Annotated in this window: 58 protein-coding genes (2 of these 58 only partly in view); 21 read left to right on the forward strand and 37 right to left on the reverse strand. The window is 44.2% G+C overall.

What is annotated here, in order from left to right; translation table 11 throughout:
- Positions 1-343, forward strand: partial view of a UTP--glucose-1-phosphate uridylyltransferase GalU gene (galU, locus tag PHE37_RS06605; RefSeq protein WP_299993331.1) — the 3' portion only. It extends 482 nt beyond the left edge of the window; the window shows 343 of its 825 coding nt (coding positions 483-825); its start codon lies beyond the left edge, outside the window; it ends in the stop codon at positions 341-343.
- 92 nt (positions 344-435) lie between these two features.
- On the opposite strand, the gene PHE37_RS06610 is transcribed toward galU, so the two are convergent.
- Genes PHE37_RS06610 through pyrH form a run of 6 tightly spaced genes read right to left on the reverse strand, consistent with a single transcriptional unit; the run spans position 436 to position 7418 of the window.
- A complete protein-coding gene (locus PHE37_RS06610; RefSeq protein ID WP_299993332.1) occupies positions 436-1989 on the reverse strand; it encodes an N-acetylmuramoyl-L-alanine amidase in 1554 nt (517 codons plus the stop codon).
- Positions 1990-1996: 7 nt separating this feature from the next.
- Positions 1997-3088, reverse strand: a complete 1092-nt coding sequence (locus PHE37_RS06615; protein WP_299993334.1) for a nitronate monooxygenase — start codon at positions 3086-3088, stop codon at positions 1997-1999.
- Positions 3085-4287, reverse strand: a complete 1203-nt coding sequence (tyrS, locus tag PHE37_RS06620; RefSeq protein WP_299993336.1) for a tyrosine--tRNA ligase — start codon at positions 4285-4287, stop codon at positions 3085-3087. Before tyrS ends, PHE37_RS06615 begins: the two co-directional genes overlap by 4 nt.
- 3 nt (positions 4288-4290) lie before the next feature.
- Entirely contained in the window at positions 4291-6450 is a 2160-nt protein-coding gene (locus PHE37_RS06625) for a RelA/SpoT family protein (RefSeq protein ID WP_299993338.1), read from the reverse strand.
- Positions 6451-6471: 21 nt separating this feature from the next.
- Positions 6472-6687: a DNA-directed RNA polymerase subunit omega gene (locus PHE37_RS06630; RefSeq protein ID WP_299987834.1), complete on the reverse strand. Its 216-nt coding sequence runs from the start codon at positions 6685-6687 to the stop codon at positions 6472-6474.
- Positions 6688-6707: 20 nt separating this feature from the next.
- Entirely contained in the window at positions 6708-7418 is a 711-nt protein-coding gene (pyrH, locus tag PHE37_RS06635; RefSeq protein ID WP_299993340.1) for a UMP kinase, read from the reverse strand.
- A gap of 95 nt (positions 7419-7513) precedes the next feature.
- On the opposite strand from pyrH, the gene PHE37_RS06640 reads away from it, so the two are divergent.
- Positions 7514-8842: a hypothetical protein gene (locus PHE37_RS06640; protein WP_299993341.1), complete on the forward strand. Its 1329-nt coding sequence runs from the start codon at positions 7514-7516 to the stop codon at positions 8840-8842.
- 2 nt (positions 8843-8844) lie between these two features.
- On the forward strand, positions 8845-9942 hold the full coding sequence (locus PHE37_RS06645; RefSeq protein WP_299993342.1) for a trypsin-like peptidase domain-containing protein: 1098 nt from the start codon (positions 8845-8847) through the stop codon (positions 9940-9942).
- A gap of 51 nt (positions 9943-9993) precedes the next feature.
- Here PHE37_RS06645 and PHE37_RS06650 read toward each other — a convergent pair whose 3' ends face one another.
- Positions 9994-10611 (reverse strand): DUF502 domain-containing protein, encoded by a 618-nt coding sequence (locus PHE37_RS06650; protein WP_299993344.1) that lies wholly within the window; start codon positions 10609-10611, stop codon positions 9994-9996.
- Between the two features lie 90 nt (positions 10612-10701).
- Between PHE37_RS06650 and PHE37_RS06655 the strand changes: the two genes are divergently transcribed.
- From PHE37_RS06655 to PHE37_RS06665, 3 genes are read left to right on the forward strand one after another with little or no spacing between them, the layout of a single operon-like run.
- Complete coding sequence (locus tag PHE37_RS06655; RefSeq protein WP_299993346.1) at positions 10702-12654, forward strand: M3 family metallopeptidase; 1953 nt, start codon at positions 10702-10704, stop codon at positions 12652-12654.
- Entirely contained in the window at positions 12655-13662 is a 1008-nt protein-coding gene (locus PHE37_RS06660; RefSeq protein WP_300008334.1) for an endonuclease/exonuclease/phosphatase family protein, read from the forward strand. It begins immediately after the preceding gene.
- A 23-nt stretch (positions 13663-13685) separates the two neighbouring features.
- Complete coding sequence (locus tag PHE37_RS06665; protein ID WP_299993349.1) at positions 13686-14441, forward strand: CHAD domain-containing protein; 756 nt, start codon at positions 13686-13688, stop codon at positions 14439-14441.
- Here the strand turns inward: PHE37_RS06665 and ung are convergent.
- The 4 genes from ung to purH all read right to left on the reverse strand — a co-directional run bounded on the left by ung (position 14416) and on the right by purH (position 18050).
- A complete protein-coding gene (gene ung, locus PHE37_RS06670) occupies positions 14416-15090 on the reverse strand; it encodes a uracil-DNA glycosylase (RefSeq protein WP_299993351.1) in 675 nt (224 codons plus the stop codon). The two genes, PHE37_RS06665 and ung, sit on opposite strands and share 26 nt — an antisense overlap.
- On the reverse strand, positions 15090-15476 hold the full coding sequence (locus PHE37_RS06675; protein WP_299993353.1) for a helix-turn-helix transcriptional regulator: 387 nt from the start codon (positions 15474-15476) through the stop codon (positions 15090-15092). Before PHE37_RS06675 ends, ung begins: the two co-directional genes overlap by 1 nt.
- 2 nt (positions 15477-15478) lie before the next feature.
- Positions 15479-16366 (reverse strand): DnaJ C-terminal domain-containing protein, encoded by an 888-nt coding sequence (locus PHE37_RS06680; protein WP_300008337.1) that lies wholly within the window; start codon positions 16364-16366, stop codon positions 15479-15481.
- A gap of 148 nt (positions 16367-16514) precedes the next feature.
- A complete protein-coding gene (gene purH, locus PHE37_RS06685; RefSeq protein WP_299993355.1) occupies positions 16515-18050 on the reverse strand; it encodes a bifunctional phosphoribosylaminoimidazolecarboxamide formyltransferase/IMP cyclohydrolase in 1536 nt (511 codons plus the stop codon).
- 83 nt (positions 18051-18133) lie between these two features.
- On the opposite strand from purH, the gene PHE37_RS06690 reads away from it, so the two are divergent.
- On the forward strand, positions 18134-18628 hold the full coding sequence (locus PHE37_RS06690; protein WP_299993357.1) for a DNA-deoxyinosine glycosylase: 495 nt from the start codon (positions 18134-18136) through the stop codon (positions 18626-18628).
- Here PHE37_RS06690 and PHE37_RS06695 read toward each other — a convergent pair.
- From PHE37_RS06695 to PHE37_RS06715, 5 genes are read right to left on the reverse strand one after another with little or no spacing between them, the layout of a single operon-like run.
- Complete coding sequence (locus PHE37_RS06695) at positions 18617-19417, reverse strand: serine hydrolase (protein ID WP_299993359.1); 801 nt, start codon at positions 19415-19417, stop codon at positions 18617-18619. The genes PHE37_RS06690 and PHE37_RS06695 overlap by 12 nt on opposite strands.
- A gap of 54 nt (positions 19418-19471) precedes the next feature.
- A complete protein-coding gene (locus PHE37_RS06700) occupies positions 19472-20221 on the reverse strand; it encodes a metal ABC transporter permease (RefSeq protein WP_299993360.1) in 750 nt (249 codons plus the stop codon).
- Complete coding sequence (locus PHE37_RS06705) at positions 20209-21078, reverse strand: zinc ABC transporter substrate-binding protein (protein ID WP_299993362.1); 870 nt, start codon at positions 21076-21078, stop codon at positions 20209-20211. The genes PHE37_RS06700 and PHE37_RS06705 overlap by 13 nt, the downstream gene beginning before the upstream one ends.
- A gap of 9 nt (positions 21079-21087) precedes the next feature.
- A complete protein-coding gene (locus PHE37_RS06710; RefSeq protein WP_300008339.1) occupies positions 21088-22380 on the reverse strand; it encodes a hypothetical protein in 1293 nt (430 codons plus the stop codon).
- A 44-nt stretch (positions 22381-22424) separates the two neighbouring features.
- The gene (locus PHE37_RS06715) at positions 22425-22652 is read right to left on the reverse strand and encodes a hypothetical protein (protein WP_299993365.1); all 228 of its coding nucleotides are present in this window, start codon (positions 22650-22652) and stop codon (positions 22425-22427) included.
- Positions 22653-22748: 96 nt separating this feature from the next.
- Between PHE37_RS06715 and PHE37_RS06720 the strand changes: the two genes are divergently transcribed.
- Genes PHE37_RS06720 through PHE37_RS06740 form a run of 5 tightly spaced genes read left to right on the forward strand, consistent with a single transcriptional unit; the run spans position 22749 to position 27159 of the window.
- Positions 22749-23867 carry an ABC transporter permease gene (locus tag PHE37_RS06720; RefSeq protein ID WP_299993366.1) on the forward strand — a complete coding sequence of 373 codons (1119 nt, stop codon included), beginning with the start codon at positions 22749-22751 and terminating at the stop codon, positions 23865-23867.
- On the forward strand, positions 23864-24619 hold the full coding sequence (locus tag PHE37_RS06725) for an ATP-binding cassette domain-containing protein (RefSeq protein WP_300008341.1): 756 nt from the start codon (positions 23864-23866) through the stop codon (positions 24617-24619). Before PHE37_RS06720 ends, PHE37_RS06725 begins: the two co-directional genes overlap by 4 nt.
- A complete protein-coding gene (locus PHE37_RS06730) occupies positions 24603-25571 on the forward strand; it encodes an MlaD family protein (RefSeq protein ID WP_299995239.1) in 969 nt (322 codons plus the stop codon). Before PHE37_RS06725 ends, PHE37_RS06730 begins: the two co-directional genes overlap by 17 nt.
- Positions 25572-25573: 2 nt before the next feature.
- Positions 25574-26179 carry an ABC-type transport auxiliary lipoprotein family protein gene (locus tag PHE37_RS06735; protein ID WP_299995241.1) on the forward strand — a complete coding sequence of 202 codons (606 nt, stop codon included), beginning with the start codon at positions 25574-25576 and terminating at the stop codon, positions 26177-26179.
- Positions 26176-27159 (forward strand): 6-phosphofructokinase, encoded by a 984-nt coding sequence (locus PHE37_RS06740; RefSeq protein ID WP_299995243.1) that lies wholly within the window; start codon positions 26176-26178, stop codon positions 27157-27159. The genes PHE37_RS06735 and PHE37_RS06740 overlap by 4 nt, the downstream gene beginning before the upstream one ends.
- Here the strand turns inward: PHE37_RS06740 and PHE37_RS06745 are convergent.
- Positions 27113-27973, reverse strand: coding sequence for a TIGR01777 family oxidoreductase (locus tag PHE37_RS06745; protein WP_299995245.1), 861 nt, complete (start codon positions 27971-27973; stop codon positions 27113-27115). The two genes, PHE37_RS06740 and PHE37_RS06745, sit on opposite strands and share 47 nt — an antisense overlap.
- A 110-nt stretch (positions 27974-28083) precedes the next feature.
- Here PHE37_RS06745 and PHE37_RS06750 point away from each other — a divergent pair, with 110 nt between their 5' ends.
- Positions 28084-28407, forward strand: a complete 324-nt coding sequence (locus PHE37_RS06750; RefSeq protein ID WP_299995247.1) for an NGG1p interacting factor NIF3 — start codon at positions 28084-28086, stop codon at positions 28405-28407.
- 27 nt (positions 28408-28434) lie between these two features.
- On the opposite strand, the gene PHE37_RS06755 is transcribed toward PHE37_RS06750, so the two are convergent.
- The 3 genes from PHE37_RS06755 to serB form a co-directional block, all read right to left on the reverse strand.
- Positions 28435-28767, reverse strand: coding sequence for a c-type cytochrome (locus tag PHE37_RS06755; RefSeq protein ID WP_299995249.1), 333 nt, complete (start codon positions 28765-28767; stop codon positions 28435-28437).
- Positions 28768-28935: 168 nt separating this feature from the next.
- The gene (locus tag PHE37_RS06760) at positions 28936-29277 is read right to left on the reverse strand and encodes a hypothetical protein (protein ID WP_299995251.1); all 342 of its coding nucleotides are present in this window, start codon (positions 29275-29277) and stop codon (positions 28936-28938) included.
- Positions 29277-29903 carry a phosphoserine phosphatase SerB gene (gene serB, locus PHE37_RS06765; RefSeq protein ID WP_299995253.1) on the reverse strand — a complete coding sequence of 209 codons (627 nt, stop codon included), beginning with the start codon at positions 29901-29903 and terminating at the stop codon, positions 29277-29279. Before serB ends, PHE37_RS06760 begins: the two co-directional genes overlap by 1 nt.
- 51 nt (positions 29904-29954) lie before the next feature.
- On the opposite strand from serB, the gene PHE37_RS06770 reads away from it, so the two are divergent.
- From PHE37_RS06770 to PHE37_RS06780, 3 genes are read left to right on the forward strand one after another with little or no spacing between them, the layout of a single operon-like run.
- A complete protein-coding gene (locus PHE37_RS06770; protein WP_299995255.1) occupies positions 29955-30857 on the forward strand; it encodes a methylenetetrahydrofolate reductase in 903 nt (300 codons plus the stop codon).
- Positions 30858-30912: 55 nt separating this feature from the next.
- Positions 30913-32157 (forward strand): serine--tRNA ligase, encoded by a 1245-nt coding sequence (gene serS, locus PHE37_RS06775; RefSeq protein ID WP_299995256.1) that lies wholly within the window; start codon positions 30913-30915, stop codon positions 32155-32157.
- A 17-nt stretch (positions 32158-32174) separates the two neighbouring features.
- A complete protein-coding gene (locus PHE37_RS06780; RefSeq protein WP_299995258.1) occupies positions 32175-34529 on the forward strand; it encodes a tetratricopeptide repeat protein in 2355 nt (784 codons plus the stop codon).
- On the opposite strand, the gene pssA is transcribed toward PHE37_RS06780, so the two are convergent.
- The 8 genes from pssA to PHE37_RS06820 all read right to left on the reverse strand — a co-directional run bounded on the left by pssA (position 34517) and on the right by PHE37_RS06820 (position 41423).
- A complete protein-coding gene (gene pssA, locus PHE37_RS06785; RefSeq protein ID WP_299995260.1) occupies positions 34517-35242 on the reverse strand; it encodes a CDP-diacylglycerol--serine O-phosphatidyltransferase in 726 nt (241 codons plus the stop codon). The two genes, PHE37_RS06780 and pssA, sit on opposite strands and share 13 nt — an antisense overlap.
- Positions 35243-35291: 49 nt before the next feature.
- Positions 35292-35939, reverse strand: coding sequence for a phosphatidylserine decarboxylase (locus tag PHE37_RS06790; RefSeq protein ID WP_299995262.1), 648 nt, complete (start codon positions 35937-35939; stop codon positions 35292-35294).
- 12 nt (positions 35940-35951) lie between these two features.
- On the reverse strand, positions 35952-37904 hold the full coding sequence (ftsH, locus tag PHE37_RS06795; protein WP_299995263.1) for an ATP-dependent zinc metalloprotease FtsH: 1953 nt from the start codon (positions 37902-37904) through the stop codon (positions 35952-35954).
- Position 37905: 1 nt separating this feature from the next.
- Positions 37906-38742, reverse strand: coding sequence for a 50S ribosomal protein L11 methyltransferase (locus PHE37_RS06800; protein WP_299995265.1), 837 nt, complete (start codon positions 38740-38742; stop codon positions 37906-37908).
- Positions 38742-39116 carry a chemotaxis response regulator CheY gene (locus tag PHE37_RS06805; protein ID WP_299995267.1) on the reverse strand — a complete coding sequence of 125 codons (375 nt, stop codon included), beginning with the start codon at positions 39114-39116 and terminating at the stop codon, positions 38742-38744. The genes PHE37_RS06800 and PHE37_RS06805 overlap by 1 nt, the downstream gene beginning before the upstream one ends.
- A gap of 77 nt (positions 39117-39193) precedes the next feature.
- Entirely contained in the window at positions 39194-39892 is a 699-nt protein-coding gene (hisA, locus tag PHE37_RS06810; RefSeq protein ID WP_299995269.1) for a 1-(5-phosphoribosyl)-5-[(5-phosphoribosylamino)methylideneamino]imidazole-4-carboxamide isomerase, read from the reverse strand.
- A 14-nt stretch (positions 39893-39906) separates the two neighbouring features.
- A complete protein-coding gene (hisH, locus tag PHE37_RS06815; RefSeq protein WP_299995271.1) occupies positions 39907-40518 on the reverse strand; it encodes an imidazole glycerol phosphate synthase subunit HisH in 612 nt (203 codons plus the stop codon).
- Positions 40515-41423, reverse strand: coding sequence for a PDC sensor domain-containing protein (locus tag PHE37_RS06820; RefSeq protein ID WP_299995273.1), 909 nt, complete (start codon positions 41421-41423; stop codon positions 40515-40517). The genes hisH and PHE37_RS06820 overlap by 4 nt, the downstream gene beginning before the upstream one ends.
- 146 nt (positions 41424-41569) lie before the next feature.
- Here PHE37_RS06820 and waaC point away from each other — a divergent pair, with 146 nt between their 5' ends.
- Positions 41570-42568: a lipopolysaccharide heptosyltransferase I gene (waaC, locus tag PHE37_RS06825; RefSeq protein ID WP_299995274.1), complete on the forward strand. Its 999-nt coding sequence runs from the start codon at positions 41570-41572 to the stop codon at positions 42566-42568.
- Positions 42565-43446: a lipid A biosynthesis lauroyl acyltransferase gene (locus PHE37_RS06830; protein ID WP_299995275.1), complete on the forward strand. Its 882-nt coding sequence runs from the start codon at positions 42565-42567 to the stop codon at positions 43444-43446. The genes waaC and PHE37_RS06830 overlap by 4 nt, the downstream gene beginning before the upstream one ends.
- Here the strand turns inward: PHE37_RS06830 and PHE37_RS06835 are convergent.
- The 4 genes from PHE37_RS06835 to ovoA form a co-directional block, all read right to left on the reverse strand.
- On the reverse strand, positions 43434-44120 hold the full coding sequence (locus PHE37_RS06835) for a dUTP diphosphatase (RefSeq protein WP_299995277.1): 687 nt from the start codon (positions 44118-44120) through the stop codon (positions 43434-43436). The two genes, PHE37_RS06830 and PHE37_RS06835, sit on opposite strands and share 13 nt — an antisense overlap.
- A gap of 283 nt (positions 44121-44403) precedes the next feature.
- Entirely contained in the window at positions 44404-44811 is a 408-nt protein-coding gene (locus PHE37_RS06840) for a pyridoxamine 5'-phosphate oxidase family protein (RefSeq protein WP_299995279.1), read from the reverse strand.
- Positions 44804-45967, reverse strand: coding sequence for a pyridoxal phosphate-dependent aminotransferase (locus tag PHE37_RS06845; RefSeq protein ID WP_299995280.1), 1164 nt, complete (start codon positions 45965-45967; stop codon positions 44804-44806). The genes PHE37_RS06840 and PHE37_RS06845 overlap by 8 nt, the downstream gene beginning before the upstream one ends.
- A complete protein-coding gene (gene ovoA, locus PHE37_RS06850; protein ID WP_299995282.1) occupies positions 45960-47378 on the reverse strand; it encodes a 5-histidylcysteine sulfoxide synthase in 1419 nt (472 codons plus the stop codon). The genes PHE37_RS06845 and ovoA overlap by 8 nt, the downstream gene beginning before the upstream one ends.
- A 207-nt stretch (positions 47379-47585) precedes the next feature.
- Between ovoA and PHE37_RS06855 the strand changes: the two genes are divergently transcribed.
- Positions 47586-49535, forward strand: a complete 1950-nt coding sequence (locus PHE37_RS06855; protein ID WP_300008344.1) for a diguanylate cyclase — start codon at positions 47586-47588, stop codon at positions 49533-49535.
- A gap of 43 nt (positions 49536-49578) precedes the next feature.
- On the opposite strand, the gene PHE37_RS06860 is transcribed toward PHE37_RS06855, so the two are convergent.
- The 4 genes from PHE37_RS06860 to PHE37_RS06875 form a co-directional block, all read right to left on the reverse strand.
- Positions 49579-50688: a methyl-accepting chemotaxis protein gene (locus tag PHE37_RS06860; RefSeq protein WP_299994228.1), complete on the reverse strand. Its 1110-nt coding sequence runs from the start codon at positions 50686-50688 to the stop codon at positions 49579-49581.
- Between the two features lie 18 nt (positions 50689-50706).
- The gene (locus PHE37_RS06865) at positions 50707-51087 is read right to left on the reverse strand and encodes a PAS domain-containing protein (RefSeq protein WP_299994230.1); all 381 of its coding nucleotides are present in this window, start codon (positions 51085-51087) and stop codon (positions 50707-50709) included.
- A 185-nt stretch (positions 51088-51272) separates the two neighbouring features.
- The gene (locus PHE37_RS06870) at positions 51273-52538 is read right to left on the reverse strand and encodes a diguanylate cyclase (RefSeq protein WP_299994232.1); all 1266 of its coding nucleotides are present in this window, start codon (positions 52536-52538) and stop codon (positions 51273-51275) included.
- Positions 52538-53098: a hypothetical protein gene (locus PHE37_RS06875; protein WP_299994234.1), complete on the reverse strand. Its 561-nt coding sequence runs from the start codon at positions 53096-53098 to the stop codon at positions 52538-52540. The genes PHE37_RS06870 and PHE37_RS06875 overlap by 1 nt, the downstream gene beginning before the upstream one ends.
- Positions 53099-53245: 147 nt before the next feature.
- Here PHE37_RS06875 and PHE37_RS06880 point away from each other — a divergent pair, with 147 nt between their 5' ends.
- Both PHE37_RS06880 and pgeF read left to right on the forward strand, forming a co-directional pair.
- Positions 53246-55384 carry a TonB-dependent receptor gene (locus PHE37_RS06880; protein ID WP_299994236.1) on the forward strand — a complete coding sequence of 713 codons (2139 nt, stop codon included), beginning with the start codon at positions 53246-53248 and terminating at the stop codon, positions 55382-55384.
- A gap of 50 nt (positions 55385-55434) precedes the next feature.
- A complete protein-coding gene (pgeF, locus tag PHE37_RS06885) occupies positions 55435-56184 on the forward strand; it encodes a peptidoglycan editing factor PgeF (protein WP_299994238.1) in 750 nt (249 codons plus the stop codon).
- Here the strand turns inward: pgeF and dxs are convergent.
- Positions 56171-57671, reverse strand: the 3' portion of a protein-coding gene (gene dxs / locus PHE37_RS06890; RefSeq protein WP_299994241.1) for a 1-deoxy-D-xylulose-5-phosphate synthase. It continues 317 nt past the right edge of the window; 1501 of the gene's 1818 nt are visible here — the last part of the coding sequence; its start codon lies beyond the right edge, outside the window; the stop codon is at positions 56171-56173. The two genes, pgeF and dxs, sit on opposite strands and share 14 nt — an antisense overlap.

Below are 57671 nucleotides of genomic sequence, written 5' to 3' on the forward strand. Positions count from 1 at the left end.
TGATCCAAGCCAAACTAACCGTTACGGAATTATCGAAGGTAAAGAGATAGAAGAGGGAGTCTATATGATCACTAATATGGTTGAAAAACCTGATCCGGAAGTCGCTCCAAGCAATCTCGCAATTATCGGACGCTATATCCTCACTCCAGATATTTTCCGTATCATTGAACGGACAAAACCCGGTAAAGGGGGAGAAATCCAGATTACTGACGCTCTAATGTCCCAAGCCATGAGCGGAATGGTTCTTGCCTATAAGTTTAAAGGGAAACGATTCGACTGCGGAAGTGTTGAAGGATTTGTAGAAGCAACCAACTACTTCTACGAGAAAAGTAACGAAAAATAAAAACTATAGAACCAAAGGTACTGAGCCTACTACTGAAGTAAACCTAGTGTTTGCGTAGCAAAACCGGATTTTGTTCTGTTTTGCGTATAAAATTAACTGTTATTTGCGAAATAGTGCATTACACCGTCGACCAATCCGTCCACCATCCAACGCTGATATTTATCATCCGCAATCCGAACGGCTTCATCCGGATTACTGATATATCCGACTTCAACCAATACAGCAGGCATCTGTGCTCCGACTAGAACCCAAAAAGGTGCTTCTCTTACACCGTTATCATGAACATTAGGGAATTGTTTGCGCAAACTTCCCAATATCCCTTTTTGCAAATCTATACCCAATTTATTGGAAGCAATAATTTTTTCTTTATTCAAGAAACTTAAAAAACTGAGTTTTCCGTAGGCACCCATTTCACCCATATCTTGAGAGTTTTCCGAAGCTGCAACACGCATAGCACGCTCGCTCCGCGTAGGTGAGAGGAAATACGTCTCAAGTCCTTGGGCTGCAGCGGGATCTGATGTTTTAGGGATAGAATTGGCGTGAATAGAGATGAATAAATCCGCCTCTTTATCATTCGCAAATTTAGTGCGATCTTTCAATTCAATAAACGTATCGTTACTACGGGTCATATGTACGGTGTAGCCTTGCGAGCGAAGTTTATCGGCCAGTTTGGTCCCGATTTGCAACACTATGTCTTTTTCCATGAAGCTATTGCCGGTCGCACCGCTGTCTTTTCCCCCGTGACCCGGATCGATCACGATTATTTTTTTACTTCGGTCACGCGGCGTGACCGTTACAAGCGGTGGGAGTGCAGCGATTAGAGGAGGTTCCTGTACTTCCGGCTTAGCTACCGGAAGAGTTGCAAGAGGAGAGGTGATTTTCGGAGGCTCAAGAGAAAGGTCAATGTAAAGTGTTGCCCCCTGTGGAGCTACTTTGATTGAGATAGCCTGATTATGTTCAATAACCAAACGGATCGTTTTGGAGTTAAATTGCGACATTTGTATTCGATTGATATTTTGATGTTCTAATGTCTGACTTCGTGAAAGCGTAGACGAATCGATATCGATGATATATCGGAATCGCTGTTTATCCGCCTCGATAATTTTTGACATTTTGATTTCAGAGGACTGTACAGGAGAATCAAAAAGCAATTCCAGCCCTTTGTCTTTCCATTTGGCATCAAGTAATCGGTGTCTCATCGTCATAGACACTTCAGGTTTATGAAGAATCGGTTCAATTTTGATCATTTTTTCCGGTTCAGGCGTAGCAAACTTATTGACGAACGATGTCGGTTTAATTACCGTCTCCGAAGGAGTTTTTTCACTCTCTTTTGTCGTTGCCGCTGCAGGAACTGAATCAATCGATTTTCCGTTTATCTTTGCAAGATCGGCTTGATATTTACTAACGTCAATTCCGAGTTTTCCTCCACTTTGAACAATCCCTTCTAGGGCTTCATGAGCTAATGTCGTGTTTTTGTCCAGCATAGCTCGGAGGTATAATGTTTTAAACTCATTATATCCTCGAAACTGCTCGATTTCATCATTGCTCTCTAAGGCCTTGGTCGCTGAATCCAAACGTTCGGATAGATTAACTCCCATCAGAGTTGTCATCATCAACAATAGAATCAAGAGGATACGGGACAGCACGCTGATGCTACTCCCCTTTTGTTAATTTTTCCATCAACTCTTTGACAGAAATAATTTTATCGATTCGGTAGCCGTTACTGCCTGAAAAGAAAAGGCCCAATTCGACATCTCCGTTATAGGCATCACTTAAACGGTCTGCAATACAAAAACCGACCTCTTTTGCTTCAACGCCGCGATTACAAGGGGCGACACAATTGGAGATACACTTAATCGACGGACCGGTACGGGTATCGATAAGATTTCGTAAGTTCGTTCGTACTCCGCGGGCAGGATATCCTACCGGAGATTTCATTAGCGTAATATCCTCTTCTTTTGCATCCATAAGAACTTGTTTAAAGTTTTCATGAGCATCACACTCATAAGTACCGATAAAACGGGTACCCATTTGTACTCCGCTCGCGCCCAATGCCATCATAGCATCGATATCGTTTTTGTCCCAAATTCCCCCTGCTGCTATAACAGGAATATTGCCCCACAAAGCAGCTTCTTCAACGACGGGACGAACGAGATTTTCGAGCTGATACTCTTCCATTGCACATTGCTCGTACGTAAATCCTTGATGTCCTCCGCTTAGCGGCCCTTCCAGAACAACCGCATCAGGAAGACGGTTATAACGTTTCTGCCAGCGTTTACAAATAATTGAAAGCGCTTTAGCCGAAGATACAATAGGTACAAGAGCGACATCGGGATAATCCGCCGTAAATTCAGGCATATTTGTCGGTAATCCGGCACCGGTAATAATAATATCTATTCCGGCTTCACATGCATCATGCACAACTCTGCCGTAATCATTGATGGCATACAATACGTTACAGGCTAACGGAGCATCACCACAGACTTTTCGCGCATTTTCAACGATTGCCATAAGTCCTTTTTTGGAGTAAAAATTCTCCGCATCCAAAGGTCGGTTTGCGATCAGTTTATCCGCGAACGCTTTATTCTCATAGTATCCGGTTCCGACAGAACTGATAACACCAAGACCGCCTTCTGATGAAACAGCCCCCGCTAATTTATCCCAGCTGATACCGACACCCATTCCGCCTTGAACGATAGGAATCCGAATGGTATGTTTGCCGATTTGAATTGGTTTGAAGCTCATTGGGTCACCTTTAATCGCGCAAATTTTCGTTTTCCAACCTGCAGAATGTATTCACCCGCTTCCAGTTGGTACTGTTCGTCGCTCAGTTTATTTTGATCGATTTTAACAGAGCCTTGCTTAATCTCCCGACGGGCTTGGGAAGTAGAAGGGCTGAGGGCACAATCCACTAAAGCTTTGGCAATCCACACAGCCCCTTCAATGGTAAATTCATCCATTTCAGTCGGAATTTCACTTTGAGCATGAACACGCTCGAATTCTGCCTGAGCATTCACTGCCGCATCGTGAGAATAAAATCGTTCCGTAATTTCCAATGCCAATGCTTCTTTTACCTTTTTAGGGTGCAGAGAACCGTTTTCGACTCCGATTTTAAGAGCTTCGATCTCATCCAGACTTAGAGCGCTTAAAAGTTCATAATAACGCCACATCAGCGTATCACTGATACTGAGGATTTTCCCGAACATCTCGTTCGGAGCATCTGCTACGGCGATATAATTCCCTAATGATTTGGACATTTTCTGTACGCCGTCCAACCCTTCCAAAATCGGCATCATAAGCACTGCCTGCTCTTTGCCGATTTCATACACACGCTGTAGATGGCGTCCCATCAAAAGGTTGAATTTTTGGTCGGTTCCGCCGATTTCGATATCGCTTTTGAGATGGACACTGTCATATCCTTGAAGGAGAGGATACAAAAATTCGCTGATGGAAATTGAAATCCCCGCTTTATGCCGTTTATCAAAATCGTCGCGTTCCAACATACGTGCTACGTTATACGTGGTAGTGAGTTCCAGCATACCTGCCGCACCCAAAGGGTTGATCCACTCCGAGTTAAAGACGACCGTTGTTTTTTCAGGGTCGAGAATTTTAAATACTTGGCTTTTATAGCTTTGCGCATTTTCTTCGATCTGTGCCGGAAGCAATTTTTTACGGGTCTCGCTTTTACCGGTCGGATCTCCGATCTGTGCCGTAAAATCGCCGATCAAAAATTGGATATGAGCTCCGAATTTTTGAAAAGCAGCCAACTTTTGAAGCAAGACCGTATGTCCCAGATGCAAATCGGGAGCGGTAGGGTCAAAACCGGCCTTAACCGTATACGTTTCACCTTTTTCAAAATAATTTTTAAGAAGTGTTTCAATACGTGCTTCATCGATAATTTCGGCAGTACCTCGTCTAATCTCTCGTAAGGCTGTTTGTATCATGATTTATCCTTGGCTTCGGTACGCATCATCCGTCCGAAAAAATTGTATGATTTTCCCTTTTCTCTCCAATTTGGAGCGCAAGCGGTTAATATCCGCTTCGAGGGTTTGAAATTCCATTTCGCAGTATTGCGTATGCTCCGATTTCTCTTTTCCGAGTTCAATACTGTTGATATCGGCACCCATTTTTGCCATATAGGTAAGCAAATCGGCCAAAGCTCCCTGAGCGCTTTGCATACTGATGATAAGATGGTAGCGGTAATAGTGCTGGGATTTCCAACGCACAAAGACCATCGGTTCTCTACGATCGATCATCACTGCGGCATTTTTACACATTTTATGGTGGATATGGGCTTTGCCATCTTGTAAAAAAGCAACGATTTCATCCCCCGTTTTCGGATGGCAGCAATAATCAAAAACCGCATCACTGACGCTGCTGTTTGAATACACTTCCAGCGAAGCGAATACATACGGTTTGACCTTAAACCGGTTTCGGGATAAGAAAGCACTAAAACGTTTATTCTCCCCTATCTCTTGACTAAACCGGTTCACGGTTTCTTTGAGTAAATCCAATTCTCTCGGAATACGGGGGCGTTGCTCTTCGAGGTGGGTTTGCGTGAATAATTCATCCGTTTTGACAGAGTCGATACTAAAAATCGTCGTCATAATATTGACACCCGTATCGGTATCGATGGCACGGATACGCTGGTTGCAGTTAGCGCGCATACTCGCTTTGGCTCGAGACGTTTTAACCGCATCAATCCAACTACATCGATTGATTTTTTTCGATGCCGTGGTGATTTTGACAATGTCTCCGTTGTGCAATTCACTCAATAAAGATGCTTTTTCTTTATTGATCAAACACCCCTCAGCACTGTCTCCGATCTCCGTATGAACCGCATAGGCAAAATCAAGAGCGACTGCACCGCGCGGAAGGGTAAACGGTTTTCCTTTCGGGGAGAAAACACTGATGTCTTCGCTGAAAAGATCATTTTTGATCAGTTCATAAAATGCTTCGACCGATTCGTTTTGATACTGAAGATTATGAAGCCAATCAAGACTGATCGGATTGTTTCCGCCGCTTTTGTATTTCCAGTGTGCCGCGACACCGAGTTCTGCCGTTTTATGCATTTCATAGGTACGGATCTGCACCTCGAAAATCGCCGTCGAATCAAATACCGACGTATGAAGCGTCTGATACCCGTTCTCTTTAGGAATTGCTATGTAATCTTTAAAACGTGAACTGAGCGGTTGAAAGTTGAGATGTACCATTCCGAAAACCCGATAACAGTCAATCGGTTTTTTAACCAAAATACGAACCGCCAACAGGTCCAGAATCTCATCGATACTGATCCCTTTGCGCTGCATTTTAAGATAAATGGAATAGTGATGTTTAACACGGCTGAGGATTTCAAAATCTTCCTGGCAAAATCCGTTTTCCAGCATCATTTTGGTCAGTTTTTCGCAGAAATTGCTTAAGCGGGCATTGATTGAGCGGTAATTCTCTTCCAAATACATATCAATAGCCCGTTTCTCTTCGGTAAACAGATATTGGAAACTCAGATCTTCCAATAAGTTTTTGAGAAAAGAGATCCCAAGGCGACTTGCAATTGGAGCGTAAACAACCAGTGTTTCTTCCGCAATACGGTGCTGTTTCGCAGGTGCCAATGCACCCAACGTCAGCATATTATGGAGACGGTCACACAGTTTCACCACCAAAACACGGACATCTTCAATCGAGGCAATAAGCATTTTTCGGAAAGAAAGAGCCGATACAACCAGCTTTTCATCCGAATGCGAAGGGATCAGTTCGGCATCTCGGATGGTATCAATTTTGGTCAATCCCTCAACCAGATGGGCAACATCCACACCGTAGTCACGGGAAACTTCTTCAATCGTGATATGGGTATCTTCGATGACATCATGGAGCAATGCGGCAATTACCATTGCTTCATCCCCCGTTATATTTGCAACAATCGATGCAACTAAAACAGGATGAACAATATACGGTTCACCGCTTTTTCGGAACTGGTTTTGATGTGCCTGCTGAGAAAATGCCAAAGCATTTTGAATAGCTGAGGAAGGATTTATATGCTTGTAGAGATATGCGATCGCACTCTCAACATCATTGATCCCAGTTACTTTTTCAATATCTATCGTATTCAATGATGTGACTTTAGTAAAAAATTAGTCTCGGTCTACAAAGCCTTTGATAGTGATGTGCCCTTCAGCAATCTCCATCAAAGCAATGTCCGCCGTTTTAGCTTTTTTTACATCAACATTTAGTTTTGTTGTTGCTCCGTTTAGAAGCTCTTCTGAGCGTTTTGCGACGGCGATAGCCAATTGGTAACGGTCGATGTTTGCAGTTTCAAGTGCTTTTGCAGTCAATTGTTCGAGTCTCATGTTCTTTCCTTATGTGAGATTTATTGTACGATAGAGCAACGAGTTAGGTTACCCTGGATGATTTCGAGAAGGTTGCCCGGAGTGAACATGTCACACACGATAATCGGCAATTTGTTCTCTTTTGCCAACGCAATGGAGGTATCGTCCATTACTTTGATGTGGTCTTGCAATGCTTGCTCGTAACCGAGGCTAGGAAGCTTGATTGCATCATCGAATTTTTTAGGGTCTTTATCGTAAACTCCGTCTACTTTGGTCGCTTTGATAATAACCTCAGCTCCGATTTCAATGGCACGGAGTGTTGCTGCAGTGTCGGTCGTAAAGAACGGATTTCCGGTACCTGCGGCAAAAATTACCACTCGTCCGCGTTCTAAATGACGAGTTGCACGACGTACGATAAAGGCTTCAGCAATTTGTTCCATTTTGATAGCACTTTGCACACGGACCAACATCCCCTCGTGTTCACACGCTTCTTGCATTGCAATCGCATTAATCACGGTTGCCAACATCCCCATATAATCACCGGACGTTCGACGGATAATACCGTCTTGTGCTGCAGTAACTCCGCGAATGATGTTACCGCCGCCGATGACAATACCCACTTCAATCCCCGCATCAACGAGGGTTTTGATCTCTGTGGCAATAAATTTGAGGATTTTGGTATCGATGCCGTAACCGTTTTCACCAGCCAATGCCTCGCCGGAGAACTTTACTAAAACACGTTTATAGCCCATACAACCCCCTTTTAAATGTCGCGTATTATACTTTATCGTCGCTTTAAGGTTGCTTTGATTACACTAAGCCGATAAGAAGAGAAGGAAAATCTGGGGTGAAGCTGTTCGACACAATTAAGGCTTGGTTCAAACCGCCTCCAATGCACTCTGCTCCACGCTACGGAAGAGGAATTCACGCACTTCCGAACCCTAAAGAAAAAGAACTTTTCGAAAGCGCTGCAGAGGCCCTGATCCGGGGTGATATTCTTGATGGATATGAGTATTTTTTATCGTCGATTATCCACACCGAAACAGCCTTTGTCTATCCCCATCTGAGTATCGGACGAGAGGACGGAATACTCCAATTCAGCTTATTTCAGGGATACGCAGTAATCAAAGGGAAAGTCACCCCGACTTCACTCGAAGCGTACGCCGATATTGCCGTAAGTTCCAAACTCCACGTAGCAACCAAACGCCGCTTTTTAGAACGTAATTTTCAGCTCACCTATTGTCGCTTTAGCAATTCAGAGGGGATCATCAAACTCTCTATTTTGTTAGACAATGCGACCATCACTCCTCAAAAAATATTTTTTCCGCTGCGAGAAATTGCTCTCAACGCAGATTTTGAAAAAGAGTTCATCGCCAGCGAATTTGAAGAATCGGCACTCCTCGACTACGGCCATCTTAATCCGGTTGATCCGATCAAAATTCAACGAAATTATGAGATTATGCAAAAATGGATTCAAGAAACGAAACAAAGTCTTATAGGACTGTTATCCAACGATAATACAGGGATGGCATCGTTTAGCTATCTTGCGCTTTTGCTCCAAATCGACTATCTTTTCCTTCCTCATAAAAAAATGGCAAAAAATATCAGCGAAAAAATAAACGGCTATTTTATGGATGATGAAAAACTCACCGAAGATAAAAATGCGGATTTGGAAAAATATCTGAATGAACTCGAAACGATGGATATCAACACCTTTTCTACCCAATTTTACGATTCTGTGTATACCTTTTCCCCGTTCGAGCAGGCAATGCATGATGAAATTGCCTCCTTCATCGACGAATCGTTGATTAAAGTGCGCTGGTATAAAAACAACCGTTCCACCTATGTTATCAGTGTTATTTATCGCTACATCTCTCTGTATATTCTCTATAATTACGGCCTGCACCCCTCACTGCGGGCATTGCTTCATTTGCATGTCGAAGTCTATGCCTTCGACTTTTTTGAAGGAGAAGGGGAAATTCCGCTCTATGATCCTATTACGCGAACGTTCAAAGAAACCCTTATAACCCAGCGTATTGCTGAAGCGATCGAACCGTATACGAGTCGTTACAAAGGACTTCAGAATTTTGCTAATCTTTTGAACTTCAGTGATTTAGATCACTTTAGCCAAAGTTTTTATCTCCAACTCAAAACTCTCGATTATACGGAAGTATAAAAATGAATACATCAACCCAAAAAATGGTCGAGCAGACAATCGAAAGCATCGTCCAGATTACCAACCCCTACGGAAGTGGAAGCGGATTTTTGATCGATGGCCTTATAATCACCAATTCGCATGTAGTCAGCGGTCTTAAAGAGGTCCTGATCAGTACGAAAACGCTTCCAAAAACCATCGGGACGGTAGTCTATGATGATCCGGCATTCGATCTCGCATTTATCCGTTCACCCATTCCTATCGAGCGCAATCACCCTTTAGTCCTCTCTTCAGAGCCCGTACAAGACGGAGACGGAGTCATCGCCATCGGCCATCCCTACGGTCTGAACTACTCTACGACAGAAGGGATTGTCTCGAAAGCATCCCGATTGCAGGGAGAAGTGGAATACATTCAATTTGATGCCGCGATCAATCCCGGAAACAGCGGAGGGCCGCTGCTCAATGAGTCAGCGGAAGTGATCGGCGTTAATACCTTTATTATTCAAAATTCAAATAATCTCGGATTCGCGCTCCCCTCGTATACCCTCAGTGAAGCACTCAGCCAATTCAATCTCCTCAATAAAGATGATATTATCCGCTGTGTTTCCTGCAAAAATTTAATTCATGAACCTAGTATTCAAAATGACTATTGTCCAAAATGCGGTACAAAACTCGAAGTGGCCAAACGGCGGCGGGAAGGCTACACCCCCTCCGGCGTTGTAGCATTGGTCGAAAAGATTTTGGAAAAGTTGGAAATCAATGTTACCCTTTCTCGTCGCAGTCAGAGAAGCTGGCGTTTTGAGAGAGAAAAGTCACGCATCGATATCAACTACTACGATAACGGAATCGTAATCGCCGATTCGGCACTCTGCCGTATTCCGCAGGAAAATATCGATCTCTTGTACGATTATCTACTCAGTGAAAATGCGAAACTGGAGCGATTGCAGTTCGCGATCAATGAAAATACCGTATACCTCTCCTACATTGTTGTGGATTCTTCACTGAGTGAAGAGTACGGAACCGCATCCCTCAAAAAACTTTTTGACAATGCTCCGCTCTATCAAAAACTCCTGATCGAGCGGTTTAAAGCGCTGGAACCGAAGTTTGATGAGTTTGAATAAGTTTTTCTGCCTCGAATGAGGCAAGCTTTAGTGCCATAGCGGCTAGCGCAGCTAATGGGATTTTATTTCATTAGCGTTCTGAATCAGCATGGATACCTTTTCTTTTTGCGGGAAATCGGCTCCCATACTGATGATAAATGAGGATGCTTCCTGAAGCGTGAGCGAGGTTTTCTTAATCAGGGTTTCATCTACCAGTACCGTATAGCCGCTCGTAGGATTCGGAGATGTCGGGATAAACAGTACGCAGATATTTTCATGACGATTCAGTAAATACGCCGGGACCCACACCCCCTCTTTGGGATATTCGACCAGAACAACCTCTTTCTTCGTCCCGTCTTCACCGCCTGAGAGCATCGCAGCAAGTTTTTTCGAAACCGAATAGACGGAGCGGATGGCAGGTATTTTTTCAAATGTACTGTCGATCATTGAGATAAAAATCGAACGCCCGTACTTTTCGATCGAAAATCCTAAAAGGGCGAAAATGCCTACAACACCAGCCATTAATGCTAACGTCACTTCAAACGAATCGGTGTACTCATGAAGCGACGAATACGCGCTTACACCCAAATTTTTCAAATAGTTGACCACTACGATCACCAAAATCAAAGGAAACAGGGATAATGCCCCGACAAAGATATAACGAAGTAGTAGTTTGAATTTTGCACTCATTTTAGAAAACCTTTATTCTATGACAAATTGTCGAATTATAGAATACTTTTTGATACACTTTACTACAATAACGCAACTATAGGAGACACAATGCAACCTTTTGCCGATTTTAAACTCGATTTAGAGACTTTTATTCCTGATTTGAATTCCCTGATCGAAATTAACCATAAAACTATTGCCGATTTACTGGCGATCCCGAACAAAACCTATGCCAATTTCGTTCGCCCGTTTGATCTGATGGAAGAAGATATGGAGCTTTTATTTACGCCGTTGTCCCATATCAATGCCGTTAAAAATTCCGAAGAATCTCAAAAAGTCTATGCGGATGCTCTCCCGATTCTCACAGACTATTCCACTTTTATCGGACAAAACCTCGCTATCTATGAAGCGTTTAAAGTGATTAAAGAGAACGAATACGACAGCCTCAACACGGAAGAACGCCGAATTTTAGATCTCAATATTCTCCATTTTGAGCTTGCAGGCGCACATCTGGATGATGCTTCCAAACAACGCCTATCCGAAATTAATCTCCGTAAAAGCACTCTGACAAATGACTTTTCGCAAAATGTTTTGGACGCGACAAACGCCTATGAAAAAATCATCACGGAGGCAGCCGATGTCGAGGGAATTCCCGAAAGTGACTTGGAAAATGCCCGTTTCGACGAAGACGGCGTTACCAAATACCGCTTTACTCTCCAAATGCCCTCGTATATCGCCTATATGACCTACGGACCCAACCGTTCTATCCGCGAAGAACTGTACCGTGCGTACACGACCCGCGCACCTCAAAACGGTGCGATTATCGATGAACTGATGGCGCTTCGCCAGGAAAGTGCACATCTGTTAGGATTCAAAAACTACGCCGAGTATTCTCTCGCCTCCAAAATGGCTCCGAGTACCCAAAGTGTTTTGAACTTTTTAAACTCCCTGGTGGATGCTTCCCGTAAACAGGGGATGCGTGAACTCGAAGAACTGCGTGCCATCGCTCCGGGTATCGATTTGCAAAGCTACGATACTGCCTTCTACGGTGAAATTCTCAAAAAAGCACAATACGACATCGATGAAGAAGAATATCGTCCCTATTTCGAACAACGCAGTGTGATGGAGGGGATGTTTACCTTCTTGAACGAACTGTTCGGTATCCGTTTTGAAAAGGTCGAGTTAAACCTGTGGGATGATAAAGCAACCGCTTATGACGTGTATGAAGAGAATGAACTTGTCGCTCGCGTCTATTTTGACCTCGAAGCCAGAAAAAATAAACGCGGCGGTGCGTGGATGAATAATTTTCAAACCCACCATTGCGATACATCCGGATGTACCCACCTCTCCAGTGCCTTTGTCGTGTGTAATTTCCCTCCCTCTTCCGAAACATCTCCGTCGCTTCTGCGCCATGACGATGTCGTCACCCTCTTTCACGAAATGGGACACACGCTCCACCATCTTTTGAGTAAGGTCAAAGAACACGGCGTTAGCGGCGTCAACGGTGTTGAATGGGATGCGGTCGAGTTTCCCTCACAATTCTTGGAAAATTTTGCGTATGAGCCAAAAGTCCTGAAACTGTTTGCCAAACACCATGAAACCGGTGAAATTCTCAGTGATGAGATGATTGCCAAACTGATTCGGGCCAAAAACTTCCAAAGCGGAATGTTTATGTTGCGGCAGGTCGAATTTTCCCTTTTTGATTTCGAACTTCATTCAAAGCTCTATCAGGGAGAAGAGATCCAAAATCTTTTAAACAGCGTCCGTGAAAAAACCGCTCTTATCCGCCCGCCGGAGTACAACAAATTCCAAAACGGGTTCAGCCACATCTTCAGCGGCGGATACAGCGCCGGATACTACAGTTACAAATGGGCAGAAGTTCTCAGTGCCGATGCCTATTACGCCATAGTCGACGAAGGTGTTTTCGGCTCTGAACTCGCACGCAAGTATAAAGATATCGTACTGGCCAAAGGGGGATCACAAAGTATGCAGGAACTGTTTGTCGAGATGATGGGGCGAGAATGCGAAAGCAAAAATCTCCTCCGTTTGAGCGGAATTGAATAAGTGCGATTTCTATGGCTATTGGCATTATTGATGTCACTGTTAGGAGGGGCCGAAGTGAAAGTAGCAACCTATAACGTCGAAAATCTGTTCGATATGAACAACGACGGTACGGAGTACGAAGAGTACATTCCGAACGGTTCATGGGGATGGGATGAGGCCATGTATCGGACTAAACTCCGTAATACGGCAACCGTCATCAAAGATATAGGAGCCGATATTATCGGTTTGCAGGAAATCGAATCCGAAACCGCACTCAAAGACCTCAAAGCCGAGCTTAACCGTCAAGGATTGTACTATCAATATTATGCATTCGCACGTACTCCGAACTCCGCTGTCAATACAGCCCTTCTCAGCCGTTACCCCATCCAAAGCGCACTCAAACTTCCTATTAGCCGTAATGGAAAATACCGTGATATTTTAGAAGCAAAAATCAACATCAACGGAACGTTTGTCCGTGTATTCGTCAACCACTGGAAATCCAAAAGCGGCCCTGAGAGTGAGCGGATAGCCTGCGCGAAACGCCTCCTTCTACGGCTCAAAGAGCTTCCTGAGAATGAGCCGTACATCCTCATCGGGGATTTTAACTCCCATTATGAAGAGTACAAAACGTTCCTCAGAAGTCGCAAGCACAATGACACCGATGGCATAACGGGAATCAATAACATTCTAAAAACGATTGATGAAAACGGAAATCCCATAACGTATACTTCACTCAAAACCACCAAAGGATCTCTCTATAATCTCTGGTATGAAATTGGCGAAGATCAACGATGGAGTCATCAGTATAAAGGAGAAGTAGAAGGGTTAGACAACATCATCATCTCTCCGGCATTGGCGGATGGTGAGGGGATAGAGTATATACGGGGAAGCTTTGGACGATTCGATGCGCCTTATCTCTTTAACAAAGGCAAAATTTATCGCTGGCAGCAAAGCCGCAATTACCCTAAACATCATTTAGGTGAGGGCTATTCCGATCATCTTCCGATTTATGCAATGTTTAAATTGTAATTTTTTGGGTGTATAATGGTGTCATGAAACCGACACCCTTAACCCAATATCTGTTGTATCAGTTATATCACGGTCGAATCAAGTTCCAGGAATTTCATGCAGACCGGCATCCGGCCAGTCTTCATGCATTTAGAATCGCGATGCGTAAAGTCAGGTCGATTGCTAAATTATTACTGGATGAAACAACGTTTGCTTTCCCTCAATTTTTAAAAGAAGGGATAAAAACGACTAACGATCTCCGGGAGCTTGACGTATTGATCGGATCGCTCGAAAAATACCCAAAAATCCGAAAAGAGCTTCTGCTGATTCGTCCGAAACAGTTTGAAGAGCGTTTAAGCGAACTCTTTTGCGAAGCGCTGTTGCAAAATCTGGACGCTACGTACACTCTTATCTATGAAAGTGATCCTGCAATCTTTCGTGAAATTGCCGTCCAAAAAGTCCTCACCCATTATCAGCATTGCCTTGATGAGCTCAATGCCCTTACGGGGGATGAAAAACCGAAAGATTTGCATAAACTGCGAATCATGTTCAAAGATGCCCGCTACGGATTCGAATTTCTAAACGTCTCGGATCTGCACCCTTCGGCAGAACTGATCGATTATTGCAGAACGATGCAGGAGAGATTGGGACACGTACAGGACTATGTCAATCAGCTCGAATGGCTCACTACATTTGCAGCCGAAAATCCGGCGCTCGATCTCAGCGAACTGATCGCAAAACGGAAGAAAAAACTTAAAAAGCTCAAAGAATCGGCTAAAGACACCACTCGATCGGTTTAATTCCCTGAGCTTTGAGATAATCGTTAGACTGGCTAAACGGTTTTGAACCGAAAAATCCCCTGTACGATGATAGAGGGGAAGGATGCGGAGCTTTGAGAATCAGATGTTTACGCCCATCGATCAAAGAAGCCTTTTTCTCCGCAGGAGCGCCCCAGAGGATAAAGACGATATGCTCTCGCTGTTCACTGAGTGTTCGGATCACCTGATCGGTAAATCGTTCCCAACCGTGATCTTTGTGCGAAAACGGCTCCCCCATGCGGACCGTGAGCAAAGTATTAAGAAGCAGTACCCCCTCATGCGCCCAATGACTCAAATCCCCGCTTTTGGGGTATGGGCATCCGATATCTGTAACCAATTCTTTAAAAATATTTTGCAGAGAGGGAGGAAGCGCAATACCGTGCTGCACCGAAAAGGAAAGCCCGTGTGCCTGTCCTGCTCCATGGTAAGGGTCTTGCCCTAATATAACGACTTTTACGGAATCAAAAGGGGTGGAGTTAAAAGCATTGAAAATATGGCTCCCCTGAGGGAAAATAGTATAGTTTTTTTTCTCTTCGACTAAAAAAGCTTTGAGCTCTTCCATATACGGATGGGCGAACTCAGCTTTTAACGCCTCGCTCCAGCTCTCATGGATAACAGGGCTGATCGCCATTATTTGATTATGTCATCGTCAAAGATGACCATTTCATAAATACTTCGTTTCGTGACCAAAGATTTTTCCGGTGGTACACCGCTGCTAGAGCGCATCCGAGCGATTTCTGCACGCAGTTCCATCATCTCTTGCTCCATCGCTTCCATTTTATCTTTGAGACGGATTACAACATCCACGCCTGCGAGATTTACTCCCACTTCACGGGTTAGTCGGAGAATCATTTTGATTTTTTCAATGTCGCGCTGAGAATACAGACGGATACGTCCGTCCGAGCGCGAAGGGGTAATCAAGTTTTCACGCTCATATTGACGAAGCGTCTGTGGATGAATATCCAAAATCTTTGCAACGATACTAATCATATAAACCGGTTCGTCAAAATGGTGCATGATTACGCTCCTTGTGGTAGGGATTGTTTCATTTGTTCGACCAATGCTGGATCGATTTTATCTAGAGGCGGGAGGACGATATTCGCTTTCAAAAACAGGTCTCCGCGCACATTGGTTTGACGGTTCATAACACCCATCTCTTTGAGACGGAAACGCTGACCGTTTTTCGTGTTTTCGGGAACTTTGAGGGTTACTTCTTTCTCAAGCGTTTGGACACTCACTTTTCCGCCGAAGAGTGCCGCATAGAGGGGGACATTAAACGTCTTGATAAGCGTATCCCCTTCTCTCTCATACTCATTGTTTGGAGAAATATCGATTCGGAGGTACAGATCACCGACCTGATTGCCGGCCCGTTTCCCTTTACCTCGGACACGGAGTTTTTCACCGCTTTTAATCCCTGCAGGAATTTTGATGTCAAAACTCTCCCCTGAGAGGCTGATAGAGTGTTTTCCGCCCAATACCGCAACGGCAAACGGGATAGTGACATTGGCATCGATGTCGAGATTCATCCCGCCGCCAAAACCGCCGCCGCCAAACCCGGCATTTCCGCCGAATCCTCCGAATCCACCACCGCCAAAACCGCCGCCGCCTTGACCGAATATATTGCGTAAAATATCATCCAAGTCAACATTCCCGCCCTGCCCTCGAGCAAAATCATGGAAATCCTGACCGCCGAACATCGAGTCTCCGAACTGATCGTACTTGGCCCGTTTTTCTTTGTCGCTCAAAACTTCATACGCAGCATTAATCTCTTTAAATTTCTCTTCGGCTGCTGGGTCTTTGTTCACGTCAGGATGATACTGACGAGCCAGTTTGCGGTATGCTTTTTTGATCTCGGCTTCACTTGCGCCGGGTGCAATTTCGAGAGTAGTATATAAACTTTTTGACATCTGATAATCCTGTATTTTGCATAGTAATTTATTTGTTGAATATTATAGCACCAAGTTTGAGTCAATGTCAATCAAGGTTAAAAAGAAGAGTTCGTTAAATAGGGAAAGGAGAGAGTTTTAAACTTGCGCCATAGAGGCGCAAAGGTTTTTAGTGTAAGAAGTGACGAATACCCGTAAAATAGAGCGCCATACCGTGTTCATCCGCTGCCGCGATGACTTCCTCATCACGTACCGAACCGCCCGGTTGGATAACGGTTTTAACACCCGCACCCGCCGCCGCGTCGATAGAATCACGGAATGGGAAAAACGCTTCAGACGCCAATGCCGAACCGCTGACATCCAGACCCATCTCTTCAGCTTTTTTGAGGGCACAGCGCGCCGCATCGACACGGGAAGTCATACCCATTCCGACTGCTACCATTGCCGCGTCTTTGACGTAGACGACACAGTTTGATTTGGTGAGTGACGCGACTTTGTACGCGATCTCCGCATCTTTTAGTGCCGCATCACTAGCGACGTGTTTGGTCACCAATTTAGCATTTTTCACTTCATCCGCAGTGACTTTATCCGCATCTTGGAATACAAATCCGCCGTCGATGTGTTTGAAATCGATCGCATCGTTGCTAAGCGTGATACGGTCGCTTCCGTATTCGAATAGTTTAAGACGTTTTTTCGGCTCAAATACCGCGCGTGCTTCGTCGTCGATACGTCCCGCAATAATCACTTCGAGGAACATTTCATTCATTTTCTCCGCCAACGCTTTGGTCACGACACCGTTTACCGCTACAACACCGCCGAATGCCGAAATCGGATCACATTTGAGCGCTTCGGTATACGCATCGAGAAGGTTTTCACGAATCGCAAAACCGCACGGGTTACCGTGTTTGACGATACAGATCGCATTTTCATCTCCGAACGCCGCCGCGATTTTCACCGCACCGCTGATATCGGTCAGGTTATTGAAGCTCGCTTCCCCTTTGAGGGTTTTGAAGTTTTTACTGAAAAAGGTGTCAAACTCATACAAACCGCCCTTTTGGTGCGGGTTTTCGCCGTAACGGGTATCCATCACTTTGTTTCCTACGATGAACTGTTTGTTCCCCATACCGTTGTTAAAACGTTTGTTCATGTAGTTCGCGATCATTGAATCGTACGCCGCCGTATGCTCGTACGCTTTGATCATCAAATCGCGGCGGAATTCCACGGTATTTTCGTTGTTTTGGATGGCATTCAATACCAATGAATAGTCTGACGGATCGGTAAGGATGATGACACTGTCGAAGTTTTTCGCCGCAGAACGGACCATCGCCGGACCGCCGATGTCGATGTTTTCAATGATCTCTTCGAAATCGTCGGTTTTTTCGATCGTCGCTTTGAACGGATAGAGGTTGACACATACCAAATCGATCGCTTCTACGCCGAGTTCTTTCGCTTGATCAAGATGAGACTGTTTGTCGCGTCGGTGCAAGATTCCGCCGTGGATATACGGGTTGAGGGTTTTAACACGCCCTTCGAAACACTCAGGGAATTTGGTCACCTCATCGATCTCGATCGCAGCCACACCTGCGTCTTTGAGCATTTTATAGGTTCCGCCCGTAGAGATGATCTGATAGTCCAAACCGATAAGAGATTTGGCAAACTCAACGATGTTGCTTTTATCGCTGACACTGAGCAATGCACGCTTCATGCAGTTCCTTTGATTGGGTTTCAACCCTGAATTAATGGCGGAATTTTAGCAAAAACTGCTTTAAGGTAAGGTAAAGTTTTAGAATGAACTATTTTGAGCACCCCTTTCCCCCCATCCTTGATGAACAAACCCGTGTTTTGTTTCTTGGAAGTTTCCCCAGTATCGCGTCGTTCGAACAAGCTTTTTATTACGCCCATCCGCGCAACGCATTTTGGCCGATCCTCGAAGAGATTTTTGATGTGCGTTTGGAAACCAATGAGGCTAAAAAAACATTCTGTTTGGAAAAAGGGATTGGGTTATGGGACGTCATCGGGAGTTGCGAGCGGAGTAATTCGAGCGATACGAATCTTAAAAACTGTATTCCAAATGATTTTGAAAAACTGTTACGTGACTATCCGAATATCCGTGCGCTCGGATTTACGGGAAAAAAAAGTCATGATCTGTTTGTAAAATATTTTAAAGATTTGGAGATTGAGAGGGTATTGCTTCCCTCTACTTCACCAGCCCATGCAGCGATGAGCAAAGGGAAAAAAGAAAAGATTTATAAAGAGTTTATAGACAAGTTTTTAACTGTTTAATACCTGCTCAAAAATACTTTTTGCCGTTTTCCAGCGGTCTTCTTTAGAATGCATCATAACGATCACGCAATCTTTCCCGTCTTTTTTTGCCCGTGCGATCAAACACGCTCCGGCTTTCGAAGTGTACCCCGTTTTAATCCCTACCGCATATTCGTACCGGTTTAGCAATCGGTTGTGGGTATAGGCCCAAAATTTCTTATGGTTGTTTTGCGAATAGTAGGTGTAGTTATTGAGTTTGCTGATCTCGTTGAATTTTCGATTTTTAATCGCATACTCGGTCAATTTTAAAAGATCATTTGGTGTCGAGTAGTGATCTTTTTCATCATATCCGCACGGATTTTCAAAATGGGTATGATTCATACCGATGCGCTTAGCCTGTGCATTCATCATATTAACAAAATGTTCTTCATCCCCGCCGACTGCAATCGCAATCGCTTTTGCCGCGTCATTGTCCGACTGGATCATCGCCGCTTTCACCAAATCGCTCAGTACGATCTGATCACCCCGCTTATACCCCGCTATTGTCGGTTCAACCTTGGTCATTTCCCGCGTGATTGTGACGACATGATTCATTTTTCCGCTGTTGATCGCAAGCAATGCGGTCATTACTTTGGTCAAACTGGCCGGTTTGAGATTTTTGTCACCCTCTTTCGAATACAAAATATGTTTGGTTTTTAAATCTTTTACCACCATTGCATCAATCTTCAAATTATCCAGTTGATGTTTATCGATGGCGCCAAAAAGACTAATGGATACTGCAGCACAAAGCCCCAAAATTTTTATAATCATTATTTTTCCTTCACATTCTATTTCCGCTTTAAGCAAAGGACGTGCCAATTTCGCCTATAAACGGCGCTTTTCAAGCCATAAAACACTTACCAATGTTATCAATGTCCCGACAAAAACGATGCTATAGCCTGTCGGCCAATCGTAATGATACGAGAGCACCAATGCCAAGGAGACAAAAAACCATCCATATCCCCATCCAAATAATATCGGCTTTATTCGCATTTGTAGTAATGCAACCAATGCAGGAGCGATGAGGAGCGTAAAAACGACCAGTACGCCTGCCAGCGGAACCGAAGTAGTGACCATCACCGAAAGGAGGGCAAAGAAAAAAAGCTCTTTCAAAAATCCGCTGAGTTTTGGGTAGATGACATAATAGAGCAATGCAATCACACTGTAGATTCCTGCCGCCTTTAATATTTCATCATTCATGACGAACAAAATATCATTCGCCATCAAACGTTTGAAAAGCTCATCGCCCTCACTGCCGGCACTTAGAACGATCATGACCGAAGAAGCTCCCAGTGCATACAATAAACCGATAAACGCCTCGATATGGCGACTGTTTTGGGTAGCATAAGCGATGAGCATAGCACCCGAGAGAGCAAAACCCAAACTCAGCGGGACTTGATATTTCCCTTCGAAAAAAGCACTGCTGAGCGCAATCCCTACCGCAGCGATTTGCCCGACGGCAAGGTCGGTGAAAATAACCCCTCTGCGAATGATCTCCAAACCGAAAATCGTATGGATTCCTACCAGAATAAAGGCCAGTATCAAAACCGGCCATAAGATCTCTAACGCAGACACGTTTGTGTCACCAAGGTATCAAACCATTTATCCAAAGAGCCATTCCCGACATCATGAGCCAAAATGACTGCCCTTGCACCCGATTTTTCGGCAATAAACTGCGCAGTTTTCGGCTCATGATAATCATCCTGAGTGATCAACGGGATCTTTTCACTGCGAATTTGAGTGATCACTTCCATGGTGTGTTTGGAACTCGGCGAAATGCCCGGTAACGGTTCGATGGTTGCTGCAGTACGGATACCGTAACGGTTAAAAAAATAGTTGAAAAGTTCGTGATACTGAACGACTTGCGTATTGCGGCACGGAGCCATGGCGGCATCCCATTGCGCCAGTTTGTCCGACCAATGTTTTACAAACGCGTCGTAATTGGCATGATAGACGTTTTTATTGGCCGGATCCATAGCAGAAAGCTTGAGCATAATCACTTTTGCCAATGTCGGCATGATATGCGGATCGAGTGCGTAATGAGGATTTCCCTCGGCATGGACATCGCCCTGTGCACGAGATAACGATACAGGCTTATCGATCATTTTGACGTATCTGGAAAGATCCAAATACCCCTGTGAACCTTGGACGATTTTAGCATTGTTGGCTTGTGCCAAAAGCGGCGGAATCCATCCAATCTCCAAACCGCCTCCGTTGAGGATCAACAAATCGCTTGAGCGCAATATTCCGATGTATGAAGGACGAGGTGTCACGAAATGGGGATCCGACGAAGCAGAGGCGATAACGCTCACTTCAGCCTTGTCTCCGGCAATAGTTTTAGTCAGTTCCCCGATATACGGGTACGCCGCAGCGACATGAACCGATGCGAAGATCGGCAGGGAGCACAACAGTGCAAGAGCTATTTTTTTCATAGGTATTCCTTAAAATGCGTGAGCGCCGTGAGCGCCGAGTTCTAATGTGTAGTTGAGCATCACTTCATGAATCGTTTTTGCCTGATCGTCGATATATTTCGAATGATCTTGATTGTATTGGAGGCGAAAACGGGAAAACTCAAACGGTTTGTATTCGAGTTTGACACTGGTACGGTGCAGATGATCAATACTGGTTAGAGAATCGCCGGTACGGTTTTGATAGATATCATCGTAACGGAGCCCCATTGCCCAGTTCTCATCGATTTTGTAGAGGAGTTCGGAGTAATATCCCGATTGTCTCTGCGTTAATGTTTCGACATCTTTATCCCGTTGCATCCATTCATTCTGCCAAATCAACTGTCCGTAGTTTTCAAAGGGGTATTCAAGCGTCAAATCGGCTCCGTAGACACGTGTTTGACCGTAATTGGTAAAACTGTTTGGTATCGGGTCGCCTAATCCATCGAGATTTTGAACTTCCGATTTGCCCTGAGCGTAGCTGAGTCCTGCCAAGAGGGTTGCATCTGCAACGTCGGTACTGGTTTTCAGATATCCTACGGCCGTAGAAGCCGATTCTTTGGCACTGAACCCTTGATACGGGTTTCCGTTAAAGAGCTCAAATCCCGCCATCAGATACAGCGACGTCGGTGCTACCCATTGCAGCTGGGCTCCCGCACCGCCGAGACCGTCCGGACCGAATAAGGCATTGTTAATGAGTTCCTGATCTTCAAAGTTCCATGCATGGTGATGCTTTTCATTGACCCGTCCGAAAGCACTTTTAAATTTCCCCGCTTTGAAGCGCAAACCGTAATCGAGTGCACGGGTCACAAAATAGGCCTCTTCGATTTCAATTCCGCCGTCTCCGCGGATGTGAAAAATCGCGCTTGCATCCAGATAGGGATCGACCGTCGAACTCATTGCCACTTCAGCGTAGTTGAAGTTGAAACCGTCTTTCGCATTAAACGGTATCTCCATATTGCCTGCTTCGACGAATCCGGGAATAGCGGCAGCTGCGTATGTGTCATTGCCGACATTGCGTGACGTATATCCGCCGTTAAGAATCAATGCGATATCCGGAAGCAGTGTCGTCACCGATGCTGTCGATGTTTTTTCCATCGATTCGAGCGATTCTTCCGCTACAGCTGTTTCTTTCGGAGTTTGAGCTTCCAAAGCCGCAATATGCTGCTGCATTTGCTCCAATTGTTTCTGCAGCTGCGCCATTTGTTGTTTTAACTGCTCCACTTCAGTATTACCGGCAAACAATGCACCGGTGCATACTAGGGAGAGTACGATTTTTTTAACCATAGTTTCTCCGATAATAAATAATAATGATTTAGATGTACAAAAGGTTAGAGAGAAGGGGGTGCACGAGGATTAAAACAGGTATTCGGACGCGCTAGTACACGTGTAAAATCGGGGTGAAGAACGACGTCGAATTGGGGAGTATTAAAAAGGATCGGCTCAGAAATAGGGGCATCCGCACCGCTCATAAGATTGTACGCATAACATTTGACACAATTGTCATGTTCGTTTAAATCGTGGTGGACGTGAGTATTGGCAATACTCATTGATGCCATAAACCACAATAGTAAAATTAAGCGCAAACGAATCTTTTTCATAATCGCGATTATAACCAATATTCCACAATCAATTTCGTTTCGTTATAATAGGTCATGCAAAATTCAACACCTGCAGGAATCGAGATTGTCGATGACGTTTCCCATACCCTATTGCAATGCAGTGGTGTCTGGACTTTGCCTCATATAAGCCGTATCGCTTATAAGTTAGAGGCTTTTCATCCGAAGTCATCCGTGATTTGGGATGTGTCCAAAATTGATGAAATCGACTCGGCAGGGATCGCGCTGTGGCAGCTCTATACCCGTGCATATGAACAAGATGGGATAGAATCCAAACTTGTCGGTGCCAAACAAGACCAAGAACAGCTCTATAAACTTCTCTATTCTAAATCCCATGAACCGCTCTCCCCTCCGAAAGTGCCCTCTTGGCTTTTTGTTTTGGGACGCGAAACGCATAACAGCATACTCGGAATCGGAAAATTTTTAGCTTTTTTGGGAGAAGCGTTTGTCCTTTTGTTCTATACACTTCTCCACCCGACTCAAATCCGTTACCGCTCCATTATGGCCCATATTTTTGCTACCGGAGCTACTGCCCTTCCGATTATTGCGCTCAGCGCTTTTTTGATCGGGGTAGTTGTGGCCTACCAAAGTATCGTACAGCTGCAGAAATTCGGGGCCGATATTTTTATCGTCGACATGATCGGTATCTCACTGACGCGTGAACTTGCCCCGCTCATAACTGCAATCGTAGTAGCAGGACGCAGCGGTTCGGCGTTTACGGCTCAAATCGGTGCGATGAAAATGACTCAAGAGATCGATGCAATGAAAACGATGGGGTTTGACACCTTTACGTTTCTCGTATGGCCGCGTGTTTTTGCCTTGATGATCGTCATGCCTTTGCTGATCTTCTTTGCCGATCTCATCGGTATATTCGGTGGAATGGTCATCGCACAGGCGCAATCGCATTTGAGTTTTAGCGAATTTATACACCGTCTTCAGGGAGCCTTGCCAATCAAACATTACATCATCGGTATCGTCAAAGGGCCATTCTTTGCTTTTTTAATCGCGATGGTCAGTACCTACCGAGGATTCCAAGTCTCCATGAATACCGAAAGCATCGGTTTATACACAACAAAGAGCGTTGTCAACTCAATTTTTCTGGTCATTGCCTGTGACGCGATCTTCTCCGTTCTTCTCACGGAGTTGAAATTATGAAACGGATCATGGTCGAAGCACGCGATATCGTCACCGCATTCGGTGATACAATCATCCATGATCATATCAACTGCACCGTATATGAAAATGAAATTTATGCCCTTTTAGGGGGAAGCGGGTCTGGGAAATCGACCCTTCTGCGTGAAATGATTCTCCTGCAGCGCCCTCAAAGCGGTTCCCTGAAGGTATTGGGATTTAATTTGGAGACGATTACCCCTCTCGAAGCACAGAGTCTTCGACGTCAATGGGGAGTATTATTTCAGTCAGGTGCCTTGTACTCTTCGCTCAGTGTCGGTGAAAATATTGCCATGCTCTACCATGAAAACACCGATCTTCCTCCCAAACTGATTGATGAGCTCATAGCTCTAAAAATCGACCTTGTCGGACTTCCGGCACATGCACGCTATCTGTATCCTGGAGAACTCAGCGGAGGGATGGTGAAGCGTGCAGCACTCGCACGTGCTCTGGCACTCGATCCGAAACTGCTCTTTTTGGATGAGCCGACTTCCGGTCTCGATCCGCTGAGCTCACGGCAATTTGATGCCCTGATTTGTCAATTACGTGACCTGCTTGGGCTTACTGTAGTCATGGTGACACATGATTTGGATACTATACACCATAGCATTGATCGGTTTGCGTTGCTGGGTGATAAAAAGGTGGTCGCAGAAGGGACTTTGGATGAAGTGCTCCAAATCGACCATCCCGTCGTCAATTATTTCTTCCAAAAGGGGTCATATGGAATCGAGAGTTAATTACACCGTCGTAGGGGTTTTTGTCTTGATTTTAGCATCAGCGCTTATTGCCTTTGCCTTTTGGCTCGGTAAGTACAATCAAGATGATGGGAACTATCATCGCTATCGCGTCTATATCAAAGAGTCGGTTTCAGGACTAGCACCTGAAGCGGCAGTCAAATTTCACGGGGTCGATGTCGGAATGGTCGAATCGATCAAAATCAATCCGAGAAACAGTGAAGAGGTCGAACTCACCCTAAAAATCAAAAAAGAGACACCGATTAAGACCGATTCCAGTGCCGTTCTCAAATTTTACGGTATCACAGGGCTGGCATTTATCGAAATTGTCGGCGGAAGCAAAGATGCCCCTCTGCTCACCACCGGTGCCAATGCCATCGCCACTATTCCTACCTCCCCTTCACTGATCACTCGCCTTGATGAGTCGCTCAGCAAAGTCGCCGCTAAGCTCTCCGTTACGCTGGATCACGCCGATCAGCTTTTCAGTGATCAAAATGTTCAGAACGTGGCTCAAACATTGGATCACCTTCGCTCACTTACGGCACAAATCGATGCATATCAGGTACAGGTAAAACAACTTTTGGCACAAAGTCTTGTGCTGGAAACCAATGCCACCGAATCTATGGCATCCATGAAAGAAGCAGCAGTCAGTGTCAAAACCTCATCCGGAAACTTTAATACACTTATGCAGACCAAAATGAGCACTACCCTAGAATCGCTCAATGCGACCTCAGATGAGAGCCATGCCCTGATTCGAAAGCTGGAGGCGTCACTTGATCGCGGTGATTACGATGTCCGTGCCATTGTCACCCCGGCATCCTCAGAACTGAGTGACCTGATTGACCAAACCCGCAGTCTCACCAACGAAATGGAATTGACATTGCGTAATCTACGCGAAAGCCCTTCCGACCTGTTGTTTAAAAAATCCACCCCAAAACCCGGACCCGGAGAATAACCATGCGATACCCTTTCTTTTTTTTATTAAGCTCTTTGCTGATCATCGGATGTTCCGCTCCGCTCACTCCGCCTATCAATGAGTACACGATTCTTCCGTATGAGCATTCTGTAAAAGAGACAGCCCCGTTATCGTCTCATACACTTAGTATCGCTTCGAGCAAGACACTCCCTTCTCTTGCGTCCAAAAATCTGTATTACCTTCGTGAAGGGGGAGAAAGCGGAGCCTATCTTTACAGCCGGTGGAGTGATACCCCCTCAGTATTGATCCAACAAATACTCACAGCTTCGTTAGAGGAAAAAGGATTATTTGCTTCTCTTTTACCTCCGACATCTTCAGCACATGCCGACTGGGTGCTTGAATCGGATCTGAACGCTTTTTATCACCGATTTTCATCAAAAGATAAAAGTGAAGGATTTATCGATATCACCTACAGACTCATCGATACAACAACCAAACTGCCTATCGGATCAAAACGCTTTACCGTAACCGTACCTGCAACTACGAATGATGCAAAAGGGGGAGTAACTGCCCTCACTCAAGCAACCCGGCAGCTTTCTACGGAAGTGATGGAATGGATGAGAAATCTTATACAGGAAAAAAGATGAAACCAAAAATAGCGATACTCTGCTCCGGCGGAGATGTATCGGGAATGAATCCGGCCCTCAAACGGTTTGTCGAATATGCCTATGCCAAAGGGATGGAACCCTATTTTATTCACAGAGGGTTTGAAGGGTTGATCGACAATAAGATTATCCCTGCTAGCTATACCGATGTGGCAGGAATCATCACGCGCGGAGGAACTAAGATCGGTTCTGCTCGGTCTATCCGGTTCAAAGATCCGGCATACCGAACCATCGCGGCGAATAACCTCAAACGCCTCAGGATTACCATGCTGATCGTATTAGGGGGAGACGGAAGTTTTCGGGGGATGGAACGCTTTTATGCTGAACACGGTATCTCGTTCTGCGGGATCCCCTCTACTATCGACAACGATATCAACGGTACCGATTATTGTCTTGGGGTAGATACGGCACTGAACGTTATCAAAAATTCGATTGATGATATCCGGGATACGGCATCCTCGTTCCGTCGGGCCTTTATTATTGAGACGATGGGGCGAAACTGCGGTTATTTGGCACTTGTTTCCGCTATTACCTCAGGTGCGGAGTTATGCCTGATCCCTGAAGTTCCGGTCAATATCGACGATTATAAAGGGTGTTTCCAGTCTCAAATAGCAAAAGGTCGTGATTATTTTATCACCATCGTCTCTGAAGCACTGCAAAACAGTGAAGAGATTGCTCAATGGTTTGAAAAAGAGTTAGGGTTTGAATCACGTGTTAATGTTTTGGGTCATACGCAAAGAGGCGGGAATCCAAGTGTTTACGATCGCTTAATGGCCTACAAATTTGTTACGTATGCCATCGATGCATTATTGGCAGGTAAAACCCATTCGGTCATCTGCTACAACAAAAGCCATTTCAATTTTAAAACGATTGATGAGGTCGCACTGCACCCTTATCATCTCGATGAAGAGCTCCTCATTCTGGGACGTGAACAATTTCTTCCATCGCACTGTCAAATGTAGGGTAACGAAATTCAAATCCTGCTTCTTGGAGTACCCTCGGGTAAACCTCTTTGGAGTCGAGCATCACGATTGAGCCTTCGCCGAAAGCGAGTTTGACCGCCCAAGAGGGAAGATCAAAAAAAGTGGGACGATGTAAAATTCTTCCCATTGCTTTCGTCTGTTCCAAATTATTGATCGGTTCGGGAGATGTAAAATTGACAATGCCTCGAATCTCGTTGTGTTCGATCAAAAAGGCCGCTGCCCGTACCAGATCATCCAAATGAATCCAGGAAATCATCTGAAATCCATCCCCCATTTTCCCACCCAGTCCCATTTTAAACGGAGGAAGCATTTTAGCCATCGCTCCGCCCCTTCCGTATACCACCCCAAAACGCATGACACATACCCGCGTCAAGTCAGAGCCGGCTTTCATAGCGGCATATTCCCAATCCCGGACTAAAGAAGCCAAAAAATCATCCCCCATATTTTGGGAAGATTCATCATGCTGATGATAGGCATCGTAGATTCCGACAGCAGATGCATTGAGCCATGTATGAGGAGGGTTATTACACTGTTTTATCGCTTCCACTAATTTAGAGGTTGTTTCCAAACGGCTCTGACGCAACGTATTTTTGTAGCTACTGCTCCAACGCCCCAGAATATTGGCACCCGCAAGATTTATAATAACATCTGCATCTTCGATTTTTTGAACTAACGTTTCAACCGATGTCGAAGATCGTACACTGACTGCAGCTACCGTATCGCCTCGCTCCGTGAAAAAATGCTCCATTGCATTTCCCACAAATCCGCTCATCCCGCAAATGACTATTTTCATATTTTTACCCTTGTCTATTGCATCTTACGATTGTAGCTTAAAGGGTGCATGGAAGGATTAAAGATATAATTGAGTGTCATGTTTAATGAAATTCTAATAGAGGAGATCAAATGCTCTATCAACTCTTCGTCTATGTTCCGATCATCGCTTCTGAAAAGGTAAAAAATGCCCTATTTGATGCCGGTGCAGGCCGTTATGAAAACTATGATCAATGCAGCTGGGAAAGTAGCGGAGTCGGGCAGTTTAGACCGCTTGAAGGGTCAAACCCTTTTTTAGGATCGTTAAGTACGCTCGAAAAAGTTGAAGAGATAAAAATAGAGATGATCTGCAAACCTGAAATACTTAAAGCGGTGCTAAAAAGATTAAAAGAAGTACATCCGTATGAAGAACCGGCGTATGGGGTAATAGAATTTAAAACGATTGAAGATTTTTAAGTCATTCCCCAAAAAGGGGAAATGGCATCAGCCGCAAGAAGGAACGTTCCCAGAATCTGAACCGTACATAAACAAGAAGTCACGAAGATCTTGTGAATTTGCTTTAAATGTATCACCATTAAAGAATGGCTCTGCTTTTGTTCCGGCATGTTTTTTGATAATAGCTGCACCACCGTTAGCAAATAGGTCATCCCATTCATCTTGTGTATGCATTGCTGCACCTTTTGTACCATTGCCATGGCAATTTTTACAAGTTTTCAAATAGGCTTTTTGACCTTTTTTGTCATCAGCTGATGCAGTTGTACTCATCATTCCTGCAGCAATTACTGCCGCAAGAAGGAATGAAATAGACTTTGTCATATCGTTCTCCTTGAAGTTAGTGTAAGGCACCTCCAACATTTCCGAAAAAAAGGTGAAGATGCCTTGATCAAGTTAATGATAACTCAGAAACAATAAACAGATGTTTAATAAACAAAAAAATATTTAATAACAGCACAATTTTATCAAAAATGTATCAAAAAAACACATTTATGCTTCGTCATCCTCTGAAGGAACTTCTTCTTTTGTTTTACTCGCTCGAACTTCCAAACGGATTTTATCCTGGCGAACTTTGCGGTACGCTTTGTACTGTGCTTTGGCCAGTTCATCACCGTGCAGCCCTACTTCAGCCCCGATTTCTTCAGGTGAAAGTCCCGCTTCGTTCATCATGATCATACGGAATTCTTTTTTCGTCAAATGACGTTTGAGCGACGCGTACAGTTCTCGTTCGTCATCACCGATTTCAACAGCGCTGCATTCATAAATACGGGCCAAGACTTCGCGGATTGTTTTTGTAGGGTTGTAACGCAACCATAAAGAATTTTCGAGCATTAAAACACCTTTGTAATAATTTGTGTGAGGTCTTTGGTATCAACGATAATATTTGCCTCTTTTTTGAGAATCTCTTTGGCGCAAAAAGCCACTCTGGTTCCTGCATGGGCAAACATGGAGCGGTCATTCGCACCGTCGCCGACCACCATCGTCTCTGCTTCGCTAACGCCGAAGAGCCCTTGAAGACGTTGCAGCATATCCCCTTTGGAAAAATCAAACATCATATCCCCGCCTACAAGTCCGGTTAATTTCCCCTCTTTAGCGTGCAAAACATTGGAGAAATCGGCATCGTATCCGAGGATATTTTTTGCATACGACGTTGCAGTACGAAACCCTCCGCTGAAACAAACGACTTTAATCCCACGCTCTTTGAGCGCAGCAATCGTTTCGACTGCTCCCGGCATATAAGGGAGGTTTTGACAAATCTCTTCCACCTGTGCAAATTTCAGCCCTTTTAAGAGCCCGACACGTTGTTGCAAACTCTCAAAAAAGTCGAGTTCCCCATTCATCGCCCGCTCGGTGATTGCACTCACTTGCTCACCGATTCCGAGTGCTTGGGCAAAAAAATCGATCGTCTCCCCATCCATAAGGGTTGAATCAAAATCAAATACTGCTAATTTAATCAAAAGAGCCTATCCTGTTTGTTATAATGACGCAATTATATCCAAGGGTAGCTTTTGTTCGAATCATTTATCCATAAACTCCGTCACGGAACCTATATTACCCTTGAGACCACGCCGTCGCGCTCGGCACAGTTTACCCCTACTATTGAGAAAATCGCCGCTTTAGGTCTGGACAAACTGGTAGACGGATTCAGTACGACAGACAATCCGCTCGCCAAACTCAAATACAACGCCCTCTTTGCCGCAATGAAACTTCAAGATCGTTTTGGGCTCCCGACGTTAGCGACGATGAGCATGCGCGACCGTAACCGTATTGCACTCCAGTCCGACCTTCTCGGAGCGAACGAATCGGGTGTCCGTGCCATCCTCGCCCTCACGGGTGATAGCGCCCATTATTCCGATCAGCCACATGCCAAAGGGGTATTTGAGGGGAACAGTAAATTCCTCCTCGATATCATTGCTACACTAAACAACGGAACCGATTTAGCAGAACAAAAGCTCATAGCCCCCGTCCAAGAGATTTTCCCCTTCGCCGTTATCGATGCCTATTCCAAAAGTGCCGCAACATTGCAAAAAAAGATGTCGAAAAAAGTAGCCCATGGAGCTATTGCAATCATCTCCCAACCCGTATATGATCTCGAAAATGCAAAAAAACTGTTAGAGATGATGGAAAATGCTAACAGCGAAAACAATGGCAATTGCGTACTTGTTTTAGGCTATTTCCCGATTACAAAACTCCGTACTGCCCGCTTTTTGGATGAAAACGTTCCGGGAATTTTTGTACCAACCACATGGGTAGAAGCACTCGAAGCCGCATCGCTGATCGGTCCGGAAGAAGAGTACCGTGTCGGATTTGAACTCAGTAAAAACCTTTTCGAAGAACTCAAAGCGCTCCATCCGAAAATCCACATCATGACTGCCAATCAGTTTGAGTTAGCCAAGGCGATTTTGAGCTAATTTCAGCCTCTTTTGGCTATAATCGATCACTATTTAATTGCAGGAATGACCCTTTATGATCGATGTAAAACTTCTCCAGAAAAATTTTGACGAAACCGCCGCTGCTCTTATGCGTAAAAAAGTGGACGCATCCGTAATCAACGAACTTAAAATCGCCAACGAAACCCTTAAAACCGCCAAACTCGCTTACGAGACATTACAAGCCAAACAAAACGAACTCAGCCGCCTGTTCGGGCAATACAAAAAAGAGGGGAAAAGTACCGACGAGCTGAAAATCGAAGTCGATACCAACAAAGCAACTCTAAATGATCTCCTCGACACTCAACGTGCCGCTGAAGAGGCTCTCGATGCGATCATTATGCGTGTCCCAAACATCCCCGATGCCGATGTACCCGACGGCGAAGATGAAAACGACAATATCGAAATCCGCAAAGTCCTCACTCCTCCGACATTTACCTTTACTCCGAAAGAACACTGGGAACTTGCCGAGCAAAACAACTGGATCGATTTTGAGCGGGGTGTCAAACTCGCGAAAAGCCGTTTCAGCGTTGTCGGCGGGATGGGTGCTCGATTGGAACGGGCCCTCATCAATTTTATGCTCGATTTTAACCGTGAGCGCGGTTTTGAAGAGTACAGCGTTCCGATGCTCGTAAACCGTCGTGCCTTAGAGGGGACGGGACAGCTTCCGAAGTTTGAAGAAGATCTGTTCAAAGTCGAAGAAGAAGAACTCTATTTGATCCCTACTGCCGAAGTTCCCCTCACGAACCTCTTCCAAGATGAGATTCTAAACGGTGCCGATCTTCCGATCAAAATGACCGGATACACCTCATGTTTCCGTAAAGAGGCGGGAAGCGGCGGACGTGATGTGCGCGGTATGATCCGTCAGCATCAGTTTCACAAAGTCGAACTCGTCTCCATCACCCGTGCCGACCAAAGCGACGCGGTATTTGACGAGATGGTTGCATGTGCATCCGATCTCCTGGCGGCACTCGGCCTTCCTCACCGTCTTGTCACTCTCTGCACGGGTGATTTAGGATTCGGTGCAGCGCGCACGGTCGATCTCGAAGTATGGTTGCCGGGACAAAATACCTATCGTGAAATCAGCTCTGTATCCAATACAAGAGACTTCCAAGCCCGCCGTGCAAAAATCCGTTACAAAGAAGAGGGTAAAAATATCCTCGCCCATACCCTAAACGGTTCAAGTTTAGCGGTCGGTCGGACGATGATAGCTATTATGGAAAATTTCCAGCAAGAAGACGGTAGCATCGTCATTCCTGCCGTATTGCAAAAATACCTCTAAAAGGTTAAAGAGAGCCCATGGCTGAAGAGCAAGAAGAGATAATCATCATTGAAGAATCGGATGCTGCCGGTGTCGAAAAAACGGCAGATGACACTTCTGAACCTTCTAGCGAAAAGCCAAGTATTCTAAAAAATAAACGGCTGATTATTATTATAGCCTCTGTTTTCGCTCTGATTTTATTCGCAGGCGGAGGAACATGGCTCTTTTTCTTCCTGCATGGCAAGTCAAAAGAAAAACACCCTGAAGAACCTATAACCGTCGAACGCCCTCAAAAACCGAAAGAAGCGATAATAGAGCCGAGTGAACTCGAAAATATGATTCAACGTGCCAACTATCTCTATGCGAACGGCAATCCGACCGAGGCACTGAAACTCTATGAAAAGATCGCCCTCTATTCCGAAGCGATATCGCAATACAATCTAGGTGTCGTTCAGCTCAAAGAGGGTGAATACGAAGGGGCATTGGAAAACTTTAAACGTTCTATCGCCAACAATGAAAACCAGTGTGTCAGTGCTATCAATGCCGCAGTTTGCTGTTTGTATCTCGGACGTGAAAACGATTTTAACACCTATATCGAACAAGCGCAGAGCTTTCTCCCTCAAGAGAGTGACGCTCCCATGTATTCGTATTATTACACCCTTATCAACTATTACAAAGGGCGTTATCTCGAAGCGCTCAGTGCCCTCAAACACCCGACGACCACAGAGTATCAGGAAACACAAAATAAACTCCGGGCAAAGATCAATGCGATGTTCGGAAGCTACAACGATGCAATCGCTACATTGGAAAACCCATTCCAAGAAGAAGATTCGTTCTCTCTTGGCTTAATGTATGCCAACATCGGTAAGTTGGATTTAGCGAAGAAATATCTTAATGATGCCATTATCCAAAACAAACAACCGATACAGGAACAACTCGCTTTAGCGTTTATCAACCTTAAATCCGGTGCGCAGGAAGATGCCGCAAATCTGATCAAACAAACTACGGATGCGTATCCGGATCAAGTCTATACTCCCTATCCGGTTCGGGTGTTTCTTAAACCTTCACTTTTTAACCCGGATGCCATTCAACACCTCTACCGGGATAAAAAAAGCAATAGCCATCTAAAAACCTTTCAAACGGTCTTTTATTTTGCACCGTACAAAATTTACAATCCAGATCAAACGATCAACTATATCCGCAAAGGAAATGCCAATATCTATATCGACGATATCCAAAGTGCTAAAGAGTATCTCCAAAAAAGTACTCGTGCTTCCAGCGTTGATTACGGAATCGCTTTGGCTGTCCAAAAAGCGCTTAAATTTCGTTTGAGGGATGCAAACCAACAACTGTTGGAGCTTCTCAAAACCAATCCTCAGCACTCAATATTGCATTATAATTTAGGACTTACCTATGCTCAATTGGGTGATTTCACCGATGCATATGACCATTTTTTACGTGCTTACCACCTCGATGCCCATAATTATATGGCAGGAATTTTTGCCATTATGAGTTCTGATATCATCGGTAAAACCAATCCAAAACTGATCTCAATTTTGCAAGACAATCTCTCCCAAGAGCCTGCTACGGAAGAGTTTCAGCTCTATCGCACTTTGAATGATATCGCGCAAAATAATTTCCCGAGTGCCGGAAAATGGCTGGAAAATACCTATAAAGAACGGTCCCTTTATATTGCTCTTAAACTCATTATCGCATCCGAATTAGGAAAATACGATATGGTACGCGCAAGTTCCGAAAGACTCGTCAAACTCCAACCAAACGATATTTTTCCCCATATGATCTATATTGACACCCACTTCGAAGATCAAAAAACCAAAGCGTACGCTTCCTCCGCCATCAATTATCTCAAAAAGCAAACATTTCACTATGATGATCTGGACTTCGGACCGCAGATCACCCGTGACCGTGCAATCTTAATTGTAATGATGACGGGACAACTGACCCCATTTATCCAACGGTTAGAGAATCGGCTTCAAACCACAACAGATCATACCGTGGATATTTTGGGGGCACTCGCCCAATCGTATTTTTATAATCAAGATTTCGAAAAATCCTATACGCTTTACAATCAGTTGATAGACGAGAATAAAATACGCGATGAGCATACATTGTTTATGGGAGCCTGTGCTTCAATCGGTGCAGAACACTATGAAAATGCTATTGCCCTCTTAGAACTCTCAAAACTCAAAAATCCGAGTTTTCCGGAAAGCCGGTATGCTCTTGGATTACTCTATTTGCAAATCCGCAACAATCCGGGTGCCGTTTCCCAATTTGCCAAAATGGGGAACACGGGCTTTGTTTCACGCTATTTCGATTTTGGAATCGATACGAACAAGCTCGTCAATGAACCGAAAAAATATCACCCTCTGTGACCGATTAAGCGGCGTAGGAGATAAAATGCGGCGCGTAACGGCCCGTAAAGCAGGTATCCTACCGCCAAGATAGCCATCCCTTCAATCGGATAAATAAATACCCCCAACGCGATAACGATCAAACTGATTAAAAAACGCATAAAATGAAATGTATTAAAATTGATCTTTTTGAAGCTCGGATAGCGGATGTTACTGACCATTAAAACCGACAGTACGACGGCAAAAGGGAGGATAAAAACCTTATAGTGATGATAATAAGGATAATGTTCCAAAAGTAAGATAGCGATCGAGATCATAATAGCTGCTGTGGGGATTGGAAGTCCGATAAATACACTCGGTTCTATCCGGGATGTAGTCACATTAAAACGGGCAAGACGGACTGCACCGAAGATAATAAAAAGAGCACTAACAACGATTCCAAGTCGTCCGTACATATCCCCAACATATAAATACAAAATAAATGCCGGGGCAACGCCGAAGGCTACAATATCCGCCAACGAATCGAACTCAACACCGAAATGGCTTGCCGTATTTGTCATGCGTGCAACACGTCCGTCCAAACCGTCAAATATCAATGCTAAAAATATAAACCATGCCGCAGAGCTGAATTCATGCGTCAGAGCTAAAGCAATCGCATAAAAACCGGTAAAAATGGAAGCAGCGGTAAACATATTGGGGAGGATATACGCAATAGGAGGAGGAGATTGGCGCATAGAAACTTCCTTTCAGGCGAATAGAGCGAAGAAGCGCGAATGTATGCGCTTATGCTGCGTTCAGATATCCGATAACACTTTCACCTGCACGGACAGTGATACCGGCATTTACCGATACACGAGCTGTTTCAGGGAGGTACAAAATACTGCGTCCTTTGGCTAAAAAGCCATAACGGCTCCCCTCTTTGAGCTTTTGGCTTTTTTCCAATTCAATCCCGATCGGAAAGCAACTTTGCTCACTCAGATGTTCGATAAAAATTTCATCACCTTTGTGAGATCGGAATGAGATAACCGCTTTTTCATTAAGCGTATCCGATAAAGGATTATAAAGCGGCAATGAAGCGCCGTGACGGATTTTAAACCCTTCAACAACTCCGTCAAACGGGGCACGAAGCATCGAGACATCCCAGAGCGAATTCATGATTGTCACTTTGATCATTTTTTGGCTGTCTATCAGCGTCTCTTCAACCGAAAGGACGACACCGTCAACACTGCTGATAATTCCATCGGGTTCTGTTGCCGACGTATTGCGTTCCGGGTTCCGGAAAATAACCAACACGGCCAACAGCAATGCACCCGTGACAAATTCAAAAAGATGCAAACCTGTCATCATAAAAAACAAAAAGAGCGCTCCGATTACACCGGATAGTAGCCATCCCCGTTTTGAAAGGATAAAGGTATCATGTTGAACGCTCATCTGGTTCTCCTTTTATTCGTCGATAATTATTGTTCTACTCGAAGGTGTCTCTTTACGCGGTTCGAGTTTTGTTTCGATATTATTTTCATTTTCAAATGTCTCAATGATTTCTCGTACCTGATCTCCGGAAATATTCTCTTTCTCGTAGAGAAGTCCCACAATTTTTTCAATCGCTTCACGATACTCTTCTAAACGCCCTTTGACATCCACATAGCGTGCTTGGAGGGACTCTTTAATAAAGGTATCCATGTCTTCAGCCATTTTATCGCTGTATTCACGTCCCTGACTCATACCGCCGCCCAAAAAGGAGTTACGCTGTTTTTCAAGGACCATAAGACCGGCTACATCGCTCATACCGTACATTTGTACCATCGATTTAATAATGTCGGTAGAACGTTCCAAATCGTTAGCCGCTCCGGTAGAGATTTCACCGATAAAGACCTCTTCTGCCGCACGACCACCCAATAACACGTCTACTTCTGCCCACAGTTCATGACGCTGCATCAGATATTTATTCTCTTCGGGAGTGTTAAGGGTATATCCAAGTGCTGCCAAACCGCGTGGAACGATAGAGACTTTAGAAACTTTTTTAGCCCCTTTGGTCGTCTCTGCTATCAGTGCATGTCCGCTCTCATGATACGCGACAATCCGCTTCTCTTTTTCATCGATACGTCGGCTCTTTTTAGAGAGCCCGGCAATCGCACGTTCTACCGCTTCGCGCAAATCGGTTTGTTTAACCGTTTTTTGGCTTTTACGCCCCGCTAAAAGTGCCGCTTCATTGATAATGTTAGCAAGATCCGCACCGGCGAGTCCGGCTGTGAGACGTGCAATCTCTTCCACATCCGTATCATTATCCCGCTTAACCCCTTTGATATGAACGTTTAGAATATCGATACGCCCTTGGAAATCCGGTTTGTCCACCAAAACTTGTCGGTCAAAACGTCCGGGACGGAGCAATGCCGGATCCAAAATTTCAGGTCGATTGGTCGCTGCCAAAATAATGATCGGAGTATCGGTACCGAAACCGTCCATCTCTGCAAGGAGCTGATTAAGGGTTTGTTCACGTTCGTCATTACCGCCCATGACACCGCCTGCGGCACGGCTTTTACCGATCGCATCGATCTCATCGATAAAGATAATGGACGGAGCATCTTTTTTTGCCTGTTCAAACAGATCACGGACACGTGCGGCACCGACACCGACAAACATCTCGATAAAACTCGAACCGGAAACCGAGAAGAACGGAACTTCCGCCTCTCCCGCTACCGCTTTGGCAAGAAGTGTTTTACCGGTTCCGGGACTACCGACAAGCAATACCCCTTTTGGGATTTTGGCACCCAGTTCAACGTAGCGATCCGGGAATTTCAGGAAATCTACGATCTCCAAAACCTCTTCTTTCGCTTCCTGAACACCCGCGACATCATCAAATTTTGTTTTCGGCTTTTCGGAATTGACCAGTTTTTTTGAACTGCCCATCCCCAAAATACCTCCTCCCATACTTTTTTGCATTCTACCTGCAAAAAACATCCAAATTGCGATAATAATCAAGAACGGGAAAAGCCATCCGAACATCTCGGTAAACCAGTTGCTTTCGCTAAATCCCGTATAATTGATTTTTTTCTCATCCAACAAAGGGATAAGTGTCGCGTCCGGTCCCACAATACGGGTCGTATAAGCTACTTTTCCGTTCGTTGTATTCCCGATTGCCCGAATATAGGTTTGCCCGATAGAGACTTTTTCAACCTCTTTGTTCTGAATCAATTTTTTCAGATCGGCATAGCTGATCTCTTGGGTGCGGGTTACATTTTGACCGTTTATTTTTCCGGCCAGTTCATTTTCATCACCGATTACCGCTTTAAACAGAATGATAACGACGATTGAAAAAATCGCAAAAGTGATTAGGGGGTTTTTATTAAAAAAATTACCGTTTTTGTCCGGGGTCGGATTGGACTCAGGTTGACTCATATTATTCATTTCCTTTTTTGGTTACCACTAAGGTTACCCATTCATTTTCAACAAAACGCTCGGTAAGTTCAAACGTTTTATATGCGCGCAAAACTTTATCTTCATATTTGTCCATAATCCCTGAGAGGATTAAAATGCCACCGTCACGTAACCGTTTTTTAAGATCGCTCGCGATGAACACTAAAACATCGGCAACAATATTGGCGATGATAACATCGTAGAACTCTGTGCTCTCCTGAACAGGGCCTTCCCACAATCGGCGATATGAAATATGATTTTGTTCCGCATTGACAATCGCATTTTCGACCGAAAGGGGGTCCGTATCACAGGCATCGACAACAGCCCCTTGTTTAATCGCCGCAATGGCCAAGATTCCGCTGCCGCATCCGACATCCATGACTTCATTGCCTGCTTTAACGTATTTGGCAACGGCACGGAGACAAGAAGCCGTAGTAGGATGATGCCCCGTCCCAAAAGCCAAAGCAGGATCGATAGCGATGTTCAGCATCCCTTCTTTCGGAGCTTCCCAGGTAGGATGGATATAAAAAGGATCGATTTGTACCGGAGTGACACCTTGCTGATACTGTGCAATCCAGTCGTCATTCTTTTCTTTGGTAAGGGTGAGTTCAACATCAACCACTGCTCCTAATGCCCGTTGCAATGCTTCGGCAAATTGCTCAATTCCCCATGAAACCGTTTCGAGGTCTTCTTCACTTCGGATGATAAATCCGTCATCAATCTCTTCAAACCCGACAGGGAGAATATCGACCAAAAAATCGCTAAATAACTCTAAATGCGATGATGGTTTGACCACCAACATATAATAATAATCTTGCATTAACCCTCAGTACCAAGGACAGCGGCTAGTTTTTCTTTTAAGACCTGAGGTGTAAAAGGTTTAACGATATAGTTATTAACCCCCGCTTTAAGGGCCGTAATAACTTCCGCTTTTCCCCCCTCAGTCGTTACCATAATAATCGGAAGATCGCTGAAACGGGCATCAGCACGTACTTTTTTGACCAATTCCAAACCGTTCATTTCCGGCATGTTCCAGTCGGTAATCAACATTCCGATATCCGGATTCTCATTTAGAACCGTCCATCCCTGAAGCCCGTCTTCACCTTCCAAAACATCTTCATATCCAAGACGGGAGAGTGTATTTTTGATAATACGGCGCATTGTCGAACTATCATCTACAACCAATAATTTCAAAGTACGTCCTTTAGTTGATTCTCAATTTCTGTATAGAATAAATGCCCAATGATAACCTAACCAACTTTGCGGAAAGATTAAAAAAACTTTTTGAGATCAATTCGCCCCTCATAAAACGCTTTCCCGACGATAACACCGGATACTTCGCCGCTTTTAAGCAATGCTTCAATATCGCCTTCATCTTTCACACCGCCGCTCGCAATCGTCGGAATTGAGGATGCTCTGGAAATTTCAAGGGTAAAATCGACATTTACCCCGGAAAGTGTACCGTCGCGTCCCACATCGGTGCAAATAATCGCTTCTACACCCGCATCGGCAAACGCACGGGCTAAATCCGTCGCCTTCATCGTACTCACTTCACCCCATCCCTCAACGGCAACATACCCGTCAATCGCATCAATTCCTACGACTATCGGATATTTTGCCGCCATTGCTTTAACAAACTCCGGATCACGGAGTGCGATTGATCCCAATATCAATCGGTCAATTCCAAGGTCAAGATAACGCTGAATGGTTGCTTCATCCCGAATCCCTCCTCCCAGCTGGAGTTTGACATTGCAATTTTCACGAATAGCACGGATTTGTTCCAAATTTTTAGGCTCTCCGGCAAACGCACCGTTCAAATCGACAAGATGGACCCATGATGCACCCATCTCTTCAAAGGTTTTAACCAGTTCCCACGGAGTATCGGAGTACACTTTGGCGCTATCCATTAGCCCTTTGGTCAGACGTACCGCTTTGCCGTCTTTAAGATCGATTGCCGGAAAAATAGTCATAAATAAATGTCCTTTTAGAGATTAATAAAATTTTTGAGAATACTAAGACCGTTTTGATGGCTTTTCTCAGGATGGGGCTGAATCCCCATCACGTTTTCATGGGCGATGGCACTCGTAAAACGGTATCCGTAGACACTCTCTCCGATACTATCATCATCCGAGGCACACAATGCATGATACGAGTGGACAAAATAAAGGTAGTGTGCTTCATCCAATCCCTCAAACAACGGGTGATTTTTGGTAAACATACGGTTCCATCCCATATGCGGGACTTTAAGCGGTGTTGAAAAGCGGCTGGTGTCGAATGCGACCACTCGACCTTTTATTAATCCCAGCCCTTCGCTAATTCCGAACTCTTCACTCGAATCAAACAAAAGCTGCATTCCCAAACAAATACCCAGCAAATATTTTCCGCTGGCGGCATATTCACGTACTGCAGCATCCATTCCCCGTGCGTTTAAATGTTCCATCGCATCCCCGAACGCTCCGACACCCGGCAAGATTATACGGTCGTAGGTACGCAGTTTATCGGGATCCGACTCTACGATCACTTTCTCTCCCAGCAAATCAAAAGCATTTTTGACACTGGCGAGATTGCCCATGTTATAATCGACTATTCCTATCAAGAGATTTCCTTCGTATGGGTAAAATGTATATAAATAGCCAGTCCTACCAGCAAGAGTGCGACTGCTCCGATGATATAAATGGCATTGATCAACATAGCAGGTTCCGTCATCGCAAATTTAAAGACAAGCATCAATGCCTCGATAGAGAGTGCGATAATAATCGATCCTAAAAATCGAACCATCGTTTTATGCATATCGGATGAGGGATCATGCTTCGGACGGCCTAATACTTCCTCTTCAAAAAGGGTTTTGACTAAATCGAATATCGCTAACGACAAAGTCAATAGAATGGTGGCTTCAAAGATGTCTTTGATTTCAATACTCGCATAATGTCCAAAACCGTATGCCAAAAATCCTTCGATCCCTTTCACAAAAAGCAGCAAGGATACAAATGCCAACGCCAGGGTAAAAATTGCATAAGCCGTTCGAAAAAATTTCCCTGCAAGCGATTCTGAAGCAAGAGGATGAGCAATCCGTAAAACCTCGGCCAAAGGCATATCGATACAGGCAACGTACACGATCTCCCCGTGCTCGTCAAAAATCGGCTGTGATGCCGTTACCGTAAGTTCATCATTCAATAAAGAAGGATACGGATCGGTAATGGTACATCGATGCTCATTCATAGCCCGATAATAGTAAGCCCGTGTAGAACGGCTTGCCCCTATATCTTCTTCTCTTTTCCCGTTTTTCAGATAAGTCGGCCCGACTTGATTTCCTTTTGCATCCAAAAGATACGTAGCATCAAGTCCTTGAAGATCACCGCGGATTTTGAGAAGACGAGCCGTAATCGATTCAACGGAGACGGAAGGGAGATGATTTGGTAGATTTTTATGAAACAGGTAACAAAAATAGGCACGCGCTTTTGGGCGGATTTCCGAATATTGTTGAATATCTTGAACAACCATCTTTTTCCCCTTCTTGTCGTCTAAAATTCTGCCTCGAATGAGGCAAGCTTCAGTGCCATAGCGGCCAGCGCAGTTAGATGGGACTTTGTTCCATCTAGCATTAAAATTAGAGTTTATTGTAGCTTAGTTGCGCTATAGTTACGCTTATGAAAACGTCTAATATCCGAATTGCAATTGTTCGTCTTAGCGCACTGGGCGACATTGTCAATACTGCCGTCGTTTTGCAAATCATCCGAAAACATTACCCGAATGCAACCGTTGACTGGTTTGTCGAAGAGGCCTTTGCCCCTATTTTAAAAGATCATCCTCTCCTCAATGAAGTGATCAGTGTACCGATTAAACGGATCAAAAAAACGAAGAGTTTCTCTCTCTTAAAAGAGACAATCCACTCTCTTAAAAGCCGTCCTTTCTACGATCACATTATTGACGCTCAGGGACTGCTAAAATCGGCATTTGTCACCTATTTTCTGCACGGAAACGTACACGGATTTGACCGTAACAGTGCAAGAGAAGGAATCGCAGCCCGCTTTTACGATACTTCGTCTGCTATCGCGTATGAGATGGGAGTGGTTAAACGCAACGTTTTGGTCATTACCGAGGCGTTGAACATCCCCTATGATGAAAACGACATCCTCATTAAAGAAGATGTGTTTGAGAAAGGGGCCAGACCTGCATCCCTGCCTCATGAGGGAAAGGCTATCGCCTGTGTGATCGGTGCTTCATGGCCAAGTAAATGCTATCCGAAAGAGCATTTTGCGGTGGTTTGTTCGAATCTCCCCTACCCTTGTTATTTGATCTGGGGAAGCGAAACGGAATACAAAGATGCCCAATGGATTGCCGAACACTCTCAAAATGCACTTATTGCTCCGAAAATGTCTTTAAAAGAGTTAGTTACTTTTATCGCCCATTGCGATCTCACCATCGGCAATGATACCGGACCGACCCATATGGCATGGGCCATGAATACTCCCTCGATCACCCTTTTCGGTCCGACCAATGAGCGTATGATTTTTCCGACACCCAAAAATATCGGGATAAAATCTCCCTCTTCTGTTAATATTATGAAGATTGATCGAAATGATTTTTCCATACAAGAGATCGATCCCGATATCGTTACCCAAAAAGCCAAGGAACTTTTAGCATGATTTTATTTCGTCTATTTTTACTTCTGGATTCGGTTTTGATGCGCTTGCCGCACAGCTGGCGCCGTGCGTTGTTTACTTCTCTCGCACGGCTTGCCCGATTTTTTGCACCCTCACGCAACCGTGTCATCCGTCAAAATCTCCGTTTTGCTTTTGGCGATACACTCGCTGAAGAAGAAATCGATGCGATAGAGTACTCTTGCTACCGTAACCTGGGACTTAATCTTCTGCAAGTCATGGAGAATAGGCACTATACAACGGAAGATTTTACCAAGCGGGTGAGCTTTGAAAACCGAGAACACGTGGATGCGCTTTTAGCCCAAGGGAAAAGTATTATTTTTGTCTCTGCCCATTTCGGAAATTGGGAGATGGGGGCAACCGCCCTTTCCGCACTGATTACCCCTACGACATCGATTTACAAAGCGTTTAAACGAATAGAATTTGATCCCTATCTCCTCGAATCACGTACTCCGCACGGAATGGACCTCGCCGAAAAAAGCGGAGCCCTCAAACATCTCGCCCGTGCACTTAAAAATGGCAATTCGGTCTCATTGATGATCGATCAGTCGAGCAATCCGCGTCATGGTGTCGCCGTTGACTTCTTCGGTCATTCGACCTTCCACTCCTCAACACCGGCCATTTTATCGTACAAATACAACGCTCCGATTGTAGGTCTTTATATCTTTTCAGACGATGGAGAAAATTTTACGATCCGATTTGAAAACCCGATCGAAGTTGAAAGCGATGATGCGCAAGGAATTCTAAAAGCGACGCAAGAGCAGGCAAATGCATTAGAAAAAGTGATCCGCTTAGAACCAAAATTCTGGTTCTGGTGTCATAAGCGGTGGAAAAGCGAATTCCCTGAAATTTACGCCGGATAAGCAGCTTTCAACGCAGTATACAGTTCTTCAGGCGACATTTCGGGATTGTTTTCCCATGCCATCTTCATCACTGCGTTATCTTCTTGCCCGTTCCACATTTTGAGGTACGTCCCCTCTTTGTAGCCGTGATCCTGACGGAATTGGTTTAGGATATTTTTTCCGACATACAAACGGTACAGCTGGGTCAGATTAAGCGCTCCCATGTGTGCCAATTCAAAAAACTCTTCGATCAATGCTCCGACCATTTCGGCAGATATAGGGATCAGCGCAAGACGCATCACGTTTTCGATTTTCGTCATCAACAGTGCATCCGTCCCGAATGAAAGGGCTTCGTCTTGATTCAATTTTTGGAATTCCGGTGTTTGGGATATCCGCATCGCCAACTCCTGGATACTTTCAGCGCCGCTCTTATGGGTAAATTCCAGCACAAGACTCATCACAAAATGCCATACATCGACTATCTCGATTTGAAGATTGGCATAATCGGTCGGCTGTGCGATACTTTTCCAGTGTTTCCATCCGAATGAATCAATCATCTCTGCCGATTCCATATAGATACAGCGACGCCAATTGATCGGTTTCCCCTCTTTGGTCATCCCTTTTTCCCACCCTTTTCCGTTTGTGGCATCGTTCAATGTTTGTTGCAATTCGAGCATACAGAGCAATTTATTCATCTTCGTCCTTTTGATTGTTTTGAACACCAAAGGAATTTATCCCTTTGGCTACGCTTGCCGCTATGGCACTAAAGCTTGCCCTAACGGGCAGAATTTTATTTATCGAAATTATACGGTAATATTCCATCCATGCAAAAAATTAACTGTCATCAATGTATCTATTATTTTGTCACATGGGAAGCGCACCAGCCACACGGATGCAAAGCGTATGGATTCAAAGCGAAGTTCATCCCTTCCCAAGTCGTCCTCAGTTCCAGTGGAAAACCCTGTAGTCTGTTTTCTCCTAAAGCTCCCGTTTCCAAGTAATCTTTTTTCCGAATCCCAACGTATTATCGGTCATTTTAACCTCATCCAGACGTATCATCCATAATACCGGGTTCATAATCCGTGCATACGGAAATGCTTCAAAATAGAGAGTTTTTAATACTTCGGGACATCGTTCCATCTCCCCGACAAACTGTATCCCCTGAATCTTCCCCACGGTTTTAGTCTCCAATGCAACCGTTCCGGCGACATGAAGGTTTTTCACTACATTGTTCATGTGCTCCGTCGTCTCATCCGAGGCAACAATAAAAGAGACGCTCTCGTGATCGTATGCATAAAACATCGAACAGCACCATAAACGCTCTCCAGTCGTTGCAAGTGACAGGAGATGATGCTCACGAATAAAACGTTCAATTTTTTCAATCATTCAGCGCCTTCCCCAACTGCTCCAGCGCTTGAGTCAAAACCGATGTCGGAACCGCAAAATTGAGCCGCATAAATCCCGATCCCTCTTTACCGAAACTAAGACCGGGGCTTAACCCAAGTCCTGCTTTCTGGATGAAAAATTCTCGCAATTCCCGATCCCCCAGCCCGAGCGCTCTGCAATCGAGCCATGCCAGATAGGTCCCCTCAGGAGGTGAATAACGGATCAAAGGGTGTTTGGCAGCCCATTCTTCGATCAGGAGGGCATTATGGCTCAAATGCCTTATCAGTCTCTGATGCCACGGCGAGCCATCCCGATAAGCGGCTTCAAACGCCACATGGGACAACACAGCCCCGTCTCCCCAGTGAACCCGATGATATTCCTCTTTATACCGTGTACGCAACTCCTCAGAAGGGATACACACCGTAGAGATCGAGAAACCGGCCATGTTAAACGTTTTCCCCGGCCCCGTCAATGTAACCGTGTTATTTAAAAGCTCTTCTGATAGTGAGGCCATCGGAATATGTGAATGGGGTTGAAAGACGATATCCGAGTGAATCTCATCGCTGATGATCACAATAGAGTGTTCCAGACAAAAGGTTCCCAATGCACCGAGTTCGTCACGACTCCACACCCGTCCGACCGGATTATGAGGCGAACATAGTAATAAAAGTTTGGTCTTATCCGTAATCTGCGCACGCAAGAGATCGAGGTCAAAGCGGTAGACGCCCTCTTCATCCTGCCTGAGCGGGTGGATGACGAGACGGCGGTCATTCTCTTTTACCATCGAATAAAACGGGGGATAAACCGGATCCATAACGATCACCTCATCTCCCGCCTCACTCAAAGCACGGATCGCACATCCGATCGACGCGACGACAGATGGGGAATAACTGAGCCATTCTCGCTGCATCGTAAATGCGTGATGAGTGCTGACCCATACCGTCTGCGCTTCATAGGCACTCTCAGGCATGATCTCATATCCGATGATAGGATGCTTCAAACGTTCCTGTACAGCCGCTACGACACAGATGGGTGTTGCAATATCCATATCGGCGACCCACATCGGATGAACCTCTTCGGTGCCGAAAAGCTTTTGTCGGAGCGTGTACTTTTCTGCGTTGCTCAATGTGCGGTCGATAGTATCAAACTCACCCATACCGCTGTTTCCACTTTTTAAACATCTGCTCCATTCGGGCATATTTTTGCGCTTCGTTCTGACCCTCGCCGATGACATATCGAAATCCCGCATGCTGGATGAAATGACGGCGGAATGCGTAACGTGATTCCATCATGATCTCATTTCCGGTCGAAATCCACGATCCCCCTTTGATGAGATTGTGCTTCCCGTCGAACGTCGGCTCAGAAAAGTCATCGTACCACGGATGGGTTGCAAATCCCTCGAAAGCATCCATCTGCGTTTGCGTCCATTGCCAGACATTTCCCACGACATCATAGAGTTCGCCGTGTGCAAAGGTATCGATAGGGACAGACGAAGCAAAATGGGCAAGATTGATGTTGGAGCGCGAATCATCAAATATCTCTTGATCCATGCCGCCCGCTTCAGCCATCACTCTCCACTCTGCTTCGGTAGGAAGACGATAGGTTTCTCCATCCTGAGCACTTTTCCATCGGCAAAAAGCTTCTGCTTCGAGCGCATTGACCTCAACCGGCCAATTATACGGCATCGGTATCTCCTGCGCCAACGCCCGATAAGTATACGTTCCGTCACTCTGAGGGACCCAAAACGGCGGACAAACGGCTTTGCGAATCGAAAGAAACTTCAACCCCTCTTCATCCCACCATCTGGGTACACCGTATCCGTTGGCTTGGACGAAATCCATAAACTCACCGTTACTGACAAGATATTTTGAGGTTTGAAACTCTTCGACACTCACAACAAGACTGCCGTACTCATTATCCCAACCGTACAATCCGTTATCGCCGGAACCTTTTCCCATACGGATCTCTTTAGCCTCAAAAGCGACCATTGTGTTCTCGAGCGCATCACCCCGTACGGGACAGATAGGAAAACTCTCATCTATCCTCATGTAGTGCAGAGGCATTTGTCGGTGCAGTACACTGGAGGTTTCGATATGAATTCGCTCATGCTCTATCCCCATCCAAATCGCCCAAAATGGATCTTCTTTGGTAATAGGGAGATTCATCGACAGTGTTGTAATGATCCCATCCACAATATTTCGGACTTTTTGCCGATACGCACGGACTTCATCAATACTCGGCCATCTCAGAGAATCACTGCTGGCATCCCACGTCATCTCATCGACCCCGACAGCAAAAAGCGATTCGAAATGAGGATCGATCCGCTCCGTAAGTACCCCTGCTGCAATGAGCTTATTGATATAAAAAATCGCCGTATGCCCAAAATAGAAAATCATAGGATGGCGTGTCGGCTCAGATTGGCGATAAAAAACCTCATCGGAGATAAATAACTCAAACAGCGATTCAAACAAATCAAAACTCGCTCGGAAATAGAGCCGAAGCTCTTCACGTTTGGCGGTTATACTGTCCCCTTCCAAGCGTACCGATTTCATTTGTCTGTGTAACACAACGTGATCCTTCAAACCATTTTGAGTTATTTTATCCAATTTATAGCTGGCTCAAAGCTAAACGGGACAATTTAATCGGTTAGACTGTACATTTTATAAAAAAAAATGATCTAATTTTACAATGTGACTTTTTTATGACTATTCTCCGTTATGATACTTTGTCATAAAATTCAATACGAAACCATAAAGGGGTTGAAGAGGCATGTGATGAACAGAATAAAAACTTCATTTATCGAATGTTTTTCTCATAGACGAATTCAACACACCCCTTATTATCTCATTTCCCTTCTTATCTTCAATATGCTTTTTATTGTCATATTTACAATCTATCTTTTGTACAACATAGGGTTTGAACGGGAAAAAAACCGCCTCGTCGAACTTGCAGAAACCCAATCAGCCCTGATTGATATCGTGACTCAACAAGAATTCCTTCTTCATAAAAATATCTCCCTTATAATGAGCAAACAAATTGCCGAAGATATCATCCTAAAAGTCACCAATGCCCATTACCAATACGGAGGATTTGAAAAAACCGGTGAATTTGCTCTAGGCAAGCATGAAGACGGTAAAATCCAGTTCCTCATTAAACAGCGCCACTATAATAATAAATCATTGCTCTCTGTCCCTTGGAAATCGGATCTTGCCGAACCGATGCGTTTAGCGTTAAACGGAAAGAAAGGGGTTGTCATTGCACACGATTATCGCGGAGTCATTGTACTGGCAGCCTATGAGCCTATCAAAAGGTTAGGATGGGGAATTGTTGCCAAAATGGATCTGGCAGAAATACGTGCTCCTTATATTCAAGCCGCTCAATATGCTCTTGGATTGACCATTTTCTTAGCCGTCATCGGCAGTATCTTTTTTTGGTATTTTCTCAAACCGCTAGTACAGGATATCGAAGACTCCCGCCGCTTCAACCGTATGCTGATCAACAATTCATCAACAGGATTGGTTTTATGCACATTATCTGGGAATGTTATTGATGCCAATAACAGTTTTTTAGAAATCGTTGCTCTTCATAAAGAGGATCTTGAAAACTTAAATTATTTTGACCTTGTAGCCGATGAATATAAAGAGTTTGAGACAAACCAATTGCGATTTCTCAAACAAAACGACTCTGTCGGCCCCTATGAAAGTCTCTATATCGATCGAAACGGCCGATCTGTCACGGTCAAAATCTCCGGCAAATTACTCTACATCCTCAAAATTCCATACGTATGGCTGAGTGTCGATGACATCAAAGAGTTTAAAGCACGTGAAGCCAAACTTTTGCTTTCAGATACGGTCTTTCATAACACTACCGAAGTTATTTTCATTACCGATGCCAATAAGAATATCGTCAAAGTCAATGAAGCGTTTACCGAAGTAACAGGATATACACCGGAAGAAGTATTAGGACGAAATCCGAAAATACTTAAATCGGGAAAACATGACAGCCATTTTTATGAAGAGATGTTTAAACTCATTAATACGACCGGTAAATGGCATGGAGAAATATGGAATAAACGAAAAAACGGTGAAATTTATCCCTCTTTACAAAGTATCTCCGCTGTTTACGATAAATCCGGAAAGCTCATTCGATATGTCTCAATCCTCAGCGATATTACACTCCAAAAAGAGTATGAAGAACAACTCTTAAAGCATTCTCATCATGATTCACTGACGGGACTGCCGAATCGGCTGTTTTTCAATCAAATCCTTCAACAGACCCTTTCTCGTGCCCAACGTTCTCATAAAGTGTTTGCCCTGTTTTTCATGGATCTTAATCAGTTTAAAGAGGTAAATGATACGTATGGCCATGATATCGGAGATGAACTTCTCAAAACAGTAGCAATGCATTTAAAGGAAAATATACGTGCTGAAGATTTTGCAGCCCGCTTGGGAGGGGATGAGTTTGTTATTATTTTTGAATCTATTCATCAAAGAGATGAAGCCATCGCTGTAGCAAAAAATCTGATTGCCAAAGTCAAACAACCACTTCTCATCAATGATACGGAAATTTTACCGTCTATCAGTATTGGAATCGCATTTTATCCCGAACACGGCAATGAGACCTCAAAAATGCTCAAAAATGCCGACAAAGCAATGTATTATGCCAAACATCACACGCAAGAGCATTATTGGATCTGTACGGAAAGCTCAGAGGATATTTCGTAATCCTTCGTGTGAAGGTTTTAAATTTCCTTTGCACTAAAAAAAATCAGCTCAACCGATCCATCGTATGAAGCAGTTCTTCCATTTTGTTATCGACACTTCCTACATACGTTGTAAGATCCATCATCTCATCCATGTTTTTGTTGAGGGACTCACTGTTATCGGTGATGGCCTGAATTAAAATGTTGATCGTTGCCGAGGTTTCAGCCAAACTTTTTTGGGTACGTTCAGCCAGTTTTCGTACTTCATCCGCAACGACGGCAAATCCACGTCCGTGTTCTCCGGCACGTGCCGCTTCAATCGCGGCGTTAAGGGCAAGGAGATTGGTTTGATCGGCAATATCTCCGATCGTCGTCAAGATTTGTTTTGTCTCTTGAGCATTTCCGGCCAATGATTGAAGATTTCCGGAGAGTTCATGCTCTTTATTTGCGACTCTTTGGATTCGCTCCACTGTCGTATTGATCATTCCGTTGAGTTCGACAAACTCTTTGGCACGTAGAGATTCAATGGTATTTTTGAGTTGTTTGGTATTGTTGTTGAGTACCTCTTTGGCTTCGACGTTCTGTTGCTCCATAGATTGCAGCGCCGTCGCCAAATCATTGATTTTCTCTAACATTTGAGCCATTTTGCCTTCGACGTTGATTTGAGCCCGTGTTGAGAATTTCCCTTCGCTTAATGATTCCAATACGCTGATGGCCTGATCGAGATTTTTCTCCGTTGCATCGAGCATCGCGTTCATCGTTTTTTTCAACAAATGGACATGGGGAGTTTTGGAATCACTTGCAACGCGGCACAAATAATGGCCTCGGCGAACCTTATCTGCAAGCAGAACCATTTCACCGGCTACTTTGGTATCTTGTTCCAAAACTTTTTCATGCGTTTGAGCCAGATGGTTCACTTTTTCTTCTATACTTCCAGGTTCTGCCAGATGCGCTTCCATTTGGTTGCGCTTGAATTGCATTAACTCCTCAAGTTCATTCAATTGTTGTTCCAACACTGCAGAATTTGACGATGACACCATGCTCAATCCTATCGCCGTTCCCATAAGAATGACGATAACACCGGCACTCATCCATGGAGAAGTGATCATAATTGTCAATGCCAAACCTGCAATACCTAAAATCGAAAGAATACTTATTTTTGTACTGTTTTTCATAGTTCTTTTGCCTTTGGATTAACGCATAGTTTTATAAAGCGCTTCGGCTTTTTTGATTTCATCGGGTGACGCTTTACGGCGGCATGACATGTATCCGCTGTTCCCGTCACCGCAAGCGATGTTTGGATAAACCGTGGCAAATACCCAATAAAAGCCTCCGTTCTTAGTGGCATTTTTGACATACCCTTTCCACACTTTTCCGCTTTTAACGGTGTCCCATAAATCTTTGAAAGCCGCTTTGGGCATATCGCTATGACGGACAATGCTGTGAGGTTTTCCCATTAACTCTTCGAGCGTGTATCCCGCAATTTTGCAAAAATCTTCATTGGCAAAAAGAATTATCCCTTTCGCATCCGTTTGAGACACCAAAAAATCGGTATCTTGAAGAGTGTGTTCCATTCAATTCCTTTTTCCTAATTGAGATTGGTTTAATAACTCAAATCGGATAATTATATCTGAAAACATCAGGGGAAAATAATGTCATTTTCCTACTCTTTTCAGAGCTTTGTTTGCTGTTGCAATGCAATTTTTATACTTGATTTATAAACGAGGGGGAAAACTAGACTTGGTAACTGACAATTCTCTTAATTCATAGAGATAAAACGGTTCCGACCCGATTCTTTTGCTTGATACAAAGCAGCATCCGCACGTTTTATCAAATCGTTATACTCATCCGTCTCGCCGGGAATACTGCTGCTGATTCCGAAACTCATAGTGATCGGATTTAATTTAACATCTCTATATTCGAATTTATCGATATTTTGTAGATTTTTTTGGATACTTGCACACAGCTCTTCCGCGGCACGGATATCGACTTCATACAACACGATCATAAACTCTTCACCGCCGTATCGTGCCAGGAAATCACTTTTTCGCTTTAGCGACTCTTTCAATATCTTTGCAATATCTTTTAGTACCCCATCACCGACGATATGTCCGTATTTATCATTGACCTGTTTAAAATGGTCAATATCACACATAATAATCGATACGATACTGTGATTGCGTTTAGCCAGTTCCCATACATCTTGCAAATGGATCGCAAGACTTCTTCTGTTGGATAAATGGGTTAGCGAATCCGTTAGGGAAAGCTCTTTAAGCTGCAAGTTTGCTTCTTGTAATTCTTGTGTTCTTTCCTCGACTTTGATAGCCAATGAATGATTCAAATCATCCAACAAGGTTGCATACCCGTTGATCTTGGCTACCATCGAGATAATGGCATTATGGATTACACCGACTTCATCACTCCGGTCCGATTTTTGAAGAGTAAAGTTATTAATCTGCGGGTCATATTGCAATACATGTTCGCTCAGCTTTTTTAAAAACTTAAACTCTCTCTTAACAAATAAAATGAAAATCATGAGCATGACAAAACTGATAGCGAAAATTTTCATCGTTATCTCTCTATTTTTTTGCATCATTGCCTGATATTCATGATCGTCGAAATATAAATTTACGGTGCCGGCATTTTCTCCGGTAACGGGATCCTTGATGACTTGGCTTGCATAACGGATCCCGTCGACTATTTTTTGGGATTCCGGCAATGGATTTTTCTCATAATGGAATATTCTAAATCCGTTTGAATCTATAAGATCAAAATTGAGCAAATCACGGTTCTGTTTGACAATTTGATTTAAATATTCCGTATTCGCATCGTTCAATCCCAAAGAGATATTCAACCCTATGACAGGGGAAATCGTATCAATTAATAATTTATTTTTTGACTTTTTAGATTCGAGGAATTGCTGAACAATGTTTTCCGAAAATTGGAACCGTTCAAAACCCACCAAAAACACGGCAAACAAAATCGCACCGATAATCATTTTAAATTCAATACTGATACCGCGCATTATTTGCCGTCTCCCTGCAAATAAATTTTTGATATTTGTACCAGTGTATTGTCCATCTCTATCCCATTTTGACGCAAAGCACTCATATTCATATAAGGAACTACTTTTCTCCCTAAAAACAATGTGGCATCAACCCCGCTTGCCAAATATTTTGCATCATACGACATGGTAAAAACGCTGTTTTTATTTAACATACGGATAGAACTGTCCATATTTTTTTCATCCGTATTAAATAAAAATGCCAGTTGACTTTTACGGCATGAATCAATATCCGAGTAATCACTTTTGATCAATTTAAATTTATAGTTTTTGATCCCGTTAGGATAATTATTTTGAATTTTATCACTTAATGACGATGCCGTCCTCTCATCCAATTTATCATATAAAATACAAATCTCCATTTTGGATTGAATGGAATTTTTTTGAGAGCTCATTAAAATAAAACGGGGAATAATTTTTGAGAAAATATCCAATGTATCATCATCATACGATGATGCGGATAATGCAACGGGATTAAACAAAATAACAAAAATTGATAAAATGAAAATATTATTTACCAATTCTTCCTGCCCTGTTGATCGTTATTCGTTCCGAAAAGTAATTAAGAAGACTTCTTTTCGCCCTCTTTAACTGAACTATTATAAAAACTTGTATAGTATAACACGACTATTAGTATAGCAAAATGTGTAAAAGAAAAGGTGCTTTTTATGTCCAAAAAAATTCTATTACACGCTATAGTACTCTCATCACTTACTGCATCCTACGCATCAGATAACAATGCGGAAATCAATGATTTTAAATCGCTTTTAGAAAATGTAAGCACTTTGGCAACAAAAAAATCGCTGAATGTGGATTATATGCCCTCTGTTGTCAGTATTGTCGACGCACAAACCTACCTCGATGCAGGGATACAAAATGTCGGTGAAGCGTTAGGGATGCTCCCGGGTATCCAAATGCAGCTTAGCCCCATGGGATATAGTATGGCGACGGTCAGAGGTTTTAAAAACCCGAATGCCTATCTTTCGGATAAAATAAAAATTCTTATCGACGGTGTTGCAATCAACAATGAAGTTTCCGGTTCCGGCGACTTTTATATGGACTTCCCTCTCCAGCTTGTCGATCGCATAGAGGTCCTCCGTGGACCGAACTCCACGACCCAAGGTTCCGGCGCGTTTTACGGTACCGTTAACATCATTACGAAACTGGGAAATTCGAAAGAAGAAAACAAAATTTTTCTCGGTACCGGCAGCTACAGTACATTGAGCGCCGGAGCAAATATTTATACACTTTCGAATAATTGGAAACTATTTTCCGATGGCTACGTTACGAGAAACGACAAATCTCTCCCCATCGAAGGTTCTACAACAAAGACGAATGAAGCGATGAGAGATGTCTCCATCGGATTTAAAGCCGTAAACGGTGATTTTGAGTTCCTTACCCGATATAAACGGAGTGTTTACGGAAACTTTTACGGTTTTGAAGAAGATCCGAAACTGATTTGGCTTAGTCCGAATGAGCATATCAACTCATACTTTTTCTCACAAGCCTCGTATAAAGCAAACGTCAATGAAGTTGGAATCGAAACAAAAGTAAACTTTTCACAAAGGGAACTGAACGAGGGTTCTTTTATTGCCGAGAAAGCAGTGACAGCCAGCAGATTCGCTGCAGTAGGTGTCACGAATATGCAAGAGGGCTTTTACTTCACCGAAAAACTCAGAGAACAAAACTTTGAAGCAGAAACCATCTTTACCCTTCCAAAAATAAACTCGAATGAGATCATAGCCGGTGTCGGAGCCCGGTATGTGAGAATACCGCAAGATGACTATTATAACAGTGTTGAAAATGCCATTACCCAAAACCTCTCTACGATCCTATCAAGTACGAATTACAACTCATTCCGTTATAGAGCCTCAAGAGAACCCGCATTTTGGGCAAATCCGACCACGAATTTCATCCGAGCCAATCAAACCCGAACGATCGGATATGGCTATATTCAGGATTTAATCTCGCTTACTCCGAAAGTGGATGTCATTTTGGGTGCACGTGTTGATGACTATTCCGATATTGGTACAAAATTAAGCCAAAGAGCCGCCGTTGTATATCGGGCAGATGACAAAACAATCTTTAAACTCCTTTACGGTTCTGCATTTCGCGCTCCGACCTTTACCGAAGCCTATGCCAACGGGCATATCAACTACCGTGCCGGAACCGAAAACATCAAACCTGAAGAGACCGATACGTATGAAGCTGTCGCACTCTATACACCGGATTTTAATAATAAATTCTCACTCGATTTCTTCTACTCGAACCTTAAAAATGTTATTGATTTGGAAGAGTTCTCCAATACGATTCCGGGATACCAAAATTACAACGATAGAAGAAGCAAAGGGATTGAGTTTGAATACAGCTTTCAGTCAAAACCCAACCATAATTTTTATTTCAATGCTTCCTACATCGAGACAGGATATACCGTCCCTCCGGAAAACGATTACCCCGTTTCAGTGAATCAATCCATGCCAGATATTTCCAAAGTCATGTTGAAAGCTATGTATGTCTATCGACCGATCGACAGCCTCTCTTTCGGTACGACTTGGCAGTATTATTCTCAAACAACCCAATCACAACTGGGATGGATTGTAGAGGACGGCGTGGATACGACCGTTCATCAGCAACATATCGTTGATGAAACACTCACCTATAAATTTTCGGCATCCAGCGAAATGCGGGCAACCGTCAAGAACATATTCAACGAAGATATCAGACAACCAAGCTATTACTATAATACAGACGGCGGGATCAAAAGAGAAGGCCGAAACTATCTTTTTAGCTACGTGCAACGGTTTTAATTTCGATGTAATTTATCCTGCTTGAAAGTCTCACTCGATATACTCTTTGAATGAAAACAATCGAGTCAAACCTTTTATCCGCTTTTACCGCTATTTCCGCCTGTTTTACGACACGTCACGGCGGAGTTTCCCAAAACCCCTATAGTGATGCAAACCTCGCGTTTCATGTCGGAGACAACCCGATTGATGTCTTGGCAAACCATGATTTACTCGCGCACCGATTAGGCTATGATCGACAATCTCTGATCCATATGCGCCAAATCCATTCCGATCGGATCACCATTATCGATGAGACCTACACTTTTGATACGCCGCCCGAATGCGATGCATTGATAACCGACCGTCCCAATATCCCTTTAATGGTAATGAGTGCCGATTGTACCCCTATCCTCCTCTACGATCCGGTTCATCAAGCGATCGGTGCCGTTCATGCCGGACGCGCAGGGGCACTCAATGAAATCGTTCCAAAAACCATTGAATCCATGAGAGAAACCTTCGGTTCAATGCCTGATGAGATTTATGCCGTTTTAGGCCCCTCCATCAGCGGCTGTTGTTATGCAATCAATTCCGCTATTGCAGAGGAAACAGTTTCAAAAGGATATCCGGAAGCACTCCGGTATGAAAACGAAAAAATCTTTTTGGATGTCAATACAATCCTCCTAACCCAATTGAATCGGTTGGGGATGAAAAATGTAGAAGTGATAGAGGAATGCACATCCTGCCTAAATGACCGATATTTTTCCTATCGGGCAGATCAACAGCATACGGGGCGTATTGCCGGAGTGATTATTCTCCGATAACCCGTTCTGCCAACTGAGAGGGCAGGAGCCCAAGCGACTCTTCAACAAGCTTGGTATTGCCGTGCTTGATAAATTCGTCCCCATATTCGAAACTGACCACCTGCACATCGGTGATTTTCGCTTCCGACAGCCATTCAAGCAAAGCACTTCCGACACCGCCCATACGTGCCGAGTCACTGAACACATACCATTCTTTATACTTTTGCGCCATTTGTGCCAACATAGTAGTATCTAGAGGTTTTACAAAACGCAAATCCAGTAAGGAAGGCTGATCCTCCATAAATTCCATCGTTTGCGCTGCACGGCCCACACCGCTGCCGTATCCGATAAACAATCGGTTTGAATCATTGGAAATGAGCAATTGCGATTTTCCGGTCTCATACGGGACTGATTTCGGAAGTTCGGCTTCCACAAATGAGCCTCTCGGATAGCGGATAGCACAAGGTCGATCATATCCGACTACATAGTCAATAAGATGATAAAAGGATTTCTCATCACGCGGTGCGCACAGTGTCATATTGGGAATTAACCGTAAAAAGCTAATATCGAAAGCTCCCTGATGGGTTTCACCGTCTTCACCGACGATTCCCGCCCGATCCATCGCAAATACCACCGGTAAATCCATCAAGCAGACGTCATGGATGACTTGATCGTATCCGCGCTGCATAAAAGTAGAATAAATCGTACAAAACGGTTTAAATCCCTCTTTCGCCAAAGCCGCCATCGACGTCACGGCATGCTGCTCGGCAATGGCTACATCCCAAAAACGATCCGGGAATTTTTCCATAAGCTGTGTTAATCCCGTACCACTGGGCATAGCAGCGGTAACCCCTACGATCTTATCATTCTTAAGTGCCTGTTCCATCAAGGCATCTGCATAAATCTGGGTAGCACTTTTCGTTGAACTTTTTGCATTTGCGGTTCCGCTTTTCAAATCAAACGGTGAAACCCCATGCCATTTTTCGTGTTTCCCCTCGGCTATTTCATACCCTTTGCCTTTAATCGTCTGGATATGGACCAAGACAGGCTTGCCCATCGCTTTTGCCATGCTCAAAATTTCAATCAACGATTTCAAATCATGCCCATCTACCGGACCGATATATTCTATCCCCATCTCTTCAAACAAAATCCCCGGAGTGATGAGTTTAAACGATTCTTCAAACCGTTTCGCAAGATAATGGGCCCCTTCGCCGAAATTATCAACGAACTGCTCCGTTTTCTTTTTAAAACGCTGATAAAAAGGACTGGCCATCGCAGAACTGAGCATTCGGCTGATTGCTCCGATCGGTTTAGCGATACTCATTTCATTGTCGTTAAGGATAATCACCATCGGATATTTGCGATCACCCAACTCATTAAGCGCTTCATACGCCATCCCGGCTGACATCGCCCCATCTCCAATCACGACAACGGGAATACGGCTCTCCTGCTCATTTTTCAAAGCGATTGCTTTTGCGGCACCGACACCGAGCGAAATAGAGGTTGAA

Origin of the sequence: Sulfuricurvum sp. (assembly GCF_028681615.1) — a bacterium.
GTDB lineage: Bacteria > Campylobacterota > Campylobacteria > Campylobacterales > Sulfurimonadaceae > Sulfuricurvum.

Excerpts from the sequence above, each read along its gene's own strand:
- PHE37_RS06870 (WP_299994232.1), bottom strand. The coding sequence starts at position 52,538 with ATGCGCGGTATCAGTATTGAATTTAAAATGATTATCGGTGCGATTTTG.
- PHE37_RS06835 (WP_299995277.1), bottom strand. The coding sequence starts at position 44,120 with ATGAATAAATTGCTCTGTATGCTCGAATTGCAACAAACATTGAACGAT.
- PHE37_RS06860 (WP_299994228.1), bottom strand. The coding sequence starts at position 50,688 with ATGAAAAACAGTACAAAAATAAGTATTCTTTCGATTTTAGGTATTGCA.
- pssA (WP_299995260.1), bottom strand. The coding sequence starts at position 35,242 with ATGCGCCAATCTCCTCCTCCTATTGCGTATATCCTCCCCAATATGTTT.
- PHE37_RS06715 (WP_299993365.1), bottom strand. The coding sequence starts at position 22,652 with ATGGCATCAATGAGTATTGCCAATACTCACGTCCACCACGATTTAAAC.
- PHE37_RS06840 (WP_299995279.1), bottom strand. The coding sequence starts at position 44,811 with ATGATTGAAAAAATTGAACGTTTTATTCGTGAGCATCATCTCCTGTCA.
- PHE37_RS06855 (WP_300008344.1), top strand. The coding sequence starts at position 47,586 with ATGAACAGAATAAAAACTTCATTTATCGAATGTTTTTCTCATAGACGA.
- PHE37_RS06680 (WP_300008337.1), bottom strand. The coding sequence starts at position 16,366 with ATGTCAAAAAGTTTATATACTACTCTCGAAATTGCACCCGGCGCAAGT.
- hisA (WP_299995269.1), bottom strand. The coding sequence starts at position 39,892 with ATGACTATTTTTCCGGCAATCGATCTTAAAGACGGCAAAGCGGTACGT.
- PHE37_RS06655 (WP_299993346.1), top strand. The coding sequence starts at position 10,702 with ATGCAACCTTTTGCCGATTTTAAACTCGATTTAGAGACTTTTATTCCT.
- PHE37_RS06745 (WP_299995245.1), bottom strand. The coding sequence starts at position 27,973 with ATGAAAATAGTCATTTGCGGGATGAGCGGATTTGTGGGAAATGCAATG.
- PHE37_RS06725 (WP_300008341.1), top strand. The coding sequence starts at position 23,864 with ATGAAACGGATCATGGTCGAAGCACGCGATATCGTCACCGCATTCGGT.
- tyrS (WP_299993336.1), bottom strand. The coding sequence starts at position 4,287 with ATGATACAAACAGCCTTACGAGAGATTAGACGAGGTACTGCCGAAATT.
- waaC (WP_299995274.1), top strand. The coding sequence starts at position 41,570 with ATGAAAACGTCTAATATCCGAATTGCAATTGTTCGTCTTAGCGCACTG.
- PHE37_RS06880 (WP_299994236.1), top strand. The coding sequence starts at position 53,246 with ATGTCCAAAAAAATTCTATTACACGCTATAGTACTCTCATCACTTACT.
- PHE37_RS06865 (WP_299994230.1), bottom strand. The coding sequence starts at position 51,087 with ATGGAACACACTCTTCAAGATACCGATTTTTTGGTGTCTCAAACGGAT.
- PHE37_RS06710 (WP_300008339.1), bottom strand. The coding sequence starts at position 22,380 with ATGGTTAAAAAAATCGTACTCTCCCTAGTATGCACCGGTGCATTGTTT.
- PHE37_RS06820 (WP_299995273.1), bottom strand. The coding sequence starts at position 41,423 with ATGGTTGTTCAAGATATTCAACAATATTCGGAAATCCGCCCAAAAGCG.
- PHE37_RS06650 (WP_299993344.1), bottom strand. The coding sequence starts at position 10,611 with ATGAGTGCAAAATTCAAACTACTACTTCGTTATATCTTTGTCGGGGCA.
- PHE37_RS06800 (WP_299995265.1), bottom strand. The coding sequence starts at position 38,742 with ATGCAAGATTATTATTATATGTTGGTGGTCAAACCATCATCGCATTTA.
- PHE37_RS06760 (WP_299995251.1), bottom strand. The coding sequence starts at position 29,277 with ATGCTCGAAAATTCTTTATGGTTGCGTTACAACCCTACAAAAACAATC.
- PHE37_RS06790 (WP_299995262.1), bottom strand. The coding sequence starts at position 35,939 with ATGAGCGTTCAACATGATACCTTTATCCTTTCAAAACGGGGATGGCTA.
- PHE37_RS06755 (WP_299995249.1), bottom strand. The coding sequence starts at position 28,767 with ATGACAAAGTCTATTTCATTCCTTCTTGCGGCAGTAATTGCTGCAGGA.
- pgeF (WP_299994238.1), top strand. The coding sequence starts at position 55,435 with ATGAAAACAATCGAGTCAAACCTTTTATCCGCTTTTACCGCTATTTCC.
- PHE37_RS06720 (WP_299993366.1), top strand. The coding sequence starts at position 22,749 with ATGCAAAATTCAACACCTGCAGGAATCGAGATTGTCGATGACGTTTCC.
- ftsH (WP_299995263.1), bottom strand. The coding sequence starts at position 37,904 with ATGAGTCAACCTGAGTCCAATCCGACCCCGGACAAAAACGGTAATTTT.
- ung (WP_299993351.1), bottom strand. The coding sequence starts at position 15,090 with ATGGCGATCAGCCCTGTTATCCATGAGAGCTGGAGCGAGGCGTTAAAA.
- PHE37_RS06695 (WP_299993359.1), bottom strand. The coding sequence starts at position 19,417 with ATGATTATAAAAATTTTGGGGCTTTGTGCTGCAGTATCCATTAGTCTT.
- PHE37_RS06730 (WP_299995239.1), top strand. The coding sequence starts at position 24,603 with ATGGAATCGAGAGTTAATTACACCGTCGTAGGGGTTTTTGTCTTGATT.
- PHE37_RS06630 (WP_299987834.1), bottom strand. The coding sequence starts at position 6,687 with ATGAGACTCGAACAATTGACTGCAAAAGCACTTGAAACTGCAAACATC.
- purH (WP_299993355.1), bottom strand. The coding sequence starts at position 18,050 with ATGAAGCGTGCATTGCTCAGTGTCAGCGATAAAAGCAACATCGTTGAG.
- PHE37_RS06645 (WP_299993342.1), top strand. The coding sequence starts at position 8,845 with ATGAATACATCAACCCAAAAAATGGTCGAGCAGACAATCGAAAGCATC.
- PHE37_RS06675 (WP_299993353.1), bottom strand. The coding sequence starts at position 15,476 with ATGCACCATTTTGACGAACCGGTTTATATGATTAGTATCGTTGCAAAG.
- PHE37_RS06615 (WP_299993334.1), bottom strand. The coding sequence starts at position 3,088 with ATGAGCTTCAAACCAATTCAAATCGGCAAACATACCATTCGGATTCCT.
- PHE37_RS06845 (WP_299995280.1), bottom strand. The coding sequence starts at position 45,967 with ATGGGTGAGTTTGATACTATCGACCGCACATTGAGCAACGCAGAAAAG.
- PHE37_RS06705 (WP_299993362.1), bottom strand. The coding sequence starts at position 21,078 with ATGAAAAAAATAGCTCTTGCACTGTTGTGCTCCCTGCCGATCTTCGCA.
- PHE37_RS06740 (WP_299995243.1), top strand. The coding sequence starts at position 26,176 with ATGAAACCAAAAATAGCGATACTCTGCTCCGGCGGAGATGTATCGGGA.
- PHE37_RS06750 (WP_299995247.1), top strand. The coding sequence starts at position 28,084 with ATGCTCTATCAACTCTTCGTCTATGTTCCGATCATCGCTTCTGAAAAG.
- PHE37_RS06830 (WP_299995275.1), top strand. The coding sequence starts at position 42,565 with ATGATTTTATTTCGTCTATTTTTACTTCTGGATTCGGTTTTGATGCGC.
- serS (WP_299995256.1), top strand. The coding sequence starts at position 30,913 with ATGATCGATGTAAAACTTCTCCAGAAAAATTTTGACGAAACCGCCGCT.
- PHE37_RS06690 (WP_299993357.1), top strand. The coding sequence starts at position 18,134 with ATGAACTATTTTGAGCACCCCTTTCCCCCCATCCTTGATGAACAAACC.
- PHE37_RS06735 (WP_299995241.1), top strand. The coding sequence starts at position 25,574 with ATGCGATACCCTTTCTTTTTTTTATTAAGCTCTTTGCTGATCATCGGA.
- pyrH (WP_299993340.1), bottom strand. The coding sequence starts at position 7,418 with ATGGGCTATAAACGTGTTTTAGTAAAGTTCTCCGGCGAGGCATTGGCT.
- PHE37_RS06665 (WP_299993349.1), top strand. The coding sequence starts at position 13,686 with ATGAAACCGACACCCTTAACCCAATATCTGTTGTATCAGTTATATCAC.
- PHE37_RS06780 (WP_299995258.1), top strand. The coding sequence starts at position 32,175 with ATGGCTGAAGAGCAAGAAGAGATAATCATCATTGAAGAATCGGATGCT.